Below are 57,671 nucleotides of genomic sequence, written 5' to 3'. Positions count from 1 at the left end.
CCGCCGGGCGTGCCGACGGCGTCCGGCCCGGCCAGGACGCCGAATCCGTAGCGTGCGGTGAACGGCTCGGCGGCCTCGGCGAGGTCGCGGACCGCGAAGCCGATGTGGTCGATGGCGAGCCCCTGGAGGGGGCCGTCGGCTGCGTGGGTCATCCGGTACGTCTCCTTAAGGCTGGTGGGCGCTCAGCTCACCGATGAAGGCGGCCAGCCGGTGCAGGCCCTCGTGGATCTCGTCCGGGGTCAGCTGGCTGAAGGACAGCCGGATCTGCCGGCGGGCCGCACCGTCGCCGTAGAAGTGGTGGAGCGGGGTCCAGAGCACCTTGTGCTTGCGGGCCGACAGGGCGAGCAGCGCGTCGTCGGCGGCGAACGGCAGCGTCAGGACGACGAAGAAGCCGCCGGTGGGCGCGTTCCAGGTGACCTCGGGTGAGCTGCCGGGCGGGAAGTGCTCGGCCAGCCCGTCCAGCACGTGCCGGAGGTTGTCCCGGTAGACCCGTGTCTCGCGGGTGTTGGCGGCCCGCAGGTCACAGTCGTGGGTGAGCAGCTTGCCGCCGAGGACGGCCTGGGCGAGCGGCGGGGTGTTCACCGTCAGCATGCTCTTGATCTTGGCGAGCTGGTCGGCGAGCGACTGCCGCCCGCCGGGCTCCGGGCCCGCACCCGCCACCGTCACCGGCTGGTCCGCCACCACGAAGCCGATGCGCGCCCCGGGGAGGCCCGTCTTGGCGTACGACCCCAGGTAGACGACCTGCCGCGAGGAGTCCAGTGCCTTCAGCGCCGGGGGCCGGCCGGCCGTCCCGTGGAACAGCCCGTAGGGGTTGTCCTCCAGCAGCAGGAAGCCGTGCTCCTCGGCCACTGCCAGCAGCCGTTCGCGGGTGTGCCGGGGCATGCTGATGCCCGACGGGTTGGCGAAGTCCGGGACCACGTACAGGGCCCGCGGCCGCAGACCGTCCGCCTTCGCCCGCTCCACGGTCCGCACCAGGTCGTCCAGGTCGATGCCGTCCGCCGAGTTCGCGACCGGCAGCACCGGCAGGTCGGCGAGTTCGGCCGCCCCCGACAGGCCGACGTAGCAGGGGATGACGGCCAGTACGGCGTCCCGCTCGGTCCGGCGCAGCGCGCGCAGGGTCAGGAAGAGCGCCTCCTGGCAGCCGACCGTCACCACGATCGACTCCGGGTCGGCCTCGATGCCCTCGTCGATCCGGAGGTTCTTCGCCACCAGGTCGTGGATGATCCCCTTGGTGCGGCCGTACTGGAGCAGCGTGCGGCGCACCCGCGCCTCGTCGCCGCCGGCCCCGGCGCGTACGTGCTCGACGAACCGGTCCAGATAGCGGTGCACCGCCCCGAGGTCGAAGAAGCCCTCGTACGGCCGCCCGGCCGCGAACGACAGGGCGTCCGGGTACTGCTGGGCCACCTCGTTGAGGAAGTTCATCGACTCGATGACCGGCGAGCCCAGCGACCCGTGCAGATCCGGGAGTTCCAGGTCCACCGGGTCAGCTCCGGGAGTCCGGCGCCGCGGCCGTCGCCGCGACGAGGGAGGCCGGCCGCAGATCGGTCCAGTGCTCCTCGACGTGCGCGGTGCACTCCGCACGGGCGCGGTCGTCCAGCCGTACCTCCCAGCCCGGCGGGACCGGTGCGAAGGACGGCCACAGCGAGTACTGGCCCTCGGAGTTCACCAGGACCTTGAAGGTGCCGTTCTCGTCGTCGAAGGGGTTCATGGCGCGGGACTCTCCCGGGGGTCGAGGGCATAGGTGTGCAGGGGCCGGTCCGGTGCGGCGGCCGCGGCGCGCAGCAGCCGGACGTACCGGTCCGCCAGCCGTTCCACAGTCGCCCGGTCGAACAGCTCGGTGGCGTATTCCAGGCTGATGTCCAGCTCACCGGGCGCGCCGTCGGCGCCGGTGCGGCTGACCGCGTCGAACGCGAGGTCGAAGCGCGCCGAGCCGGTCCCCGCCAGCCGCCAGTGGTGGGTGGTGCCGTCCAGTTCGAGCGCCGAGTCCTCGGTGTTGAGCAGGCCGAACGCGATCTGGAACACCGGGTGGTGGGCCAGGCTGCGCGGCGGGTTGACGGCCTCCACCAGCAGGTCGAAGGGGACGTCCTGGTGCGCGTACGCGGGGATCCACGCCTCGCGCACCCGGCGCAGCAGCTCACCGAAGGTGGGGTTGCCGGAGGTGTCGGTGCGCAGCACGACGGTGTTGACGAAGAAGCCGACCAGGTCGTCCAGCGCCGGGTCGGAGCGCCCCGCCGTCGGCGTGCCGACGACGATGTCCTCGCCGCCGCCGAGCCGGGTCAGCAGACCCGCCAGCGCGGCCTGGAGCACGACGAACAGGGTGCAGCCGGCGGCCCGGCCCAGTTCGTCCAGCTCCCGGCGCAGCTCCGCGGGCACCGTGAACTCGACCACCGCGCCCGCGCCGCCGGCGCACTCGGGGCGGGGGCGGTCACCGGGCAGCGGCGTGCACAGCGGGATGCCGGCCAGCGCCGTACGCCAGTGCGCGAGCTGCCGGGCCAGGAGGCTGCCGGGGTCGTCGCGGTCGCCCAGAGCCGCGCGCTGCCAGGCGGCGTGGTCCCGGTACCGGACGGGCAGCGGCCGGAAGCCGGGTACCGCGCCCGCCCTCCTGGCCGCGTACGCCCGGGACAGGTCGCGGAACAGCGGGGTGAAGGACCAGCCGTCGGCGGCGATGTGGTGCAGCACCACCAGCAGGACCTGTTCCTCGCCGGTGCGGAACAGCGTCACCCGCAGCGGCGGCTCGGTCTCCAGGTCGAAGGGCGCCCGGACCGCGGCCGTCAGCAGTGCGTCGAGTGCGGCGGGCCGGCAGTCGGTGACGGTGAGCCGGACCTCGGCGTCGGCGGGGTCGAGGATCCGCTGGTGGGCGGTCTCGCCGTCGGCCGGGAAGACCGTGCGCAGGGATTCGTGACGGGCCGTCACATCGGCCAGGGCGGCGTCGAACGCCGCGGTGTCCACCGGCACGGACAGCCGGAAGACCAGCGGGATGTGATAGCCGGGGTCGGCGTCCGCCATCAGCTGGTAGAGCAGCCACAGCCGCCGCTGGGCGTGTGAGAGCGCGACCGGCCCGTCCGCGGGCGCGGCGGCCGGCCCGACGAGCCGGGCACCGGTGTCCGGCCGGTCCGCCAGCCGCGCGGCGAGCCCGGCGGGCGTCGGCGCCGCGAACAGGTCCTCCAGACCCGGCCGCACGCCGAGCGCCGCCGCGACGGCCGCCGCCGCCCGGGTCGCGGTCAGCGAGTGCCCGCCCAGGGCGAAGAAGCTGTCGTCGATGCCGACCCCGGGCACCCCCAGGACGTCCGCGAACACCTCGCACAGCAGCCGCTCGGCCCGGTTGCGCGGCGCCCGTCCGGCGCCCTCGAAGACCGGTGCGGGCAGCGCCCGCACATCGAGCTTCCCGTTGTTGGTCAGCGGCAGCCGCTCGACCACCACACAGGCGGCGGGCACCATGTGCCCCGGCAGGTGCGCCCGCAGGGCGTCGAGGAGCCGGGCCGGCCAGTCGCCCCCGGCGCCGGGCGTGGCGGGCACGACGTACGCCACGAGGTGGTGGCCGCCGTGGTGGTCGGGGAGCGTGACGACCGCGGCCCGGGCCACCTCGTCGCGGCGGGTCAACTGGTGCTCGATCTCACCGAGTTCGATCCGGAACCCGCGCAGCTTGACCTGGTTGTCCTGCCGGCCGAAGTACTCCAGCAGCCCGTCCCCGCGCCGGCGCACCAGGTCACCGGTGCGGTACATCCGGCTGCCGTCGCCCGCGAACGGGTCCGCGACGAAGCGGCCCGCGGTCAGTGCCGGCCGTCCCCAGTAGCCCCGGGCCACCCCCCGCCCGGCGAGGTACAGCTCGCCCACCTCGCCCGCACCGACCGGGCGCAACTCCTCGTCCAGGACACGGGTGCGCACCCCGGCCAGCGCGGAGCCGATGGGGACGGGGCCGTCACCGACCTCCGTGACGAGGTGCCGGGTGGCGAAGACGGTCACCTCGGTCGGGCCGTAGACGTTGACGACGGAGCCCGGGCCGGAGGCCGCGAGCGTCCGGGCGACCGCGCCGGGGGAGGCGACCTCGCCGCCCATCCACACCTGGCAGCCGTGCGCGAAGGCGTCCGGGGACTCCTCCGTCATCACGTTGAACATCGAGGGGGTGAGGAAGGTGGAGGTGATCCGCTCCTCGGCGAGGGTCCGTACGAGCTGCGCCGCGTCCAGCCGGCCCGGCGGCGCCACGACCACGGTCCCGCCGCGCAGCAGCGGGACCAGGATCTGGTACACCGAGGCGTCGAACTCCAGCGGCGACTGGAGCAGCACCCGCCGGTCGATGCCGGCCCAGCACGCGTCCGCCGCGAAGGCCACCACGTCCTGGTGGCTGATCGCCACGCCCTTGGGGTGGCCGGTCGAGCCGGAGGTGTGGATGACGTAGGCGAGTTGCTGCGGGTGCACCGGCGGGGGCCCGGCGGCCGGCGGCAGGGCGCGGGCCGCCAGCTCACCGACCACCCGGACGTCCACTCCGCCGGGGCCGCCGCCGCAGCTGTCGCGGAGCGCGGCGGCGCGCTCCGGGCTGTCGACGAGGACGAGCCGGGTGCCGCACTCCTCGATGACGGTGCGCAGCCGGGCCGCGGGTGAGCGGATGTCCAACGGCGCGTACGCACAGCCGGCCTTCAGCGTCCCCAACAGCGCGACGACGACGTCCACGCCGCGCTCCATCAGGATGCCGACGCGGTCCTCGGGCGCCGCCCCGAGACCGGTCAGTGCCCGCGCGAGAACATCGCTCTTTTCGTCGAGTTCCCGGTAGGAGAGAGCGGTACCGCCTTGACCGACCGCGGTGGAATCCTTGTTCTCGCCCACTCGCGCGGCAAATACCGAGGTGATGGTGCCCGGCGCTTCCGGCAAGCCGAATCCCCTTTCCGCGCGATGGATTGCCCTGTTCTGCATTCGGCTTTCGCTGCGGTCTTTCGCCACCCTCGGGTGGCGGCGAACGGCAACGTAGGCGGGTGGCCGAATGAGTGTCAAGGAACATCCGCCGTCCCGCCGGCGGGACACCCTCCCGTGCTTGTGCGGCTTTGACGGGGCGGGTTCAATGGGCGCCGAAAGCGCCATTCCGCGAAATCCGCACGCATCCCTTCGTATCGCTTCGTATTTCTGGAGAGCGCATTCGGGGGCATCGGGAGTGCATCGACGGGACGAGTACGCGAGGAACGCCCCGGCCGCGGCGCGGACCGATCGGGACTCCCACCGGACCCGCTCGCGCTCCCCACCGGAACCCCATCGGATGAGGTCTTCCCATGACACTGGACGGTACCGGCGCCGCGCCCCGCGGTCCGCAGGAGGAGATCCTGCGCGGTCTCTTCGCCGAGGTCCTCGACGTCCCCGACGTCGGCGCCGACGACAACTTCTTCGCCCTGGGCGGGACGTCGATGCTGGCCGTCCGGATGGTCAACCGGATCCGGGCGGTCCTGGGCGTCAAGATCGGCGTCCGGGCGCTGTTCCGCAGCCAGACGGCGGCGGCCCTGGCCCGGCACCTGGACGGCGAGGAGCCCGCGCGGCGCCCCGTGGTGCGCGTCGCACCGCGCCCGCCGTCGGTACCGCTCTCCTCCGGCCAGCGCGGTCTGTGGTTCCTGGACCGACTGGAGGGGCCGAGCGCGACCTACAACGTGCCGGTGGTCACCCGGATCGAGGGCATGGTGGACGAGGAGGCGCTGGCCGCCGCGCTCGGCGATGTCGTCGCCCGGCACGAGGCGTTGCGGACGCTGTTCGGTGAGCGCGACGGCGAGCCGGCCTCGCGCGTCCTGCCCCCGGACCAGGCCCGCACGGACCTGCCGGTGACCGCCTGCACCCCGGCCGAGCTGCCCGCGGCGGTCGCCGCCGCCGAGGCGCACGTCTTCGACCTGACCGCCGAACTCCCGCTGTACGCCGAGCTGTTCACCACCGCACCGGACCGCTCCGTGCTGGTCCTGGTAGCCCACCACATCGCCTGCGACGGCTGGTCGGTGAGCCGCCTCGGCCGGGACCTGTCCGTCGCCTACGCCGCGCGGCGCCGCGGCCGGGACCCGCAGTGGCAGCCGCTGCCGGTCCAGTACGCGGACTTCGCGCTGTGGCAGCGGGCCTGGCTCGACGAGGAGTCCGTACCCGGCAGCGCGGCCGCCCGCGCGCTAGCCCACTGGCGCACCGCGCTGCGCGAGCTGCCCGAGGAGCTGCCGCTGCCCGCCGACCGCCCCCGTCCGGCCCGGGCCGGCTCCGCGTACGGCACCCTGCGGCTGCCCGTCGGCGAACCCACCCGGGCAGGGGTGAAGCGGCTGGCCCGCGCCGGCCACGCAACCGAACTCATGGTGGTGCAGGCGGCGTTGGCGACACTGCTGACCCGGATGGGCGCGGGCACCGACATCCCGCTGGGCACGGTCGTGTCCGGGCGCGGCGACGAACTCCTCGACGAGGTGGCCGGCTTCTTCGTCAACACGCTCGTGCTGCGCACCGACACCTCCGGCAACCCCGCCTTCGGCGAGCTGCTCGCCCGGGTCCGGGAGGCCGACCTGGCGGCCTTCCGCCACCAGGACCTGCCCTTCGACCGGCTCGTCGAGGAGCTCCAGCCGCCCCGCTCGCTCGCCCGCCACCCCCTCTTCCAGGTGATGCTCTCCTGGGCGTACGGCGGCGACCTCGGCCTGGACCTCGCCGGGACGACGTGCGTCACGGACCGGGCACGGGCCCAGGGCGCCAAGTTCGACCTGGAGTTCGCGTTCGACGAGCGTCCCGACGAGGACCTGCTGGAGCTCTCCCTGACGTACAGCAGCGCCCTGTTCGACGAGTCCACCGCACGGACGCTCGGCGAGCGGCTGCTCCGGCTGCTGGACCGGGCCGCTGCCGACCCGGACCGGCCGGTCGGTGAGCTGGACCTGCTCGCCGACGCGGAGCTGACGCAGGTGACCCGGCAGTGGCAGGGCGCCGTCCGGCCGTCCGCGCCGGGCTCGCTCGTCACCGCCTTCGACGCCCGGGCGGCCACCGCTCCCGACGCCACCGCCGTGATCGACGCCGGCACCACCCTCACCTACTCCGAACTCGCGGCACGGGCCGAGCGGTTGGCGCGCCGGCTGGTCGCGGCCGGGGTGTCCGCCGACGCACCGGTCCCGCTCCTCATGGAGCGGTCCGCGGACCTGGTGGTGGCGCAGCTCGCCGTCCTGAAGGCCGGCGCCGCCTACCTGCCGCTGCACGCCGCCCACCCCGTGACGCGGATGCGGGCGGCCGTCGAGGAGGCCGGCAGTCCGGTGCTGCTGGTGGACGAGGCGTTCCGCGGCCATCCGGCCACCGCCGGGCGGCACACCGTCCTGACCGTCGGCGCACCGGCCGCGGACGACGCCACGCATCCGGCCGGGCTGCCGGACGTCCACCCCGACCAGCTCGCCTACGTCATGTACACCTCGGGGTCGACCGGCGAGCCGAAGGGCATCGGCACCACGCACCAGGGCGTACTGGACCTGGCCCGCGACGCCTGCTGGGGCCTCGGCCCGGGCGACCGGGTGCTCTTCCACGCCCCGCACGCCTTCGACGCCGCCACCTACGAGATCTGGGTGACGCTGCTGTCCGGCGGCTGCGTGGTGGTCGCACCGCCGGGCGCCACCGACGGGGACGCCCTCGCCGGGCTGATCGACCGGCACCGGATCACCCATGTCCATCTGACCGCCGGCCTGTTCCGTACCGTGGCGGAGGACCACGCCGGCTGCTTCGCCTCCGTGCGCGAGGTGCTGACCGGCGGCGACGCGGTCTCCGGCCAGGCCGTCGACCGGGTGCGGGCGGCCTGCCCGGACACCGTCGTACGGGCGCTGTACGGGCCCACCGAGACCACCCTGTGCGTCACCCAGACGTCCTGGCAGCCCGGCGAACGGGCCGGCGGGCGCGTCACGTTGGGCCACCCGATGGACAACACCCGCGCCTACGTGCTGGACGAGGCGCTGCGGCCGGTGCCCGCCGGGGTGCCCGGCGAGCTGTACCTGGCCGGCGCCGGGCTGGCTCGCGGCTACACCGGGCGGGCCGCGCTGACCGCCGAGCGCTTCGTGGCCTGCCCGTTCGGCGGCCCCGGCGAGCGGATGTACCGCACCGGGGACCTGGTCCGCTGGGATGCCCACGGCCGGCTCGTCTTCCTCGGACGGGCCGACGACCAGGTCAAGATCCGCGGCTTCCGCGTCGAACCCGCCGAGGTCGAGGCCGCGTTGAGCGCACTGCCCGGCGTCGGCCAGGCCACGGTCGCCGTCCACGAGGACCGGACCGGCGACAAACTGCTGGTCGGCTACGTGGTGCCGGAACCGGCCGGGCCCCCGGTGGACATCACCGCACTCCGCGCCCGGCTCGCCGACCGGCTGCCCGACTACATGGTGCCCGCGGCGCTGATGACGCTCGACGCCCTCCCGCTGACCGCCAACGGGAAGCTCGACCGACGGGCGCTGCCCGCTCCCCGGTTCGCGGCGGCCGACGGCGGCCGGGCCCCGCGCGGGCCCCGCGAATCCGTCCTGTGCCGGCTGTTCGCCGAGGTCCTCGGCATCCCCCAGGTCGGCATCGACGACGGCTTCTTCGAACTCGGCGGGCACTCCCTGCTGGCCACCCGCCTGGCACACCGGATCCGCTCCGCGCTCGGCGTGGACATCGGCGTACCGGACGTCTTCCGGGCGCCGACCGTCGCCGGACTGAGCGCCCTGCTGGACAAGGGCACCGACGGGGAGGGCCTCGGCGAGGTCCTCACCTTCCGCGCCGAGGGCGAGCGCACCCCGGTCTTCCTGATCCCCGCGGCAAACGGCCTGAGCTGGTGTTACGCGGCACTGCTGCGGCACATACCGGCCGGCCACCCGGTCCACGCGCTGCAGGACCCCCGGCTCACCGCGGACCGGGCGCCCGGCCCCCGTACGGTCCGCGAGCTCGCCGCCGGCTATCTGGAGCGACTGCGTGAGATCTGTCCGAACGGCCCGTACATCCTGGCCGGTTGGTCCTTCGGCGGCACGGTCGCCCAGCAGATGGCGGTCGACCTGGCGGTGCGGGGTGCGGCGCCGGCCCTGCTGGTGCTGCTCGACGCCTTCCCCGGCGACGTGCTCGGCTGGGGCACCTCGCTCGACGCGGGCGCCCTGGTCCCGCTCGCCCTGGACGGCATCACCGCGCCGGAACCGCCGTACGAGGGCGGCCTCCCCGGAGCTGCGGCACTCGCGGCCGCCCTGCGCGCGGCCGGCAGCGCCCTCGGTTCCCTCGACGACCGGGCCGTCGGCACCCTGCTCCGGATCGCGCAGCACAATGTGCGCGCGTTGGCGGAGCACCGGCCGGGCAGATACCCCGGGCAGGTGCTCTTCCTCGACGCGGCGGCCCCGAAACACCCCGCGGGCCCCGCATCCGAGGTCTGGCATCCGCTCCTCGGTGGCCGGGTGGACAGCTACGCCGTCGCCTGCGACCACACCGGCATCGTCACGGCGGACGCCTTGGCGGAGGCCGGACCGGTCATCGAGGCCGCGCTGAAGGCCACCGAACCCCTGGAGTCCCCGTGAACGCCCAACAGCCCTCGCTCTCCTGGGAGGACGGCGCGATCGTCACCATCGATCAGCGCGTCCTGCCGCACGCCACCCGGCAGCTCCGGCTGCGCACGGTGGACGAGGTCATCGAGGCCGTCTCCACCCTCGCCGTCCGCGGCGCACCCGCCATCGGCCTGGCGGGCGCCCTCGGCGTGGCCCTGTCCGCGCTGCGCCACCAACTGCCCGGCGGCGGCGTCGACCGGGCGGCGGTGCGCGAGGACGCCCGCCGCCTGGTGGCGGCCCGCCCGACCGCGGTCAACCTGGAGTGGGCCGTCCGCCGGGTGCTCACCCGCCTCGACGAGGGCCACCGGGCCGTCCTCGACGAGGGGCTGGCCATGCTGCGCGAGGACGCGGAGGTGAACGGGGCGATGGTGCGGCGCGCGGCGGACCTGCTCGTCGGCCTGCTGCCCGACCGGCCGCTGCGGCTGCTCACCCACTGCAACACCGGGCGGCTGGCCACCACCGCGATCGGCACCGCCCTCGGCGTGATCCTCGAACTCGCCGCCCGGGGGCGGGTGGCCGAGGTCCTCGTCGACGAGACCCGGCCGCTGCTCCAGGGTGCCCGCCTCACCGCCTGGGAACTGCGCGAGGCGGGCGTACCCCACCGGCTGTGCGTCGACTCGGCCGCCGCCGCCGCGCTCGCCACCGGCATGGTGGACTGCGTCCTGGTCGGCGCCGACCGCATAGCCGCCAACGGGGACGTGGCGAACAAGATCGGCACGTACGGCATCGCGGTGGCCGCCGCCCGCAGCGCGGTCCCGTTCCTGGTGATCGCGCCCGAGTCCACCCGGGACCCCGACCTGGCGACCGGTGCCGGGATCAAGATCGAGGAGCGCGGGGCGGCGGAGGTCACCGAATGCGCCGGCGCCCCGGTGGCCCCGGCCGGAACCGCCGTCTTCAACCCCGCCTTCGACGTCACCCCGGCCGAACTGATCACCGCGATCGTCTCCGAGAGCCGGGTCGTCCGGCCGCGCGCGGAGCCCGCGGAACTCCTCGACGCGAACCGGCTCGGCGACGCGGTGGCCGCCATGGCCCGCACCCTCTACGAGCGCGGCTGGATGCCCGGCACATCGGGCAACATATCCGTCCGCCCGGACCCCGCCGGGCCGACCGCGCTGATCACCGCCAGCGGGCGGGACAAGGGCGAGCTGACCGGCCGTGACATGGTCGCCGTGGACGCCGGGACCGCACAGCCGGTCGACCCCGACGGCCCCCGGGCCTCCGCGGAGACCGCCATCCACGCCGCGGTGTACCGCACCACCGACGCCCGGGCCGTCATCCACGTGCACGCCCCCTACACGACGGCGGTGGCCGGCCGTTGGGCCCGGGAAGCGGCCGGGACCGGCCGGACCGGGCTGCCGCTGCGCGACTTCGAACTCCTCAAGGGCCTGGGCCTCGCCGATCCGTCCGGCACCGAAATTCCCGTCTTCCCCAACCACGCGGATGTCGGGAGGATAGCCACCGAGGTGGCGGCCCACCTGCGGGACCGGCCGGACGCTCCGCCCGCGCTGCTCATCGCCGAGCACGGGGTCACGGTCTGGGGCCGCGACCTGGCGCAGGCGCGCAACCGGCTGGAGTGCCTGGAGGCGATCTGCCAACTCGTGCTGCTCGACGCCGGCAACTGGCCGGCCCGGGCCGCCGCGGTCTCGCCCGAGACCGCGGTCGAGACCACGCCCTGGGAGGGACAGACCGCATGACGCTCCTTCAGCTGATGCCGGACGACGCACCGGGCACCGTGCTGCTGCGCACCACCGACGCCGCCACCATCGCCGGCGAACTCGCCGGCCACGGCGTCGAGCTGAACCACTGGCCGGTGCGCGGCCCGGTCGCCCCGGAGGACGACAGCGACGAGCTGCTGGACCGCTATGGCGCGGAGGTCCGTGAGCTGTGCGACCGCCACGGCTTCCGTGTCGTGGACGTGGCCCGGCTGCACCCGTCCGCCGACCCGGAAAGCGCCGCGCGGGCCGCCAAGGCCCGCACCACCTTCCTGGAGGAGCACCGCCACGCCGAGAACGAGGTGCGGTTCTTCGCCCACGGCCGCGGCTGCTTCTACCTCCACCTCGGCGACAAGGTCTTCGCCACGGTCTGCGAGGCGGGCGACCTGCTGTCGGTGCCGGCCGGCACCCGGCACTGGTTCGACATGGGCACCCGCCCCGACTTCGCGGCCATCCGCTTCTTCGAGGAGGAGGACGGCTGGGTGGGGGACTTCACCGCCGACCCCCTCGCCCGCTCCTTCCCCTCCCTCGACGAGCTCGTGGCCCCCGCGCACCGGCCGGCGGCCCGGTGAGCCGCGCCCCCGTACGCGCCGTCGTCCTGGACATCGAGGGCACCACCGGCTCCGCCGACCACGTCCACACGGTGCTCTTCCCGTACGCGCGCGAGCGCTTCGCCGACTGGTTCGCCGCCCACCGTGGCGAACCCCGGTGGACGCGCATCCTCGACGACCTCCGCACCGCGACCGGGACACCGGGCCTCGACGAGGCCGGCGCGGTCGCCGCGCTGCACGCCTGGACCGACGCCGACGTCAAGGCGGCCCCGCTCAAGGCGCTGCAGGGCGAGATCTGGGCGGCGGGCTACGCCGACGGCTCCCTGCACGGACACGTCTACGACGACGTACCGGAGGCGCTGGCCCGCTGGCAGGCCGCCGGCATCGAGCGCCACATCTACTCCTCCGGTTCGGCGGCCGCCCAGCGCAACTGGTTCGCCCACAGCAACCACGGCGACCTGACCGGCCTGCTGGACGGCTACTTCGACCTGACCACCGCCGGCCCCAAGCGCGAGCCGGGCTCCTACCGCACGATCAGCCGCGCCCTGGCGGTGCCACCCGGCCACACGCTCTTCCTCAGCGACGTGGCGGCCGAACTGGACGCCGCCGCCGAGGCCGGCTGGCAGACCCTCGCCGTACGCCGCCCGGACGACCCCCGCGGCACCGCCGTCGACGGCCACCCCGTCCTCGGCGACCTGACCGCACTGCACCTGCCCACCGACCCCGACCCCGACCCCGAGCACGCTCCCGCCCCCGCGGCACCCTGACCCGGACAGGACACATGACCAGCACCGCAACCACCCCCACCGCCGAGCTCGCCGTGATCGGCGGCAGCGGCTTCTACGAACTCCTCGCGGACGCCGAGCGCCACACCGTCGACACCCCCTACGGCGAACCGTCAGACGCGATCACCCTCAGCGAGATCGGCGGCCGCCGGGTCGCCTTCCTGCCGCGCCACGGAAGCGGCCACGCCCTGCCGCCGCACCGGATCAACTACCGCGCGAACCTCTGGGCGCTGCGCTCGCTGGGCGTCCGCCAGATCCTGGCCCCGTGCGCGGTCGGCTCGCTCCGCCCCGAGCTGGGCCCCGGCTCCGTCGTCGTCCCCGACCAGCTGGTGGACCGTACGAGCGGCCGGCTCCAGACCTTCTACGAGGAGGGCGCGGTGCACGTCTCGTTCTCCGACCCCTACTGCGCCCACGGCAGGGAGGCGGTGCTGGAGGCGGCCGCCGCGACCGGCGCCGGGGCGACGGACGGCGGCACCATGGTCGTCATCCAGGGGCCGCGGTTCTCCACCCGGGCCGAGTCGCAGTGGTACGCCGCCGCGGGCTGGTCGCTGGTCAACATGACCGGGCACCCCGAGGCGGTGCTCGCCCGCGAACTCGCCCTCTGCTACACCGCGGTGGCTCTCGTCACCGACCTCGACGCGGGCATCGACGCACACCAGGGCGTCTCCCAAGAAGAGGTCTTCAAGGTCTTCGCCCAGAACACCGAGCGGCTGCGCGCCCTGGTCCTGGAAACCCTCGACCGGCTCCCCAAGGAGCGCACCTGCGGCTGCCCCGACACCCTCGCGGGCATCGAGCTGCCCTTCCCGCTGCCCTGACCGCCGCGCACCGGCCGGGTCCCGGGCCACGCCCGCCGACGGAGTAATGGCGGGGCCCGGCCCACCGGGCACGCGAGGCTGAGGTTCTTGATCACGGCCGTATCAGGAGCCCGTGTGTACAGATCGGGACCGGGTGAGCCGGCGCTCGAACGGATCCCTCGCGAGCGCCGGCCGGACCGGGGCCGCCCGGCCGGGACGCGCGCGGGGACCGTGGACAACAGCGGCTTCGAGGTGCCCCGGCGCCCCGCGTGGATGCGCTGGCTGCCGCTCGCCTACCTCGTGTTCGTCATGGTGCTGGAGACCCTGACCCCCACGGACTGGGCGGTGAGCTTCCTGCTGATCGCGCTGCCCATGGTCGCCGCCTACACCCTCGGCCCCCTCGGCGTCGCCGCCGTCACGCTCTGCGCGCTCGTCCTGGAGGGCGTGGTGGCCGGCACGCCGTGCTGCACCGGCCACAACCTCCACCAGCTGTGGGAGACCCACCACGTGGCCGCCTACATCGACACCTTCCTGGTCGGCCTGCTCGGCGTCGCGCTGGCCGCCCACCGGCAGCGCCAGGAGCGGCACCTGGTGCGCGCCCACTCGGTGGCCGAGGCGCTGATGCGCACCCTGCTGCGCCCGGTGCCGCACGAGGTCGGCAGCGTCCTCGCGGCCGGTCTCTACCGCTCCGGCGAGGTCGGCACCATGGTCGGCGGGGACCTGTACGACATCCGCGCCACCGAGGCCGGCGAGCGCGCGCTCATCGGTGACGTCCGCGGCAAGGGGCTGAAGGCCGTCCGCACGGTCGCCGCCCTCCTCGGCAGCTTCCGCGAGGCCGCCCACGACGACGGTGACCTGCTGGCCGTCGCGGCCCGTATGGAGCGGCGGATGGCCCGGGAGGCCGACGAGCTGCGCGACAACGAACTGTTCGTCACCGCCGCCCTGGTCGAGTACGACGCCCCGGCCGGCCGGGTGACGATCGTCAACCACGGCCACATCGAACCGGTACTGATCTCCGGCGGCCGGGTCACCGCCCTCACCGGCCCGCCGGCCCTCCCGCTGGGCCTCGGCACCCTCGCCGACGAGGAGCCCGTCGCCTACACCCACCCCTTCGCCCCCGGCGATGTCCTCCTGCTGTGCACCGACGGCCTGATCGAGGCCCGCGACCACGACGGCACCTTCTACCCGCTCCTCGACCGCCTCCGGCACCGCTTCGGCGACGGCGCCGCCCCCGGCCCCGACGAGGTCATCGACTTCCTCAACACGGACCTGCCCCGCCACACCCGGGTCTTCCACGACGACGTGGCCATCCTGGCGATCGCGCCGCACGGGTCCGGCCGGCCGCCGTCCCCGTGAAGCGGGGCGCGGCCGCCGCACCGTTCACCCGTACTGGTGCGCCTCCCGCGCCGCGTCGACGAACGTCTCCAGCGCCGCCCAGAACGGGCGGAAGCCGGCGTCGAAGTCGTCCGAGCGGTCGGTGTCACCGGCGAGTTCGGCCGTGACGGCCACGTGGAACGGGCGGGTCGCCTTCTGGAGGGCGAGCGCCGCCACGGCGGCCGGGGCGGGGCCCTCCAGTTCGACGACCCGGGCACAGCGCCGGATCCTGAGGTACTCGGCGACCTCCCGGTCGTGCAGCTCACCGAGCGTGGCGGTACGGGCCTGCGAGCGCGGCAGCCGCAGCACCGCGGAGATCTCCCAGAACAACTCGCCCATGCGGTGGGTCTGTTCGATCAGGTCCAGGTAGGCCGTGCGCCGGCTCTCGCGGAGCCGCTCGGCCCGCTGCGCGCGGGCCGTGCTCTCGGCCTGTATCCGCGCGGCCCGGGTGACGCCACGACTGGTGACCCAACTGGCCAGCACGGCCGTGCCGCCGGTCACCGCCGCGATCGCCAGAGTCCACCACGTGCTGTCGCCCACGCGGCGTCACGATACCGAGTCCGGGCCGCCGTGTCGGCAGCGGCCCGGACCGGCCCGTCACGACGGGAACTCGCCCGGCGACACCCGGCTCGTCGTCGCGTTGCCGCCGATCACCTTGTTCAGGGTGAACGTCAGCACCGTGTACTGCGTGCCGCCGGTGACCCGGACGGTGCGGAAGTTCGCCTTGTCGTCGAACTTCTCGAAGCTGCACCCGCGGGTGAAGGAGCTCTTGGCGCTGTTCCAGTCCTCACCGGTGGTGAAGTACACCGTGTACGCACCGCTGTTGACGCTGCGTATCGTGGCGTTGGAGCCTTGGCGGACATACACCGAGAAGGCCGTCCGGCTGCCGCGGGTCAGCGTCACCACCGCGTCCGTGCCGGTGCCGTTCCTGATCGTCAGCCGCCCCAGTCCGCCCCGGCTGCCGTCGCGGACGAGCGTGCCGTTGGCGAGCCTGCGGTGCTTGGCCTGCTCCGTACGCGGCAGGCGCAGCCCGGCGTCGTAGCCGAGCGCGGTCAGCGACCGCCCGGCCTCCTGGACGCTCTTCGGGCTCTGCGCCGTGCCGAGTTCCACCCGCGGTGAGGTGGCGCACCGTCCGCCGTCACCCCGCGCGCTCTTCAGGTCCTGTCCCAACGCCCTCAGTGCAGACGCCAGTTGACTGTTGCCTGCGGTGGCGTCGTCGGGTGTCCTGGTGGTCTGCAGGGCGTCCGCGGCCGCGTCGGCCCGGGCCGACGCGGTGTCCAGCGCCTTGTTCAGCGCGCCGCCTTCACCCGCCCGGTCCACCGCGCGCAGCGCACTGTCGAGCGGGCCGAGCGCCCCGCTCAGGGCATGGCGGTAGGTGGCCGGGTCGACCGTCGGGGTCGGGGTCGGGCTGGGGTCCGCCGACGCGGCGGCCGCCGAGCCCCCGCTGCCGCCCGCCGGCCGCTCGCTCCCTCCGTCCGACGAACAGGCCGTCAGCGAAAGGGCCAGTGCGAGGGCCGCGGCGCCGAAAGCGGCGGCCCGGCGCCCGCGGAGCATCGTTCGTCTTTCGCGCATTCCTCGCGTCTCACCCGACGCGCGCACAGTCGTGTACCTCGTCATGAGTCCCCCGATTCCCCCGGTTTCCCCCGACTTCCGGCAACTGCCGAAAGGACCAGGCTTCTCCGCCCGCAAAGGACTGTCAAGGCCGTCTGCCGGGCCTGTGGACGACCGTCGCGACCGCCCTCGCCGACCGCTCCGGAATTTCTGCTTCCGCGCTGCTGCACAGGCCACTTGGCCCTCTGTAGAGTCCCCGCCATGGCAGCGCTGAGTGATCTTCTCCCCGCGGCGGCCGTACGGCTGGACGTCCGTGCCGCGGACTGGCAGGAAGCGATCCGGACGGCGGGCGGACTGCTGGTGGACGCGGACGCCACCACCGACGCCTACACGGTGGAGATGCTCCGCAACGTCGAGGAGAACGGCCCGTACCTCGTCATCGCGCCCGGCTTCGCGCTCGCCCACGCCCGCCCCTCGCCCGCCGTGCTCAGGACCGCGCTGTCCTGGGTACGCCTCGCCGAGCCGGTGGAGTTCGGCCATGAGTCCAACGATCCGGTGCGGCTGGTCGTGGCGCTCGCCGCCCGGGACTCCGCCGCGCACACCGACGCGATGGCCGCGCTCGCCCGGCTCCTCGCCGACCCCGCGACCACCCGGGCACTGCGGGAAGCACCCGGCCCGGAGGACCTGCGCCGGATACTCGCGGGGGACGAGAGCGAACCGACGGCCCCGGTGGACGCCGCGGACGCGGGAGACGTAACGGACGCGGGAAACACCGCAGTTGCGGGGGAGGGCGAGAGGCGGAAGCGGACGAGCGGCGCCCCGGTGCCGGCCGCGCCGTCCACAAGATCCTCACCGTCTGCGGCAACGGCGTCGGCACCAGCCTGTTCCTCAAGCACACGCTGGAGCAGGTGCTCGACCGCTGGGGCTGGGCCCGCCATGTGACGGTGGAGGCCACCGACACCATCTCGGCGAAGGGCAAGGCCGCCGAAGCCGTCGCGATCCTCACCTCCCGGGAGATCGCCCGGACGCTGGGCGACGTCGGCGTGCCGGTGAGGGTCGTCGAGGACTTCACCAGCCGTACGGAGGCCGACCGGGTGCTCCGCGACACCTACGACGTCTGAGCCGCGGCCCCGGGAACGCCGCCGCGCCGCCTGAGAGGACGAAGAACACCCACCATGCACCGGCTCATATCCCTCGCCACCTTCCTCGTGAACGAGATCCTCAGCCAGCCCGCGTATCTGATCGGCCTGATCACGGCGGCGGGCCTGATCGCGCTGCGGAAGACCGCCGGGCAGATCGCCGGCGGCGCCCTCAAGGCGACGCTGGGCTTCCTGCTGATCGGCGCCGGCGCCGGGCTGGTGGTCGGCGCGCTGGGGCCGCTGGGCGGCATGATCCAAGGGACGACCGGCGCGCACGGCGTGATCCCGACCAACGAGGCGATCGTCGGCATCGCGCAGGAGCAGTTCGGCGCCCGGGTCGCCTGGCTGATGATCCTCGGCTTCGCGGTCGCCCTGGTGCTGGCCCGCGTCACCCCGCTGCGCTACGTCTTCCTGACCGGGCACCACATGCTCTTCATGGCGACCCTGCTGACGATGGTGCTGGCGACCTCGGGCCGGTCGTCGGTGGTCGTCGTGGCCGTCGGCGGCCTCCTGCTCGGCATCCTCCTGGTGGCCATGCCCGCCTTCGCGCACCCTTGGACCAAGCGCATCACCGGCAACAACAGCATCGCCATCGGTCACTTCGGCACCGCCGGCTACATCGTCGCCGGCGCCGCCGGCCAGCTCGTCGGCAGGCGCAGCCGCAGCACCGAGGACATGAAGCTGCCGGAGGGCCTGCGCTTCCTGCGGGACTCCATGGTCGCCACCGCGCTGTCCATGGTCCTGATCTACGTCGTCATGTCGCTGGCCTACCTGGCCAGGGCCGGCCGGACAGCCGCCTTCAAAGCCTTCGCGGCCGACGGCGGCAGCGCGGCCACCGGCCTCGGCAACTACGTCATGAAGTCCGTCATGCAGGGCCTCCAGTTCGGCATCGCGGTCGCGGTGATCCTCTTCGGCGTCCGGACGATCCTGGGCGAGCTGGTCCCGGCCTTCCAGGGCATCGCCGGCAAGCTCGTCCCGGGCGCGGTGCCCTCGCTCGACGCCCCGATCGTCTTCCCCTACGCACAGAACGCCGTGCTCATCGGCTTCCTCGCCAGCTTCACCGGCGGGCTGGCCGGCCTCGCCCTGCTCACCTGGGCGTTCCACCCGGCCTTCGGCCTCGCACTGGTCCTGCCGGGACTCGTACCCCACTTCTTCACGGGCGGGGCGGCCGGCGTCTACGGCAACGCCACCGGAGGCCGGCGCGGCGCGGTCGTCGGCGCCTTCCTCAACGGCGTGCTGATCACCTTCCTGCCGGCCCTGCTGCTCAAGGTGCTGGGCGCCTTCGGCAAGGAGAACACCACCTTCGGCGACGCCGACTTCGGGTGGTTCGGCACCCTGATCGGCAACGCGGCCAAGACCGGCAGCACCGCGGGCGTCGTCCTGATGCTGCTCCTCGGCGCCCTCCTCCTGGGCGGCGCGATCCTCTTCCAGAAGCGCGTGGTGGACACCGGCTGGGACCCCGGGGCGCGGCGCGACGCCCTCCTGGGGGACGACGTCCCCGGTGCGCGGCCCGCCGCCGGCGCCACGACGGCCACGGCCACCGTCCGGACGTACGCGAAGATCGCGCCACCCCCGGGGGCGCCCACCCCGCCGCCGCCCCCCGAGGAGGGCTGAGCGCGCCCCTACGGGATGCCACTAGCTCTCACTGAGACCTAAAATCGGCGGTATGGCTGCAGGGGAGTTCCCCGACTCGCTCGCCGACGTACTGGCCGGCGTCCAGCGCCTCATCCGGCGCCGGCTGCGGGCCGGCCTGACCGTCCCCCGCCTGCGCGGTGCGCAGGTGGAACTCCTGCGCCTGGTCACCGACCGCCCCGGCATACGGGTGTCGGCCGCCGCGAAGGAACTCTGCCTCGCGGGCAATTCGGTCTCCACCCTCGTCAACCAGCTCACCCGGGCCGGCTGTCTGCGCCGCGAGACCGCCCCAGACGACCGCCGCTCGGCCCTGCTGTTCCCCACCCCGGCCGCGCGGTCCCGGCTGCACGACTGGGAGGTCCGCCGCAGTGCCCTGGTACGCGAGCAGGTCGCGCGGCTGTCCGAGGCCGACCAGGCGGCGCTGGCCGCGGCCCTCCCGGCACTGCGCAGGCTCGCCCACAACCTGAGCGAGGAGACGGAGGAGGCCCATGACCACTGACGGCGAGCGCCGCCCGACCCCGGACGGCGGTCCCCGGCCCGACGCCGTGACCTGCCGGGCCCTGCGCTACTCCTTCGGCGAGACCACGGCCGTGGACGGCGTGGACCTCTCCGTACGCCCCGGCGAGGTCTTCGGCCTGCTCGGCCCGAACGGCGCGGGCAAGACCACCCTGATCCGCTGCATCACCACCCTGCTGCCCGTGCCGGCCGGCACGGTGCGGGTGTACGGCCATGACGCGGCGAAGGAGCGGATGGCGGTCCGCCGGCTGCTGGGCTACGTCCCGCAGCAGCTCTCCGCCGACGCCGGGCTGACCGGCCGGGAGAACGTCACGCTGTTCGCCCGGGTCTTCGACGTCCCGCGCCGCGAGCGCACCGAGCGTGTCGCCCAGGCGCTGGCCGCCGTCGGCCTCACCGAAGCGGCCGGCCGGCTCGCCAAGACCTACTCCGGCGGCATGATCCGCCGCCTCGAACTCGCCCAGGCACTGGTCAGCGCACCCCGTCTGCTGATGCTCGACGAGCCCACCATCGGCCTGGACCCGATCGCCCGCACGTCCGTCTGGGAACACATCAACGCCGTACGCGCCGCCACCGGCATGACCGTCCTGGTCACCACCCACTACATGGACGAGGCCGACCAGTACTGCGACCGCGTGGCCCTGATGCACCTCGGCCGCATCAGGGCCCTCGGGACCCCGGACGACCTCAAGGAGGCCCTGCGCACCCGCCGCCGAGCGGCCGCCACCGCCACCGCCGCCACCCCACCCACGCCTTCCTCCGCACCACTCGCCTCGCGCTCAGCCGACGCCACGCCGACGCTTGAGGACGTCTTCCGGGACGTCGCCGGCAGCGGCCTCGACGAGCGGTCAGGAGACTTCCGCGATGTCCGAAGCACCCGCCGCACCGCACACCGCGTCGGCTGACGGCCCCACCGGCAGCGGCCGGCTGGACCTGCTGCTCGTCCCGCCGCGCTCCCGCACCGGCTGGCGGGTGCTGCCCGCCCGGGTCGTGGCGATGTGCGTGGTCGAACTCCAGAAGCTGCGCCACGACCGCACCGAGCTGTACACCCGGGCGGTCCAGCCGGCCCTCTGGCTCCTGGTCTTCGGCGAGACCTTCACCCGCATCAAGGCCATTCCCACCGGCGGCATCCCGTACATCGACTATCTGGCGCCCGGCATCATCGCCCAGTCCGCCATGTTCATCGCGATCTTCTACGGCATCATGATCATCTGGGAGCGGGACGCCGGCATCCTCACGAAGCTGCTGGTGACCCCGACCCCGCGCTCCGCCCTGATCGCCGGCAAGGGCTTCGCCGCCGGGGTGAAGGCGCTGATCCAGGCCGTCGTCGTGATCGTCATCGCCGCCCTGCTGGGCGTGGCCATGACCTGGAACCCGCTGCGCCTGCTAGGCGTGGCCGTCGCGGTGGTCCTCGGCTCGGCCTTCTTCTCCTGCCTGTCGATGAGCATCGCGGGCATCGTGCTGACCCGCGACCGCCTGATGGGCATCGGCCAGGCCATCACCATGCCGCTGTTCTTCGCCTCCAACGCCCTGTACCCGGTGGCGATCATGCCCGGCTGGCTCCAGACCGTCAGCCGGATCAACCCCCTCAGCTACCAGGTCGACGCGCTACGCGGCCTGCTGCTGGGCACCCACGCCCATCTGGCCCTGGACTTCGGCGTCCTCGTCGGCTCCGCCGCCCTCGGCATCGCGGCCGCCTCCTCCCTCCTGGGCCGCCTGGCCCGCTGACCCGCCCGCCCCCACAGGCCCCCCCACCAGGGCGTCCGGCGGCGCATCGAAGGCCCCCTCGGCCTCGAAATCCGCCGCGTTCGGGCCGCTACGCCCGAACGCGGCGACCGCCCCCGCCCGCGGCCACCCGCAGACCGCGCGCCGAGCCGAGGCCACACCGGCACGAAGCTACGCAGGACCGAGGATGAGGTAACCGCCCGTCCCGAGCTTGTAGCCGCCCTTGCCGGCGCAGTAGGCGTACGACCACCCGTAACCGCTGCCCGATATCGAGACCTTGTTGCCGTACGCCCAACCGCCGTTGTTGCATTGCGCCGAAGCTTGGACTTTGTAGCCCGCGGGATACCCCGTGCAGCCGTATCCGTACGTGTTGCCGTCGTGCCAAGGACGGGCGCACGACCCGGCAGCTGCCTGGCCGGGGGCGGGCAGCGCCTGGGCGGTGCCCATGGGTGCGGCGAGCGCCGTGAAGGCACCGCAGGCAAGGGCCAGTGCTGCGATCTTCTTACGCATGTGACTCCTCTGGTCGCCAGTCGAACGGCAGACGGACCGGACGCTGAGCACGGCCCCTTCCGAAGGGGCAAAGACCCGCGGCCCTCCGTCTCCTCTTCTTCCTCTTCTCCTCGACAAGAGTGCGGGCGCCACCTTGCGGCAACCTTGGACGTTCCTTGAACGCCCTGGTCAGAGCGTTTTCAGGCCGGCACGGCGGGCCTGAGCCCGTCCACCGTCATTGGCACACTGCCGTGGCCCCAACTCCCACGAATTCCAAGCCGACTTGACGGAAATTCCCATCCCTTCGCGCGTAGAGTTGTCGTACCCGAACGCTTCGAGCGGAGGACTGATGAAAGCCAGCCTGAGCCGGTTAACCTCCCGCATTGCGGGGTTTGTGCTGCATGGCCGCCGGCCGCGCCTTGACCACCCCGATTCCCACCGGCCCGCCCGCCCCAACCAGCACGCGGGCCTGATCAACCACTACCGGCCGACCTCTCCCACCGGCGGCGGTGGACTGCAGGGCCCCATCGGGTAGCGCAGAACCGCCCGAAGCCCTCCACCGAACGGCTCCGACCTGCCGGTACGGGCCGCCGCACCCGATTGAACTGCGGAGACCGCGCCCGGCTCGGCTGCACGGGCCGTCGCCCTCGTTCGTGGGGTGCGGCCGATGGTCTTTCGTGCGGGCGTGTGCGGGGCGGGTCAGACTGGGGTTATGCCTGAGATGCCCGAGGTGGAGGCGCTGGGCCGGTTCCTGGAGGAGCGGCTGGCCGGCCGGACGGTCGCGCGGGTGTATCCGGTGTCGGTGGCCGCGTTGAAGACCTTCGAGCCGCCGGTGACCGCGCTGGAGGGGCGGACGTTCGACGGGGTGACGCGCCACGGGAAGTTTCTGGCGCTGCGGGCCGACGGGCTGTACCTGGTGATGCATCTGGCCAGGGCGGGGTGGGTGCGGTGGAGCGAGCGGCTGCCGGCGGCGCCGCCCCGCCCGGGCAAGGGACCGCTGGCGCTGCGGGTGCGGCTCTCCGCACCGGACGGGGCGGGCTTCGACGTGACTGAGGCGGGTACCCAGAAACACCTCGCGGTGTATGTCGTGGCCGATCCGCAGGAGGTGCCGGGGATCGCGCGGCTGGGGCCCGATCCCCTGTCCGAGGACTTCACCGGGGCTGCCTTCGCCGGGATGCTGGCGGGGGAGCGGCGGCAGATCAAGGGAGTCCTGCGGGACCAGAGCGTGCTGGCGGGGATCGGCAACGCCTACTCGGACGAGATCCTGCACGCGGCGCGGATGTCGCCGTTCAAGCTGGCCGCCACGCTGTCCGAGGACGAGGTGACCCGCCTGTACACGGCGGTCGGCGCGACGCTGGGCGAAGCGGTCGAACGGGCCCGCGGGCTGGCGCCGGCGGACCTCAAGGAGGGGAAGAGGAGCGGGCTGCGGGTACACGGGCGCACCGGCGAGACCTGCCCGGTCTGCGGCGACACGATCCGCGAGGTGTCGTTCAGCGATTCCGCGTTGCAGTACTGCCCCACCTGCCAAACCGGCGGCAAGCCGCTGGCCGACCGCCGTCTGTCACGGCTGCTGAAGTAGCCCGGCCCGGGTCGGCGCCCGGGCAGCTGACACCGCGCAGGCCGGCGGGAGTTGGCGAGCCCCGTCCAGCGAGTGCGTTGTCAGTGCCCCGCACTATGGTGCCGCGCATGACTGACATCAACTTCTGGACCCGGCCGTCCGACCGGATGGTCCGGGGCGGTGGCCACTACAACATCACCGTCCTGCAACCCCCGTTCGCGGTCCGCGCCGAGGACCTGCCGCCCAACGACCCCGTCGCGGCACGGGCGTTCGCCGAGGCGTTCCCGACCGTCGACGCGGTCCTCGAAGAGCTCGACCCGGTGGTCGCCTACGCGACCCCCTATCTGGCGACGCGCGCGGACCTGGATGTCATCCAGGTCGGGTGCTGGGGCAACGTGCTGGCGATATCGGATCCGGCGATGGTCGACGACGGCAATGGCACCCCCCTGCTGTACGAGGTGACCAGGCTGCGGGAGCGGTTCCCCGACGCGCGGATCGTCGGCCGGGTCGAGGTGGACTGCGGCGAGGACCATACCGAGGACATCATCCACCTGCCGGAAGGGCCGATGTTCCACGCCTCGGGGTGGCCCACGATGGATCCGTGGCAACTGACCGGTGACCCTCATGCCGTCGCGGCGGCGCTGGGCATCGGCGCCGACGTCCTGGAAGAGCATGACATCGACTTCGACGCCGATCCCGGCGACGTCGCATGGGCCGACTTCGCCACCCTCGCACTGGGAGAGGCCGACCCGTGGCCCATGGCAAGCCTCAAGACCTCCGTCTTCCGCGTGCGGCACACCGAGTCCTACACCCGGACGATGGAAGAGCTGTACTTCATAGGCGACTGACCAACGCCCGTTGATCCGCCGCCGGTTGCACGATCGGTCTGACAGGACGGCATGGCATGCAAGGCGTCACCTCATGCCCGCGCGTCGCTCAGAGCCAGTCCCGCCGCTTGAAGATGAGGTACAGGCTGATGCAGACCACCGCCATCAGGACGATGGCGAAGGGATAGCCGAACGACCAGTGCAGCTCCGGCATGTGGCCGAAGTTCATGCCGTAGATCGTCCCGACGAGGGTCGGCGCGAAGAGGATGGCGGCCCAGGAGGAGATCTTCTTGATCTCCTCGTTCTGCTCGAAGCCGGCCTCGGCCAGGGCGCGCATTTCGGCGTTCTGCTGTTGGTTCACCAGCGTCGCGTTGACGGCGAGGATGTCCTGCAGAGCCTGCCGGAAGCCGTCCACCCGGTCCGTGGTGTGCAGGACGTGGTCGGCCACGTCCCGCAGGTAGCGGCGCAGTTCCTCGTCGATGGCGTACTTCTCGAAGCCCGCGGTGAGGCTCTCCAGCATGCCGTTGAGCGGGCGGGTCGCGCGCTGGAACTCGACGACCTCGCGGGAGAGTTCATAGATGCGCCGGGAGACGTACGGGTCGCCGCCGAAGACCTCTGTCTCGATCTCGTCGATGTCGTTCTGGACCCCGGCGACGACCGGCTCATAGCCGTCGACGACGGCGTCGAGGATCGCGTAGAGGACGGCTTCGGGACCGCGCTTGAGGAGTTCGGGGGCGCTCTCCAGGCGACGGCGGACGGCTGAGAGGTCGGGTGCGCCGCCGTGCCGGACGGTGATCACGAAGTCCCGGCCGACGAAGACGTGCAGCTCGCCGAAGTCGACCTCTTCGGGGTCGTCCAGATAGCGCGCGGCGCGCAGGACAACGAAGAGGGTGCCGCCGTAGCGTTCCAGTTTGGGGCGCTGGTGGGCCTCCATCGCGTCCTCGACGGCGAGCGGATGGAGGTCGAACTCCGAGGCCAGGGAGACCAGTTCGGAGGGTGAGGGGTGGTACAGCCCGATCCACGCCATGGTGTCGGGGGTATCGCGCAGCTGGCGGAACGTATCCGCGAGGCTGTCGTGGGTACTGACGCGGTGCCCGTCCTGATAGAGCGCGGCGGTGATGACGCTGCTGCTGTTCTCGTCCGCGGGCCGAGCGGGCCCGGAATCGTCCGGCGGCGTGACGGGCGAGGGCCCGGAGGGCCGCTTCTTCGCTGGTTTGCGCAGGCCGCGCAGGCTACGTGGCCGACGGCCGGGAGGATCAGTGCTCACGACAGAACCGACCTCCTTCACAAGGGGGGATGAACAGGCACACAGAATCTCGACGCAGGATATCTGCCGCGGATGTCAGCACAGGTCAAGGGGCATGGTGCAGGATGGAAAGGGGCGTCCGCGGCGTGTGTCGCGTCCGCCGAGCTTTGTATGTTTATCCCTAGAATTGTGCGATGCAGATACCGCAGACAGCCAGCGCTCCTCTGGGTGAGGTGATTCGGTGAACGGCCCAGATGCCACCGACGAGCAGTGGGAAGGGCTCGCCGAGGTCGTCCCGCTCCGCAGCAGCAGTGAATGGCCCTCCTGGCCCGACCACCGCGCCCTCCCTGACGAGGAACCGGCGGAGGAGATGCGGCGGTTCATCGTCATCCGCGTGCAGACCTTCGCGGACGCACGTGAGGTCGCCGAGTACCTCATGGCGCAGATCCCGGTCCTGCTGGACCTCAGCAGCGCCGACACCGACGTCGCCAAGCGCATCCTGGACTTCTCCAGCGGTGTCGTCTTCGGGCTCGGCAGTGGGATGCACCGGGTCGACACCAACGTCTTCCTGCTCGCCCCGGTGGGCACCGAAGTCGCCGAGTCGGTAGCGGGAGCCGTCCCCCGTTCGTAGGAAGAGCTGTCGGGCGGAACGGTTCTCCGGTCCGGGCGTTGCATAGCGTCCCCGCATGAATTCCGACAGTGAGCGACCGGCGGTCACCGAGTTACGGCTGTCCGCCTTCAAGGCCCATCGTGGCGTCGTCCTTCCGCTCGGTCCGCTGACCCTGCTGAGCGGCGGAAGCGGAAGCGGTAAGTCCAGCGCGTTACAGGCGTACGAGATCCTCGCGCGGCTCGGGAGCGGGCAATCGCTCGCACGGGCCGTACGGGATGTCGCGGGCGGCCCGTCGGCCTGTGTGCCGGCGGGCGCGCGCCCCGACGACCAGGGGCGGCGCGGCTTCCGGATCGGCTGCACTGTCAGCGGCCCGGCCGGGCCCGTGAGCCTCGACCTCGCCGTACAGGCCGAGCCCGAACTGCGCATCGTCGGTGAGCGGTTGACCGGCGGTGGCGAAACGCTGCTGACCACCGCGCTCACCGATCCGGACCGCCCCGCCGTCCAGGCGGCATGGCACACCGCGGGCGCGACCCCGGTGACCCGCGCACCGCTCCCCGACGACCGGCTCGGCACCTCGCTGCTGCCGCTGCGTGTCGCGGGCAAGACGGCCGGCCAGCGGCTGGTGCTGGCCGCGGCGGAGCAAGTCGTGGTGGCACTGCGGTCGGCGTTCGTGTGCGATCCGCGGCCGGAGGTCATGCGCGGGACGGGCGGTGCGCGTGCTGCGGGCGGCGCGGGTCTGCCGGGCGCTGCGGGCGCTACGGGCGCTACGGCTAGTGCCGGCGGTGCCGGGGGGAGTGCGGGGCGGGGAAGTGGCGTCCGGGGCGGCCGGGGCAAGGGAGCGGGGAAGGCGCGAGAGGGCCACGACGAGGGCCGGCTGCGGTCGTCCTGCGACAACCTGCCCGCGGTACTGGCGCGCACCAGCCAGGAGTGCGCACGGCGGCACGCGGTCCTGGTGGCGGCGGTGAGGGAGGCGTGCGTCGGGCCGGTCGACGGGCTGCGCGCCGTGCCGCGGCAGGCGGGCGTGACGGGTGCGGGTGCGGCGGGTTCGGGCGCGACGGGTGCGGGCGCGACGGGTGCGGGTGTGACGGCCTCGCGGATGACGGCTTCGGGTGCGACCGGCGCGGGGGCCGCCGCGGCCGTGCCTGCGGCGGGGCGCGGTGGCACGGCCGGCGCGCAGTCCGGTGGAGGGCTGGGTGAGGCGGGCGTGCAGGTCGTGCTCGACCGGGGGGTGCTGGGCGAGATGCCGGTCGAGCAGCTCGGTGACGGTGAGCTGAGGTTCCTCGCGCTGGCCCTGGTACTGCTCACCGGGCCGGGAGTGCTGGCCATGGACCCGGCCGGGGAGATTCCGTCGGCTCATCAGCAGATGACGGTCATGGCGGACGGGATGGACCGCTGCATGGACCGCAGACAGGCGCGCGAGCTGGTGTCGCTGGCCGTACGGATGGCTGAGCGCGGGCACGTCCGGCTGCTGGGGACGGTGCGGGACCCGTCGGTCGCCGAGGGGCTGCCAGGTGTGCAGGTGCTACACCTAGGGGCATGAGCGAGGATCTTCATGCGTTGCAGCGGCGGCTGGCCGAATTCGCCGCCGCGCGGGACTGGCAGCAGTATCACACCCCCAAGAACCTGGCCGCGGCGCTGAGCGTCGAGGCCGCGGAACTCGTCGAGATCTTCCAGTGGTTGACGCCGGAGGAGTCCGCGACGGTGATGTCGGATCCGCGGTCGGCCGGCCGGGTCGAGGACGAGGTCGCCGATGTGCTGGCGTATCTGCTGCAGTTCTGCGAGGCGCTGGGGATCGACGCCCTGACGGCGCTCGCCGCGAAGATCGAGCGCAATGAGACGCGCTTCCCGGCAGTACGTCGGGCACGGCCGGACCGGGCGGACCGGACCGCGGAGCGCGATGATCGCGAGGAAGGGGAGGGGCGGGGGCGGGAGGGGTAGGCGCGCGGACGAGGCGCGGGAGGACCAAGGCGCCGCGCGAGAGTGCTGGGCGCGGAGGGGCGGGGCATTGGTCCCCGCCCCGCTTGCTTGCCGGAACCGCGTGGGCCGCTCGGTCGCGCTTGCGGCGCGGGGGCTGCGGGGGCGCGGGGCTCGCTCGGACTGGCCCGGCGCGCTCAGACGGGTCGTTTTCGGCATTCTTCGTGACCTGTGCCGGTCGTGTGAAGCGTGGGGCGGCTGTGGTGCAGGGGAAGCGGGGCGAGTACGTACCGGCCGTCCGTCACTCTATGGAGTCATTGATCTTTCCACAACGCCTTGCTTGTCCATAGATTTGCGAATTCCCCTGGCTTTTTTGGCTGTTGACCCTCACTCTGGGTAGTGAAGAGAGTGCGGGGTGCATGCGAGTGAGTGGGAAGGAGGGGAACGGATGGACGCGGTGCGGATCATCGCGGTCAGTCGGCGCGGTCTGGCGGAGGCGACCACGGTTCAGGACGTGCTCGTCGAGGCGTGGCAGGCGCAAGCTCTGGCAGAGGCGATAGGAAGCCATCTCGCGATATTCGGGCCGTACGCAGTGCGGTCCAGAGCCCGAGGACTGGGCGACGCGGGCGGGCGGTTCAGCGGGGGACTGCTGTGCCCGGGGTCGGCGACCGTCGGGCTGCGCGCAGCGCAGCTGACCGAAGTACGCGATGTCAGAGCGGCTTTAACGAACCTGAGCCTGCTGCTGCGAGATGTGTGTGAGGCGTTGGTGGCAGTGGTGCTCTTGGCGGACGAGGAGGGGATGTACTGGACCTGTGTCGAGGCGATGGACACGGTCGATGAAGCCAGGGACCGGGTGTCCGGGATATTGGAGAAGCTGGAGGTGCGTGACCCGAATCCTGCCTGACACGGGAGCGCGACGACGACCCGAAAACGTCGGACAGTCCCGCAGCCACAGGGACCGCGTTCGCGCGGGACGCATGCCCCGGGCGGTGTCACGTCCAGCCCGCGGGCAGGGAGTGCTCACGCCCCACACGCCGACGGCAGGTCCGTCAGCACGTGGCGATCGGCCCACCGTCGTGCCGGCCTCCCCCCTGCCGCCCCATTCCGCATTCGCCCGCGACCGCCACCGTCACCGCCACCGGCACCGGCACCGCCACTGTCATCGTCACCGGCACCGTCCGGTGCCCCGCCCCCCCGGCCCGGCGTGACGCCGCTGGGGCCACCCCCGCGCGCCACCGCAATCCTCATTCGCCCTCTGCTCACACGCCCAGCTTTGATCACACACTCACCGGGATGCCTCAGGTGACGTGGGGCTGACCGGGTGCGGGTCCGACCTGGTGGATCGACATGCCGTGACGGTTGGTCTGCCGTGCCGTGTGCAGGATGGAGGTATGAAACTTCGCATCTTCACCGAGCCCCAGCAGGGGGCTTCCTACGACACGCTTCTCAAGGTAGCCAAGGCCACCGAGGACCTCGGCTTTGACGCTTTCTTCCGCTCCGACCACTACTTGAGCATGGGCAATGTCGACGGGTTGCCAGGCCCGACGGACGCCTGGATCACGCTGGCGGGCCTGGCCCGGGAGACCAACCGCATCCGGCTCGGCACGCTCATGACGGCAGGGACCTTCCGGCTGCCGGGGGTGCTGGCCATTCAGGTGGCCCAGGTCGACCAGATGTCCGGCGGACGGGTCGAACTCGGTCTCGGCGCGGGGTGGTTCGAGGACGAGCACAAGGCGTACGGCATCCCGTTCCCCAAGGAGAAGTTCGCGCGGCTGGAGGAGCAGCTGGCGATCATCACCGGCCTGTGGGCCACCGAGACAGGAAAGGAGTTCAGCTACGACGGGACCTACTACCGGCTGGAGAAGTCGCCCGCGCTGCCCAAGCCCGTGCAGGGCAAGGTGCCGGTGCTGGTCGGCGGACACGGTGCGACGCGTACGCCGCGGCTGGCCGCGCAGTACGCCGATGAGTTCAACATCCCCTTCGCCTCGCTGGAGGACAGCGAGCGCCAGTTCGGGCGGGTGCGGGCGGCCGCCGAAGCCGCCGGGCGGAAGGGCGACGACCTGGTGTACTCCAACGCCCTCGTGGCCTGCGTGGGCAGGAACGACGCGGAGGTGGCGCGACGGGCCGCGGCCATCGGACGGGAGGTGGACGAACTGAAGGCCAACGGCCTCGCGGGCTCACCCGCGGAAGTCGTCGACAAGATCGGGCGGTACGCAGCCGTCGGTGCCTCCCGGATCTATCTGCAGATGCTGGACCTCGATGATCTGGACCACCTCGAGCTGATCTCCACGCAGGTGCAGTCGCAGCTGAGCTGAACTGAGCTGAACTGATCTGCTGAGCTGAGATGTCATGAGCGGGCCTGGGGTCGGCTGGGAACGGCGGCCGGGCTGCCGGCGTACCGGGCAAGGAGGTTCCGGGCCGACGGGGCCGCTGGAAAATCGGTGGGGGCCGGCGCGTGGTGCGGCAATACTCGGACGGGTGTTCCTGACGATAACCACCACTGGCAGCACCGACCGTCCGGCGACCGACCTCGGATTTCTGCTGCACAAGCATCCTGACAAGTCGCAGCAGTTCTCGACGGCGCACGGCACCGCGCACGTCTTCTACCCGGAGGCGGACGCGGAACGCTGCACGGCGGCGCTGCTGTTGGAGGTCGATCCCATCGCCCTGGTCCGACGGAGCCGGGGCAAGGGCCGCGGTGGCGCTCCGGATTCGGCGCTCGGTCAGTATGTGAACGACCGGCCGTATGCGGCCTCCTCGCTGCTGGCCGTGGCGCTGCGGAGCGTCCTCGCGAGCGCGATGAAGGGGCAGTGCGCGGCGCGGCCCGAGCTGGTGGGGCGGGCGATCCCGTTGCGTATCGAGGTGCCGGTGCTGCCCGCCCGGGGCGGGGCGGAGCTGGTGCGTGCGCTGTTCGAGCCACTGGGGTGGGCGGTGCGGGCCGAGCCGGTGCCGCTGGACGAGACGTTTCCGGAGTGGGGTGACTCCCGCTACGTGCGGCTCGTCCTGGAGGGGGAGCGCACGCTCGCCGAGGCGCTGCGGCATCTGTACGTGCTGCTGCCGGTGCTGGACGACGCCAAGCACTACTGGGTGGCGCCCGACGAGGTGGACAAGCTGCTGCGGGCCGGTGAGGGCTGGCTGGAGGACCACCCCGAGCAGCGGCTGATCGTCGGACGCTATCTCGCCCGGCGGTGGGCGCTGACGCGCCGGGCCATGGAGCGGCTGGAGCTGGAGCGGCTGGCCGAGTCGGACGATGTCGCGGCGGAGGAACTCGACAACGCGGTGGACGAGGAGGCGGACACCGAGGACAAGCCGGTGCCGCTCGCCGTGCAGCGCCGGGAGGCGATCCTTGCGGTGCTGCGTGCGGAGCGGGCGACCCGGGTGCTCGACCTGGGCTGCGGCCAGGGCCAGTTGGTCGGGGCGCTGCTCAAGGAGGGGCAGTTCACCGAGATCGTCGGGGTGGATGTGTCGATGCGGGCGCTGCACGAGGCGCGGCGCCGGCTGCGGCTGGACCGGATGTCCGAGCGGCAGTCGGAGCGCGTACGGCTGGTGCAGGGGTCGCTGGCGTACACCGACAGCCGGCTGAAGGGGTATGACGCGGCGGTGCTGAGCGAGGTCGTCGAGCATGTCGACCCGGCGCGGCTGCCGGCGCTGGAGTACGCGGTGTTCGGGGCGGCCAGGCCGCGGACGGTCGTGGTGACCACCCCGAACGTCGAGTACAACGTGCGCTGGGAGTCACTGCCGGCCGGCCATGTGCGGCATGCCGACCATCGTTTCGAGTGGACGCGCGAGGAGTTCCGGCAGTGGGCGCGCAAGGTGGCGGAGCGGCACGGGTACGGGGTGACCTTCGGCCCGGTGGGGCCGGACGACCCGGAGGTCGGTCCGCCCACCCAGCTCGCGCACTTCCGCGTGCGGGGTGAGGACAGCAGTGGTGTGAAGGGTGAGGACGGCAAGGGTGCGGACCGCGTTGGCGCGGGCCGTGGTGGTCCGGTAACGGGGAAGGAGGTCGCGGCATGACGGACGTCGACCGCAGTGAGCAGGCGGACGGGACCCAGCGGGCGCATGGGCCCCAGCAGGGGAGCGGAACCCACGAGGGCGGAACCCAGCAGGAGGTCGGAACCCAGCAGGTGGGTGGGACCCAGCAGGAGGGCGGGGCTCGGGGGGACGGGGCCCAGCAGGAGCGCGGGGGAGTGCCGGCGGCGGCGCTGCGTACGCTGCCCGTGCCGGACCTCTCGCTCGTGGTGCTGGTCGGGGCCACCGGATCCGGCAAGTCCACCTTCGCCGCACGGCATTTCAAGCCGACCGAGGTGCTCTCCTCCGACTTCTGCCGGGGGCTGGTCAGCGATGACGAGAACGATCAGAGCGCGAGCGGCGATGCCTTCGACGTGCTGCACTTCATCGCGGGCAAGCGACTGGCGGCCGGCCGGCTGACGGTCGTCGACGCCACCAACGTGCAGTCCGAGGCACGCGCCCAGCTGGTGCGGCTGGCACGGGAACACGATGTGCTCCCGGTGGCGATCGTGCTGGACGTGCCCGAGCAGGTCTGCGCCGAGCGCAACGCGGCGCGGGCCGACCGGGCCGGGCTGCCGCGCCGGGTCATCCAGCGCCATCAGCGTGAACTGCGGCGGTCGCTGCGGCACTTGGAGCGTGAGGGCTTCCGCAAGGTCCATGTGCTGCGTGGCCAGGAGGAGGTGGCGGCGGCGCGGGTCGTCACGGAGCGACGGTTCAACGACCTGCGCCACCTGACCGGCCCGTTCGACATCATCGGTGACATCCACGGCTGCCGTTCCGAGCTGGAGACCCTGCTCGGCCGGCTGGGTTACGGGCTGGTGCGCGACGCGCTCGGCAGGTCCGTGGACGCGGTGCACCCGGAGGGCCGTACCGCCGTCTTCGTCGGTGACCTCGTCGACCGTGGGCCGGACAGCCCCGGTGTGCTGCGCCTGGTGATGGGCATGGTCGGGGCCGGGCACGCACTGTGCGTGCCGGGGAACCACGAGAACAAGCTCGGCCGTTATCTCAAGGGGCGCAAGGTCCAGGCCACCCACGGGCTCGCCGAGACCATCGAGCAGCTGGACAAGGAGGACGAGGCGTTCCGGGCCGAGGTCGGGGCGTTCATCCAGGGCCTGGTCAGCCACTACGTCCTGGACGGCGGCGGGCTGGTGGTGTGCCATGCCGGGCTGCCGGAGAAGTACCACGGGCGGACATCCGGCCGGGTGCGTTCCTTCGCGCTGTACGGCGACACGACCGGCGAGACCGATGAGTTCGGGCTGCCGGTGCGCTACCCGTGGGCGGAGGACTACCGCGGCCGCGCCGCCGTCGTCTACGGCCACACGCCCACCCCGCGCGCCGGCTGGCTCAACAACACCATCTGCCTCGACACCGGGTGTGTCTTCGGCGGTGCGATGACCGCGCTGCGCTGGCCGGAGCGCGAGCTGGTGGACGTACCGGCGGAGCGGGTCTGGTACGAGCCCACGAAGCCGCTGGCGACCGAGGCACCCGGTGGGGCCGACGGCCGTCCGCTGGACCTGAACGACGTGGCGGGGCGCCGGATCGTGGAGACCCGCCACATGGGCCGGCTCGCGGTCAGGGAGGAGAACGCCGCGGCGGCGCTGGAGGTGATGAGCCGCTTCGCGATCGACCCTCGGCTGTTGCCGTATCTCCCGCCGACCATGGCGCCCTGTGCGACCTCGACGGAGGAGGTCGGCGCCGAGGGCGCCGAGGGCGGCTATCTGGAGCATCCGGCGGAGGCGTTCGCCGGCTACCGGGCGGACGGCGTGCGCGAAGTGGTGTGCGAGGAGAAGCACATGGGCTCGCGCGCGGTGGTCCTGGTGTGCCGGGACGAGACGGCGGCGGCCGAGCGCTTCGGCGTGCCGAAGGGGGTGTCGGGCGCCCTGTACACCCGCACCGGCCGGCCGTTCTTCGACGACCCGGAGACGACCGAGCGGATCCTGCGGCGGGTGCGGGCGTGCGTCGAGGAGGCCGGGCTCTGGGCCGAGCTGGAGACGGACTGGTTGCTGCTGGACGCGGAGTTGATGCCGTGGTCCCTGAAGGCGACGGGTCTGCTGCGCAAGCAGTACGCGGCGGTCGGTGCGGCGTCCGGGGCGGCGTTCCCCGGCGTGCTCGGGGCGCTGGAGGCCGCGGCCGCCCGGGGTGTCGAGGTGGCCCCGCTGCTCGGCCGGCAGCGCGACCGGGCCGCGGACGCCGCGGCGTTCACGGCGGCTTACCGGCGCTACTGCTGGCGGGTCGGGCCGGGGGCGGCGGACGCCTCCGGTGCGGGGCAGGCGGCTGACGGGGCGGGCCCGGGTGCGGTGAACGGGGCTGATGCCTTGGCGCACTCCGGCGGTGCCGGGATACCGGGCAGCTCCGAGGAAGTGCTTGGCAGCGCCGGGATACCGGATGGTGCCGCGGTGTCGGACGCGGCGGCGCGCGCCGGGCTGGGGGAGCTGGACGGCGTACGGCTCGCGCCGTTCCAGATCCTCGCCGTGCAGGGGCGCAGTCTCGCCGGGCTGCCGCACACCGAGCAGCTGGCGCTGATCGACCGCGTCATCGCGGCCGAGGGCGCGGTGGCGTCCCGGGACGCCGGGCCGGCCGGCGGCGGTGCCGTGGACAGGCCCGGGCTGCTTGCCACGACCCGGCGGATCGTCGTCGACACCGAGGACGAGGCGTCGGTGGCGGCCGGCATCCGGTGGTGGCTGGAGCTGACCGGGGCCGGCGGCGAGGGCATGGTGGTCAAACCACTGCAGGCGCTGGTGCGTCGGGGCGACGGGCGGCTCGTACAGCCGGGCGTCAAGTGCCGTGGCCGCGAGTACCTGCGGATCATCTACGGCCCGGAGTACACCCGGCCGGAGAACCTCCGCCGCCTTCGGGTACGGCATCTGGGCCACAAGCGTTCGCTGGCCCTGCGCGAGTACGCGCTGGGGCTGGAGGCGCTCGACCGGCTGGCCGAGGGCGAGCCGCTGTGGCGGGTGCACGAGGCCGTCTTCGGGGTGCTGGCCCTGGAGTCGGAGCCGGTGGATCCCCGGTTGTAGCGGCGGGAGGCGGTCGGGCCTGGCAGGCCCCGGGCGACAGCGACCGGAACCGGCCCCGGCGGGCCCCGGCTGCGGTCGCCGCAATCGGGACCTGTTGGGCCCCGATTGCCGCTGCCTGGGCGGGGCCGGGGCCTGGCGGACCTCCGCCTGAGGCAATCGGGAACGAGGCGTGGCGGGTGGGGTGGGGCGTACGCGGCCCCTCCCGCCGGGCCGCCCGCGACCGCAGGCACGCCCCCGCCCCATCCCCCCGCTGCCCCCGCCCGAGACCACCCGCTGCCCCTGCGCATGACCAGCCCATGCCTCCACCCGACACCGGCCCCCGAGACCGGCCCCCGGCACCTGCTCAAGACCACCCGCTGCCCCCGCCCAAAACCATCCCCGTGCCTCCGCCCGACACCGGGCCCCCGCCCTCGCCCGAGCCCACCCCCGGTCCGTGGCCGACACCAGCCCCGCCCCCTGGCCGAGACCAGCCCCCGCCCCAGGCCCCTTTGGCGACCCGTAAGTTCCGGGATCCGTTGACTCCCTCCGCCGGGCCTCGGAAGCGGCCAAGATGGGGAGATGGGATTCCATGTCGACTCAGAGGCCGGGCAGCTGCGCCGGGTCATCCTGCATCGCCCCGATCTTGAGCTGAAGCGGCTCACGCCCTCCAACAAGGACGCCTTGCTCTTCGACGACGTGCTGTGGGTGCGCCGGGCGCGGGCCGAGCACGACGGTTTCGCGGACGTGCTCCGGGACCGGGGCGTGGACGTACACCTCTTCGGGGACCTGCTGGCCGAGAGCCTGCAGAGCCCCGTCGCGCGGGAACTGGTCCTGGACCGGGTCTTCGACGAGAAGGAGTACGGGCCGCTGGCCACCGACCATCTGCGGGCCGCCTTCGACGAGCTGCCGGTGCCGGAGCTCGTCGAGGCGCTGGTCGGCGGCATGACCAAACGCGAGTTCCTGGAGCGCCATCCCGAGCCGACCTCGGTCCGCTTCCATGTGATGGACCTCGACGACTTCCTGCTGGGTCCGCTGCCCAACCACCTCTTCACCCGCGACACCTCGGCGTGGATCTACGACGGGGTGTCGATCAACTCGATGCGCTGGCCGGCCCGGCAGCGCGAGACCGTGCACTACGAGGCGATCTACCGCCACCACCCGCTCTTCAGCGGAGAGGACTTCCACGTCTGGTCGGAGGGGCAGGCGGACTTCCCCTCGACGATCGAGGGTGGCGACGTCCTGGTGCTGGGCAGCGGCGCGGTGCTGATCGGGATGAGCGAGCGGACCACGCCGCAGGCCGTCGAACTGCTGGCGCGCGGACTGTTCGCGGCCGGCTCGGCGCGCACGATCGTGGCGCTGGACATGCCCAAGCGGCGGGCGTTCATGCACCTGGACACCGTCATGACCATGATCGACGGAGACACCTTCACCCAGTACGCCGGGCTCGGCATGCTGCGCTCGTACACCATCGAGCCCGGTTCGGGCGAGCAGGACCTCAAGGTCACCGACCATCCGCCGGAGCACATGCACCGCGCCATAGCGGCCTCGCTGGGGCTGTCCGACATCCGGGTGCTGACCCCGACCCAGGACGTGCACTCCGCGGAGCGCGAGCAGTGGGACGACGGCTGCAACGTGCTCGCCGTCGAGCCGGGGGTCGTGGTGGCGTACGAGCGGAACGTCACCACGAACACCTTTCTGCGCAAGCGCGGCATCGAGGTGATCACGATTCCGGGCAGTGAGCTGGGGCGGGGCCGGGGTGGGCCGCGGTGCATGAGCTGTCCGGTGGCGCGGGACGCGGTGCCCGGGGCAGCCTGAGGCGTGAGGCAACCGAGGGGCGAGGCCATGAAGGTCGCTGCGGGTGGGCAGCGGCGAACGTATAGAGATACAGCTGCTCGTATACACTTTCATGGTGGGTGTCCGTGCGCCTTCGTACGCGTCCGTACACACCGCGCCCTTATGCACTCCGTCCCGACCGCCGCGAACCAGGAGCTCACCCATGGCGATAGACCTCAGGGGCCGCCACTTCCTCAAGGAGCTGGACTTCAGCGCCGAGGAATTCCGCCGACTGATCGACCTCGCGGCCGAGCTGAAAGCGGCCAAGCGCGCCGGTACGGAGGTCCCTCGCCTGCAGGGCCGGAACATCGCCCTGATCTTCGAGAAGACCTCGACCAGGACCCGCTGCTCCTTCGAGGTCGCAGCCGCCGACCAGGGCGCCTCGACCACCTACCTCGACCCGTCCGGCTCGCAGATCGGGCACAAGGAGTCGGTCAAGGACACCGCCCGGGTGCTCGGCCGGATGTTCGACGGCATCGAGTTCCGTGGCAGCCGGCAGTCCGACGTCGAGGATCTGGCCGCGTACGCCGGTGTGCCCGTCTTCAACGGGCTGACCGATGACTGGCACCCGACCCAGATGCTCGCCGACGTGCTCACCATGGTCGAGCACGGCCGGGGCCGCCCCCTGGAGGAGACCGCCTTCGCCTACCTCGGCGACGCCCGCAACAACATGGGCAACTCCTACCTCGTCACCGGCGCCCTGCTCGGTATGGACGTACGGATCGTGGCGCCCGAGCAGCTGTGGCCCGAGGAGGCGGTCGTCGCCGCGGCACGGAAGCTCGCCGACGCCAGCGGCGCCCGGATCACCCTCACCGAGGACGTCGCCGAGGGCGTGCGGGGCGCGGACTTCGTCGCCACCGACGTGTGGGTCTCCATGGGGGAGCCCAAGGAGGTGTGGGACGAGCGGATCGCCCTGCTCGCCCCGTACGCGGTCACGATGGACGTACTGCGCGCCACCGGAAAGCCGGGGGTGAAGTTCCTGCACTGCCTGCCCGCGTACCACGACCTGGGTACGGCGGTCGGCCGGGAGATCCACGCCCGGCACGGGCTGTCGTCGCTGGAGGTCACCGACGAGGTCTTCGAGTCCGCGCACTCCGTCGTCTTCGACGAGGCGGAGAACCGGATGCACACGATCAAGGCGGTGCTGGTCGCGACGCTGGCCCGATAGGGCACGTGCGTGTGGCTCTTCCCGGCCTGACCGGTGGGCGGTGCGCTGGTCCACGCGTTCTACGGGAGCGCCACGCGCGGCTCGGGCAGCAGGCGGCGACAGGAGCGGCAGGAGCGGCAGGAGTGGCAGCCGCCGGCCGCGCCCGGGCGGGCCGCCGTCAGTGCCGGGGCGTCCGCTGCTGCTCGGGAAGGGTGAACCAGACCGCCTTGCCGCCCGCCGTCGCCCGGCAGCCGGACGCCGAGCTGAGGGAGCGGATCAGCAGCAGACCGCGGCCGCCGGCCGCGCCCGGCGCGGCGGCGTGGCCCCCGCCGGAGGACAGACCGAGCGGCTCGCCGAGCGCCTCGCCGAGCGCCGGAGCCCCGAGCCCCTCGACCAGCGCCGGATCGCCGTCGTGCACCTCCACCAGGCAGCCCGCCGGCCCCCGCTCCACCACCAGCTCGATCGAGCCGCCCTCGCGGGCGTGCTTGAGCGCGTTGGCGACGAGTTCGGCGGTCAGCAGCTGAGCGGTGGTCCGGTCGGCGGTGGCCCGCAGGTCCTGCAGCGCCGTTCTGACCATGGCGCGCGCCACGGGCACCGCGGTGGCACCGTACGGCAGCGCGATGTGCCAGGTCGTGGGGGCGGGCGGCTCCTGCATGCCTCCACGGTAGGAAGCGCGGGCGGCCCGGTTTCAGAGCCGAGCGGCCGGCTTCGGGAGGGCAGAGGTCATACGGGCGACGGGACCTTCGGCCCGGTCGCCCGGCGCGCGAGTATCGCGCCCTCGTGACGGCAGTCACGAAGCGGTGATAACTTCGAAGGGCATCCGGAGAACATCCACCGGCCGACCCGCCAAAGGGGGCAGGCAGTCCGATGAGCCCGTTCGCAGGATCCGCCCACCGCACAGACCCCTGGCAGCACATCCGCGTGACCAGGCAGGACGGCGTCGCCACCGTCACCCTGGCGCGCCCCGAGAAGCTCAACGCGCTCACCTTTGAGGCGTACGCCGACCTCCGCGATCTGCTCGCCGAGCTGTCCAGGGAACGCGCGGTACGCGCCCTGGTGCTCGCCGGGGAGGGGCGCGGATTCTGCTCCGGCGGCGATGTCGAGGAGATCATCGGCGCCACCCTGGGCATGGACACCGGCCAGCTGCTGGACTTCAACCGGATGACCGGCCAGGTCGTACGGGCGCTGCGGGAGTGCCCGTTCCCGGTGATCGCGGCGGTGCACGGCGTCGCGGCCGGCGCCGGCGCGGTACTGGCCCTGGCCGCGGACTTCCGCGTCGCCGACCCCTCCGCCCGCTTCGCCTTCCTCTTCACCCGGGTCGGACTGTCCGGCGGTGACATGGGCGCGGCCTACCTGCTGCCCCGCGTCATCGGCCTCGGCCACGCCACCCGGCTGCTCATGCTCGGCGACACCGTCCGCGCACCGGAGGCCGAACGGCTGGGCCTGATCAGCGAGTTGGCCGAGGAGGGCCGGGCCGACGAGGCGGCCGCCGCCCTCGCCCGGCGGCTCGCCGAGGGACCCGCGCTCGCGCACGCCCAGACCAAGGCGCTGCTCACCGCCGAACTCGACATGCCGCTCGCCGCCGCCGTCGAGATGGACGCCGCCACCCAGGCGCTGCTGATGAACAGCGCCGACTACGCGGAGTTCCATGCCGCGTTCACCGAGAAGCGGACGCCCAAGTGGCAGGGGAAATAGCCATGCGGGTCGCCGTCATCGGCGGCGGGCCCGGCGGGCTCTACGCCGCCGCCCTCCTCAAGCGCCTCGACCCCACCCGCGAGATCACCGTCTGGGAGCGCAACGCGCCCGACGACACCTTCGGCTTCGGCGTGGTGCTCTCCGACGAGACCCTCGGCGGCATCGAGCACGCCGACCCGGAGGTCTATCGCGCGCTCCAGCGGGAGTTCGTGCGCTGGGACGACATCGACATCGTGCACCGGGGCCACACCCTGACCTCCGGCGGACACGGCTTCGCGGCACTCGGGCGGCGCCGGCTGCTGGGCATCCTGCACCAGCGCTGCCGCGACCTCGGCATCGAGCTGCGCTTCCGGACCGAGGCGCCGCCCGCCGCCGAACTCGCCCGCGACTACGACCTGGTGATCGCCGCGGACGGGGTGCACAGCGCCACCCGCACCGCACACGCCGACGCCTTCGGCCCCCGGCTGACCACCCACCGCTGCCGCTACATCTGGCTCGCCGCCGACTTCGCCCTCGACGCCTTCCGCTTCGAGATCGCCGAGACCGCGCACGGCGTCGTCCAGCTGCACGCCTACCCCTATTCCCGCCCGTCGCCCGACCCCGGCCCCGGCGCCGGCCCCGACCCCGGCCCCGACCCCGGCCCCGACCCCGGCGCCGCGACGGCGCCCGCCGGGCCGCGGCCTCCAGGCGGCGCCAGCACCGTCATCGTCGAGATGCGCGAGGAGGTGTGGCGGGCCGCCGGGCTCGACCGCGCCGACGAGCGCGAGTCCGCGGAATGGTGCGCGAAGGTCTTCACCGACGCCCTGAGCGGCCGCTCGCTGCGCTCCAACAACTCCAGCTGGATCGCTTTCCGCACGGTCGTCAACGAGCGCTGGTCGTACGGCAACACGGTGCTGCTCGGCGATGCCGCACACACCGCGCACTTCTCCATCGGCTCCGGCACCAAGCTCGCCGTCGAGGACGCCCTGGCGCTGGCCGCCTGCCTCCAGGAGCAGCCGGACACCGCCGCCGCACTGACCGCGTACGAGGCGGAGCGCCGCCCCGTCGTCGCCTCCACCCAGCGGGCCGCCCGCGCCAGCCTCGCGTGGTTCGAGGAGCTGGCCACCTACGTCGACCAGCCGCCCCGCCAGTTCGCCTTCAACCTCCTCACCCGCAGCCGCCGCGTCACCCACGACAACCTGCGGCTGCGCGACCCCGGTTTCGTCGCCTCGGTCGAGGACGAGGCGGCCGTCCCGGCCGGGACGCCGCCGATGTTCACGCCGTTCCGGCTGCGCGGCCTCACCCTGCGCAACCGCGTGGTGGTCTCACCCATGGACATGTACTCCGCACACGACGGTGTCCCCGGCGACTTCCACCTCGTCCACCTCGGCGCCCGGGCCCTGGGCGGCGCGGGCCTGGTCATGACCGAGATGGTCTGTGTCAGCGAACGCGGCCGCATCACCCCGGGCTGCGCCGGGCTCTACACCCCTCAGCAGGCCGCGGCCTGGCGCCGGGTCACCGACTTCGTGCACGCGCAGGCGCCGGGCGCCGCGATCGGTATCCAGCTCGGCCACGCCGGCCGCAAGGGCTCCACGAAGCTGATGTGGGACGGCATCGACGAACCGCTCGACGACGGCAACTGGCCCCTCGTCGCCCCCTCCCCCCTTCCCTACAAGCCCGGCAGCCAGCGCCCCCAGGAGCTGACCGCGGGTGAACTCGCCGAGATCCGGGAGCAGTTCGCCGCCGCCGCGCGCCGCGCCGTCGACTGCGGCTTCGACCTGCTCGAACTGCACTGCGCCCACGGCTATCTGCTGTCCGGATTCCTCTCCCCGCTGACCAATCAACGCACCGACGCCTACGGAGGTTCCCTCTCCCGCCGGCTCCGCTTCCCCCTGGAGGTCTTCGACACCGTCCGTGCGCTGTGGCCGGACGACAAGCCGATGACGGTCCGCATCTCCGCCACCGACTGGGCCGACGGCGGCACCAGCGCCGAGGACGCGGTGGCCATCGCGGCGGCCTTCGCCGAGCACGGCGCCGACGCCATCGACGTCTCCACCGGTCAGGTCGTCGCCGAGGAGCGCCCCGACTTCGGGCGGTCGTACCAGACGCCGTTCGCCGACCGGATCCGCAACAGCCTGGGCGTACCGGTCATCGCGGTCGGCGCCATCTCCTCGTGGGACGACGTCAACTCCCTGGTCCTGGCCGGCCGGGCGGACCTGTGCGCGCTGGCCCGACCGCACCTGTACGACCCGCACTGGACGTTGCACGCCGCCGCGGAACAGGGGTACGCGGGGCAGGGCGCCCCCTGGCCGCTGCCCTATCAGGCGGGCAGCCGCACCCCGCCCACCGGACGTACCGACGCGCCGAAGCCCCGCCTCACGCTGCGGTGACGGGGAGGCACGGGCAGCGGGGCGGGGCCGTTTCGGGGCGCTGAGCCGGCGGCGGCTCCTCGGCGCGGTGTCAGGGGGTGGGCACGCTGGTGATCCTCGCCGCTATCACCGGTTTGCCGTGCTGTTCCACGGCGACCTCGATCTGTCGGCCGGCGTCGGCGACCGCTGTCAGGGGCTCGTCGGCGGGGCGTGCCTGCACCCAGCAGGGGGCGTCCAGTTCGGCGTACCGCTCGAAGTCGCACTCCATCGCCGTCGGCAGGGTCAGCCCGGGCGTCGCGGCCTGCGCGGCCTGCCGGGCGGCCTCGATCATCAGCATGCCGGGGGCGTGGTCGACGGGATGGTCGAAGAGCACCGGGTGGGAGGTGTCCACCCGCAGCTGCCAGCGGTCGGGCCGGTTCGTGGGCGAGAGCACCACGTCGCGCTCCCGGTCCCGGCCCACCAGCTGCGGGGTCACCGGCTCGGGCAGCGGCAGCCGCCGGGCATTGGCCAGCGTCAGGTCGCTGTACTTGCCGCGCAGCCGGCGGTAGACGGCGGGGCTGTGACAGGAGTAGTCGAGCGACGCGGTGGCCAGGTCCGCGCCGTCACACCGGATGCGGAAGTGCTGACGGGCGCTGATCAGCCGCTTGCCGCGGCGGATCACGTCATGATCGGTGATGTGCAGCTCCACCTCGGCCGGTTCGTCGGCCGCGTGCAGGGCCTGCGGGGTGAGGTCGTAGCGGACCCGCTGCCAGATGATGGGGTGGTCGAGCGGCACGCGGTGCGCGACATGGCTCAGTAATATCCCGGCCTGCCGCATCGTCTCGATCAGTAACAGCGGATCGTGCAGGCCGCCCACCGGGCCGTAGAAGCTGTGGGCGCGCGGCCATTGGGCGCTCACGATCCAGCTGTCGGCGGCGCCGCGCCGCCAGTTCGTCAGGAACACCTCGGACACGGCGGTGCGGTGGACGTACTCCCGCGGCACGGTCGTGGTCAAAGCGGACGGTCGGTTTCCATCGGCGAACCGGCCTCTGTCGCCATGGCGCTGATCGCGCCAGAACGGCATGAGGGTGGCGCTGGCCATAGGTATCCCTTTCTGAAGTGCGGCGCTCAGCGGCCTGAGGGGCTGAGACTCGCTGCCGCGGCCCTGCGCCACCAAGATACGGACCATGTGGTTTGTTTTCTAGTGCCAATGAACCGTTCCTCCACCCCGAAAGAGGGCGGAGCCGTCAGACGGAGACCTGCACGGCGCGGCCGTGCGGATCGAGATGACTCATCGCGCCGGGCGAGGCAAGGCCCGGCAGGGTGTGTTTCCACAGCGCGGTGACCCGCTCGGGAAGATCCGCGCGGTTGGTCGCGGCCCGCGAGAACAACTGCACGCCCATATAAGCGGCGACGAAGAACTCGGCCGCCCGGTCGGGCGCCACCCCCGGCAGTAATTCCCCGTTGTCCCGAGCCTCGCTGAACATCGTCGTGATGATGTCGGTCCACGCCTGGTACGGCACCAGGGGCTCGTCGCTGAAGGTCGTCTCGACCGCGATACGGGTTCCGGCCTGCAACAACGGGTCGCTGCGCAGCGCCAGCGCCACCTGGTGGGTGAAGTCGATGGCGTCCTGCAGCCGGGACTCACTGACCTGTGGCAGGAAGGGATCGGTCTGCTCGGTGATCACCGCGCGGGCCAGTGCGTCCTTCGACGTGAAGTGGAAGTACACGGCTCCCTTGGTGACGCCGGCGCGCTGGATGATCTCGGCCATCGTGGCGGCCTGGTAGCCGCGGGTGCCGATGACATGAGCCGCGGCTTCGAGGACGGCGCGCCGGGTGCGCACTGCGCGTTCCTGCTTGACCACCGATCATCCTCCGTATGCTCTCTTGGAGTTGTTGCGCCTGGGTGCGACCCGCCGTCGTGGCCGCGCAGTCTATTTGCGCATCATAAAGAAGCCAACCATGCGGTATTGAAGCTGCGTGTGCTGCGCCGCGCCGTCCGCGGCCACGAATGTGAGGAGCTGCTCCCCGATGACCCCCACCGCCGTTCCCGACGTTCCCGCCATGCAGCGGGAGGTCCGGCTCGCCGCGCGCACGGAGGGGGAGCTGACCACGCGGCACTTCACCCTCGCCGAGGTGCCGGTACCGGAGCCGGGCCCCGGGCAGGTCCTGGTGCGGACGCGGGTGATGGCGGTGACCGCGGCGATGCGGACCCAGATGACCGGCGCCCCGCTGCCGATGCCCTCCTTCGTGCCCGGCCAGGCGCTGTGGGGCTCCGCGGTCGGTGAGGTCGTGGCGGCACCCGGCGGCGGCTTCGCGCCCGGTGAGCTCGTCCACCACCCCTACGGCTGGCGGGAGTTCGCGGTGGTCGACACGGAGCGGCTGCGCCGGCTTGCCCCGGACGCGCTGCCCACCCCTGCCGCGCATCTGTCACAGGGGGCGACCGCCTGGGGTGCGCTGACCCGCGCGGTGCAAGTCCGCCCCGGCGACACGGTGTTCGTCACCGGCGCGGCGGGCGGGGTGGGCAGCCTGGCGGGGCAGCTCGCCCGGCGGCTGGAAGCCGGCCGGGTCGTGGGCAGCACCGGATCGGAGCGCAAGGCCGCCCGGCTGCGCGCCGAGCTGGGGTACGACGACACGATCGTGCGCGGGGCCGGGCCGATCGACCGGCAGCTGCGCCGGGCGGCCCCGGACGGCATCGACGTACTGCTGGACACCGTGGGCGGCGAGCAGCTCACCGCCGCGCTCGCGTCGGCCCGCCCCGACGCGCGGTTCGCGCTGGTCGGCGCGCTCGCAGCCCAACTGGGCGGCGACGGGGGCGCCGTCGCGCCGGTGGAGCTGGACGCGGGGCTGATCATCACCCGGCGGGTGGCGCTGCGAGGCTTCGGGCTGTACGCCCACCCGGATCTGCCGCAGGAGTGGACGAAGGAGTTCGGTCAGGGCCTGCGGGACGGCTCCCTGGTCTTCCCGCACGCCCTGCTGAAGGGGATCGAGCAGGCGCCGCGCGCGCTGTGCGAGCTCGCCCAGGGGCGCCACATCGGCGCCGTGCTGGTGGAGTTGTGACCGGCGTACGCCCTGTGGCGGACGTACCGGGCTGAGGGCGGGGCCGGTCAGCCGGCCGCCGGCAGCCGGTCCGGTGTCGGGATCCCGGCGGCCGCGATCCGCCCCGGTGCGGCCGGCAGCAGGGACCAGAGGCCGACCACGGCCTCCTTGTCCCACCAGGTGCCGTCCTCGCCGCCCAGGTGCAGCAGACCCACCACGATCGAGGTCAACAGCTGTGCGGTGCGGCGCGGTTCGGCGTCCGGGGCGTCCGCCGCCGGCCTGCCGATCCCGGCGGTGCCGCAGGTCACCGCCTTGTCGAGGAAGAGCGCGTACCAGCGCTGCTCCAGGGCGTAGATGCCGAGGCCGGGTGCGGTCTCCGGCCGCAGCCGCAGTCCGGCGCGCAGTACCGCGTCGGACTCCACCCGCTCGAACAGGTCGACGGCGAAGTCCTGTACCGCGGTGGTCAGCGGCTGCGGGGAGCGGGTGAAGGCGTCCTCGATCTCCTGCAGGGTGGCGAGCGCGGCGTCGCGCACCGCGAGGGTGAGGTCGTCCTTGGACGTGAAGTGGAAGTACAGGGCTCCCTTGCTCAGGCGGGCCCGCCGGCTGATCTCGACCATGCCCGCGGCGGGAACCCCCTTCTCCAGGAAGGTCTCTGCGGCCGAGCGGATGAGTGCCTGGCGGCTCTGGATGGCGCGATGCTGGGTGGGCACGGTTCCGTCCCGTCTCTAGTACGGCTGCGAGCTGATTGCAGTCTACATAGAAAACCAACCATGCGGTTCGATATTCTTCAGGTGAATGACCGGAATCGGCACACCCTGACGCGAACCCGACGTCCGCCCGCTCCGGCGGCCCATGGGGGAGCCCCGCGGGACGGTGTTTCCTCAGTCTGGCGCCCGGCGGCAGTGTTGTCGACCCGTCAGGATGTGACAAAGGCACATTGACAAACAGCGCAGGCGGTTTTTAAATCTCCGAAGGCGGTAAACGGGACGATCCCTTCCGTTGCAGCCGCCGCGACGGTCGCGTGCCGCCCCAGGACAGCGGTGCGCCATGGCGAGACCGCCTCTGCCTTCACCTGTCACCGACCGCAGGCCGCCCAACCAGCCGAGCCAGCACCCGTCACCGAACCCCGTACCCCTCATCGGAATCCGGAAAGGTCTCCAGCCATGCGCGTAGCAACGGTAGTCGGCGAACGTCCCGCAAGAGGTGCACGGGGCGCCACCGGTGGTGAGACGATCAGGGCCGCCGTCTTCGACCTGGACGGAACGCTTGCCAACACCCTCCCGGCGATCAGCAAACTGCTGATCAAGGTGGCCTCCGAGCAGGGCTGTTCGGTGACCGCACGGCAGGCGGCCACCGCCATCGGCAAGCCCCCCGGCCCCGCCTTCGGCCGGCTGCTGGGCCGGCCCGAGGACGACGAACGGGTGCAGGCCGCCATCTCCCGCTACCGCGAACTCTTCTCCTACGAAGTCCTGTGCCAGGGCCCGCAGCTGCTCTTCCCCGGCGTGACCGCGGGGCTGTCCGCGCTGCGCGCCCACGGCGTCGAACTGGCCGTCGCCACGTCCAAGACCACCCGCAGCGCCGAGGCGCTGCTGGACGTCATGGGCATCCGCGACCTGGTCGGACCGGTCATCGGCCAGGACATGGTCCGGCGCGGCAAGCCGCACCCGGAGATGGTGCTGCGGGCCGCCGGCCGCCTGGGCGTCGCACCCTGGCAGAGCGCCTACGTGGGGGACACGGTGGGGGACATGCGGATGGCGGTGACCGCGCGCATGGAGCCGGTCGCGGTGACCTATGGCGTCGGCACGTTCGGCGAGCTGGCCGCGGTCGCCGGCACCCGGATGTGCAGCTCGTTCAAGGACGTGGTGTCGGTGATCGCCGCCGCCAGACCGCGGGCGGCGGCCGGTGCGCCGCACCGTCCGGCCGTCGCGGTGGGGGGCCCGGCGCGACGACGCTGAGGGCGGCGTCCTCACGGCCCGGCCGTCACCTCGCGCACGTAGCGGGCCCCCGCGTCCTGGAGCGTGCCGTGCAACCGGCCGAACACCTCCGCGGCGCGGCTGCCCGGCCAGCCCTCCGGCAGGAGGGGAGAGGGCAGTCCGGGATCCGCGTACGGGAGACGGCGCCAGGCGTCCAGCGCCAGCAGGTAGTCGTGGTAGGCCGCTTCCGGCGGCACCGTGCGCCGCCGGGACCAGCGGCGCAGCACCGGCTCCTGCTCCGCCAGGAAGGCGCGGTACTGCGCGGCGACGGCATCCAGGTCCCACCAGCGCGCCACCGCGTCCGCCGTCGGCGCGAAACCGGCGTGCGTACCGGTGAAGAGGTCGACGTACGGGTCCAGTTGGAGCCGCTCCAGGGTGTGCCGGGTCTCCTCGTAGAGCTGGGCGGGGGCGATCCACACACCCGGTGCCGCGGTGCCGAAGCCGAGGCGGGCCAGGCGCGAGCGCAGCAGGTGACGCTTGTGCCGCTCCTCCTCGGGGACGGAGAAGACGGCCAGCACCCAGCCGTCGGACAGCCGCGCGGCCGGCCGGCCGAAGATCCGCCGGTCGCCGTCCTCCAGCAGCTGGCGGGCGGCGTCCGACAGTCCGTAGGCGGCCGCCCCGGCCTCGGTGCGCCCGGGGACGAGCAGGCCACGCCGCTTGAGCCGGGAGACCGCGGAGCGCACCGACGGCGGATCCACGCCCAGCACGCCGAGCAGCCGGATCAGCGCGGCGACCGGCAGCGGGGCGGCCGCGGGCCCCGTGGCGCCGGGCTCGCCGCGTCCGTAGGCGCCGTAGAACGTGACGATCAGGGACCGTGGGGTGCGCTGCGTTTGCTGGTCGGTCACCGCTTCACTCTAGATCTGCTGCGCGCAGCCGGAAGCGCTGGAGCTTGCCGGTGGGGGTGCGGGGCAGGGCGGTGTGGAACACGATGTCGCGCGGGCATTTGTAGGGCGCGATACGGGCCTTGGTGAAGGCGCGCAGCGCGGCGACGGTGTCGTCCCCGCGCGGGACGCCGTCCCGCAGCACGACGTGCGCGACGACGACGTGCCCGCGTTCCTCGTCGGCCCGCCCCACCACCGCGGCCTCGGTCACGTCCGGGTGCCGCAGCAGCGCGTCCTCCACCTCGGGGCCTGCGATGTTGTAGCCGGCCGAGATGATCATGTCGTCGGCGCGGGCGACATAGCGGAAGTAGCCGTCGGGCTCCCGCACATAGGTATCGCCGGTGAGGTTCCAGCCGTCCCGGACGTACTGCGTCTGCCGGGCGTCCGCGAGGTACCGGCAGCCCGTCGGACCGCGCACGGCCAGCAGCCCCGGCTCGCCGTCCGGCAGCGGCGCGCCGTCCGCCCCCACCACCCGGGCCTCGAAGCCCGGCACCGGCAGGCCCGTCGTGCCCGGGCGGATCGCCTCGTCCGCGGCCGAGATGAAGATGTGCAGCAACTCGGTGGCGCCGATGCCGTTGATGATCCGCAGCCCGGTCGCCTCGTGCCAGGCCCGCCAGGTCGCGGCGGGCAGATTCTCCCCGGCCGACACGCACCGCCGCAGGGTGGAGATGTCGTGCCCGGCGAGCCGGGGCAGCATCGCCCGGTAGGCGGTCGGCGCGGTGAACAGGACGGAGATCCGGTGCGCCGCGATGTCGCCGAGCAGCTTCTGCGGGCCGCCCCAGTCGGTGAGCAGGGCCGAGGCGCCGGCCCGCAGCGGGAAGACGACCAGCCCGCCGAGGCCGAAGGTGAAGCCCAGCGGCGGGCTGCCGGCGAACACGTCGTCGGGGGTCGGCCGCAGCACCTGCGCGGAGAAGGTGTCCGCGATGGCGAGCACATCGCGGTGGAAGTGCATGCAGCCCTTGGGGCGGCCGGTGGTCCCCGAGGTGAAGGCGATCAGCGCGACGTCGTCGGCCGCGGTCGGCACCGCCGTGTACGGTGCGCCGCCGGGCCGGGCGAGCTGCCGCAGATCGTCCGGGCCGTCCCCGCCGTACGTGGTGAGGCGCAGCCCCGGCACGGCGGCCCGGGCCAGGTCGTCGACCGCGCCGACGTCGCACAGCGCGTGCCGGACCTGGGCGATCTCGCAGATCGTGGTGAGTTCCTCGGGCCGCTGCGCGGCCAGCACGGTCACCGCGACCGCCCCGGCCTTCATCACGGCGAGCCAGCAGGCGGCGAGCCAGGGCGTGGTGGGGCCGCGCAGCAGCACGCGGTTGCCCGGCAGCACCCCGAGCCGGCCGGTGAGCGCGTGCGCGATCGCGTCCACCTGGGCGCGCAGCTGTCCGTACGTCCATACCGGGCCGCTCGCGTCGCGCAGCGCGGGCCGGTCGGGGCCGAGCCGCCCGATGGTGCCGTCCAGCAGCTCGGCGCCGCAGTTCAGGCGGTCCGGATAGCCCAGATCGGTGAGGTGCGGCCACTGCTCGGGGGGCGGCAGCCGGTCGCGCGCGAAGGTGTCGGTGTGGGCCGAGGACCGTAGCTCCATGGCGGATGTGCCCCCTAGCTGGGGAGGCCGGGTGGCCGGCTCGATGGGCTGCTCGTAGGGCCGGCGGGACCGGTCGACGAGGTACGAGGACTGCCGTTCGGATCCGTCGTCAGCGTAACGTGTTCGTGACGGCAGTCAACAGACCGCGATAGAGGACCGCTACCAGGGAGCCGCCTCGTGACTGTATTCGCGCTGGGACCGACGGAACGGCAATGGTGCGCCGAGCTGCGCGCCATGACGGCCGAACGGCTGAGCCCGCTCGCGGAGAAGGGCGAACCGGGCCGGATCAACCGCCCGCTGGTCGCCGCCCTCGGCGAACTGGGCCTGCTGCGCCGCCTGTTCCCCGCCGAGGGGCCGCTGCGCGCCCTGGACCTGTGCCTGCTACGGGAATCCCTCGCGCGGGAGTGCACCGAGGCAGAGACCGCACTGGCCCTCCAGGGACTGGGGGCCTACCCGCTGGTGCAGGCCGGGACCGAGGCGCAGCGCACCCGTTGGCTGCCCGAGGTCGCCACCGGGCGCGCGGTCGCGGCGTTCGCACTGAGCGAGCCGGGCGCGGGGTCGGACGCCGCCGCGCTGGCCCTGGCCGCCGAGCCGGACGGCCCGGACGGCTGGCGGCTGACCGGCGAGAAGTGCTGGATCTCCAACGCCCCGGACGCGGACTTCGCCACCGTCTTCGCCCGCACCGGTGGCGCGGCGGGCGCCCGCGGGGTCACCGCCTTCCTCGTTCCCGCCGGCCGTCCGGGCCTGACCGGCGAACGCCTGGACATGCTCAGCCCGCACCCCATCGGCACGCTGGTCTTCGACGACACACCGGTGACCAGGGCGGACGTGCTGGGCGAGGTCGACGGCGGGTTCGCCGTCGCGATGGCCACCCTCAACCTCTTCCGGCCCAGCGTGGGCGCCTTCGCGGTCGGCATGGCGCAGGCCGCGCTGGACGCGGCGCTGGCCCACGCGGGCGCGCGCACCGCGTTCGGCGGCCCGCTGAAGGACCTGCAGTCCGTGGGGCACCAGCTCGCCGAGATGGCCACCCGGGTCGAGGCCGCCCGCCTCCTGGTCTACGCGGCGGCCTCCGCGTACGACACCGGGGCACCCGACATCGCCCGCCGTTCGGCCATGGCCAAACTGCTGGCGACCGAGACCGCCCAGTACGTGGTCGATGCCGCCGTTCAGATCCACGGCGCGCGGGCGCTGCGCCGCGGGCACCTCCTGGAGCACCTCTACCGGGAGGTCCGCGCGCCGCGGATCTACGAGGGCGCCACGGAGGTGCAGCGCTCGATCATCGCCAAGGAGCTGTACCGGCGCTGAGACGCAGGCCGGACGCCCCGTGCGCGAGGCCGGGTGCGGCGCTCAGCTGTTGGCCTTCCAGACCTGGCCCAGCTTGCACCGGCCGGAGGTGGCCCCGCCGTTGGGGTTCTTGATGAAGGTGCCGCTGACCGTGGCGGGCCGGGTCTGCCCGGCCGCCACCTGGACCGAGGAGATCTCCGCGGTGCCCACGTAGCCGCCGGACCCATCGGTGAACTGGACGGTGCCGTTGTACGTCGCCGTCCCCTGCGTATTGCCGTTGGTCACGCTCAGCCGGGCGCTCAGGGTGCCCGCCGCGTTGTCCACCTGGCAGTCGGTGATGCGGATGTCCGCCTCGGGCGGCGTGGTGGAGCCGGCGGTCGGCGAACCGACGGTGCTGCCGCTGCTGGTGGTGGTACCGGAGCTGCTGTAGCCACCGCTGCTGCTGTACCCGCCGCTGGAGCTGGAGCTGGAGCTGTGGCTGCTGCCGCAGCCGCCGCCGTGCGAGTGCCGGGCACCGGTCAGCGCGACGACCACCAGTGCGCACACGGTGACAGCGCGGACATGGCGAACCTTCATGACGATCTCTTCCCCCGAGTGAAACGGCCACCCACGAGGTGGCCGGAAACGCTCGCTCTTGACGAGCGCGCGTCAGGCTAGCAAGCAGCGGCACGGACGCCGAAATCCCGGCCGGCGGACGACCGACGGGCGAGTGTCAGTGGTGGATGTCAGGCTGAAATCACGCAGGATCCGCGAAGGGACTCGCCATGATCACTACTGACTTCGTACCGGGCTCCCCGTGCTGGCTGGATCTCGGCGCCCCCGACGTCGAGGTCGCGGCGGCCTTCTACCGAGCCGTGTTCGGCTGGCGGGCCGAACCGTACGGTGACCAGGGCGCCGGCGGATACACCCTCTTCCGGCTCGACGGGAAGGTGGCCGCCGCGGCCGGCCCGCTCCCCGCGGACCGTGCCCGCTCCGCCTGGACGCTCTACTTCCACACCCCCGACGCGGACGAGACGGTCAAGACGGTGGAGCAGGCAGGCGGCGCGGTCCTCTCACCACCGGCCGACGTCGGCGCGGACGACGGCCGGTTCGCCCGGCTCGCGGACCCGCAGGGCGCGGAGTTCGCCGTCTGGCAGCCCCAGCGGTATCCGGGCTTCGAAACCGCGGACGGCGCGGGCAGCCTGGGCTGGACCGAGCTCTACACCACGGACGCGGCCGCCGCGCAAACCTTCTACAAGACCGTCTTCGGCTGGGGCACCCAGGACATGCCCCTCCCGGGAGGCGGCGGCACCTACACCCTGCTGCGCCCCGCGAACTGCAGCGACGAGCGGATGCACGGCGGCCTCATGGGCGTCCCCACCGATCTGCTCGGCCCCGCGGGGAAGCCGTACTGGCATCCGGTGTTCGGCTCCAGGGACTGCGATGCCACCGTCGGCCTGGTGACGGGCAACGGCGGCACGCTGTCGATGGGCCCGGAGACCGCCGAGGGCGTCGGCCGGCTGGCGGTCTGCAACGACCCGTCCGGCGCGGAGTTCGTCATCCTCACACCCCAGGCAGCGCTCTGACGGCACCTCCTGCGAGACGCCGGCCGCCCACCGTCCCGCCCGCTTCCGGCCCGTCTGTCGTACCCCCCGCTTACACTGACTGCACCGAGGCTGAACAGGGGGCGGGATGAACACCGGTGTCAGCAGGCTGACCCTCGATCTGGCAGGCGCGTCGGACACCGACGCGGAGGAACTCCAGTCGCTCGCCGAGCAGTTGCGTCGTGCCCTGATGGAACTCGACGTCGAGGACGTGCAGTTGGCCCGCCGGAGCGCGGCGGCTCCCGAGGGCGCCAAGCCGGGCGAGGCCCTCGCGGTCGGAGCGCTCGTCGTCACCACCGCCCCGCTGCTCGTCCGCCAGGTGCTCCAACTCGTCGACACCTGGCTGCGCAACCGCCCGGTGCGCAGCGTCAAGGTCGAACTCGACGGCGCGTCCATCGAGTTGGGACACGCCTCCGCCGAGGACCAGCGCCGCCTGATCGACGCGTTCGTGGAGGCGAAGACCCGGCAGGCCGGGACTTCCCCGTCCGGGGAGTGAAAGGTGTCCGGTTTCCCGACCGGCCGCAGGGACGCACTGCTGATCGCCACGGGCAGGTACGAGAGCCCCGCGCTGAAACCACTGCGCTCGCCCCGCCAGGACTGCGAGGGCCTGGCCGCCGTCCTCCGTGACCCGGACATCGGCGGCTTCGCCGTCCAGCAGCTGGTGGACGGCGCCTCGTACGAGGTCAAGCGCGCGCTGGAGCAGTTCTTCCGCAACCGCGGCCGCGACGACCTGCTGCTGCTCCACCTCTCCTGCCACGGCATCAAGGACGACGAGGGCCATCTGTCCTTCGCCGCCCGCGACACCGACAAGGACCTGCCGGCTTCCACCGCGGTGCCGGCCGCCTTCCTGCACGACCAGATGGCGCGCTGCCGGGCCCGCACCATCGTCGTCCTGCTGGACTGCTGCTACAGCGGGGCGTTCCTGCCCGGCGCGAAGGGCGACGACTACGTGCAGGTCCGCGAGGAACTGGCCGGCCACGGCCGCGCCGTCCTCACCGCGACCAACCGCACCGAGTACGCCTGGGAGGGCGACCACCTGGAGGCCGCCGCGCCGCAGCCCTCCCGCTTCACCGGCGCCCTGATCGAGGGCCTGCGCAGCGGCGACGCGGATGCCGACCGGGACGGCCGGATCACGGTCACCGAGCTGTACGAGTACGTCTTCGAGTATCTGCACCACACCGGCGCGCGCCAGCGCCCCCAGATGTGGGCCGACCTGGAATACCGGGTCACTCTCGCCAGGACCGCCACCGCCCGAAGGACGTCGACCGCCGAAGCGGCCTCCGCCGCGGTCGGCGCCCCCGCCGCCGGAGGGGGCTTCGCCGCCCGCCCGCCCACGCCCGCCCCCACCTCCACGCCCGCCCCCGGCACCCCGGTCGAGGAACCGCCGCCGCAGGCCCAGGGACTGTTCGGGCGGCTCAAGGACGCGTTCAACGGGGTGGAGAGCGAGCCCCCCTCCGCTCCGCCGAGCTCCCGGCGCCCCCGCCGCGGCCAGGACTCCCTGATCAGGGTGGAGTTCCCGCTGATCGAAACGGCCCTGGGCACCCTCAAGGACGTCGATGTCGACACCGCCAAGGTCTGCGACCGCTGCCAGGGCGTAGGTGCGGCCGCCGGTACCCCCGTGTACCCGTGCGAGCGCTGCGGCGGTACCGGGGACTTCGGAGAGGTGTCGGCCATCGGCGAAGCCGCCCCGTGTTCCGCCTGTAACGGAGACGCCGTGCGCATCCTGTCACCGTGTCAGGGGTGCAGCGGCGCGGGGAGGGTGCGCTTCCGGCGGGCCATCACCATCAAGGTTCCCGGGGGCGTCGACCACGGCACCCGGATCCAGCTCGCCGGCGAGGGCGAGGTCGGCCCGGGCGGTGGCCCGCCCGGCGACCTGTACCTGGAGGTCGTCGAACTCCCGCACCCGGAGCTGGTACGCCGTGGCGACGACCTGCACCTGACCCGGCGACTCACCCGCTCACAGGCGCGCCGCGGCTGCACGATCCCGGTACCGACCCTCGAGGGCTCCAAGTCCGTCCGCGTCCCGGCCGAGACACGCTCGGGCCTGACCCTGCGGCTCGCCGGACACGGCACGATGCACCTGCGCGGCGGCGGTCGCGGAGACCTCCTGGTCCACCTCGAAATAGGCGACAAAAGCAACGGTCGCCCCGCAGCCGGCCGCTAGGGCCTGTCCGATGGGTCAGACCTCCGGAGAGAGGCCGGGCGGCGCCCCCGCCCCCGCACCCCGCCGCTCACACCCGCACGCGCTGCCAGTGGCCCCGCTGCAGCCACTCGCCGTCGTCCTGCGCCCAGCTCGTGACGAGGGCGGCGACCTCGTCGTGCCCCTTCATGGCGTAGGGCGGTGCGACGACGGTGCGGAAGTGCTGGTCGGGGCCGCCGTCGCGGTACTCCACGAGGCAGCTCCCGTCCTCCGCGAGGTGGGCCTGGATGTAGTGCTGCTCCGGATCGCGGCCGTCCGCACGTTCCACGATGAGGAACGGAAACCTCAGGTTCAGCTCGCTGAGCAGGTCGTACAGCATCACCGGGTCGGGGCTGTCGTGCACGGTCCCGTCGGCGGTGAGGGCGCGGGTGGCGGTCACGAGGTCTCCTCGGGGCGCAGCACCGACCGCTCGGCCAACGCGGCGAGGTCGTCCCCGGTCGTCTGCCGGGAACCGTCCGGCCCGTGCACCGACAGGTCGGTCCCGCACTCGGCCCGGAAGACGGCACCGAGGCGGTTCTCCCACTCGACGACGCTGCCGGGGGAGCCGGGCAGGAGGGACAGCTCGTGCCGCAGCACGTCCAGGGTCGCCAGGCCGCGGTCCGGGCCCTCGCTGTGGCTCCCGGTGCGCTCGTTGCGGTAGCGCATGCGCAGGAAGGGGACCGGGTCGCGGCGCAGCCGCGTCGGCTGGAGGCCCCGGTCGAACTGGTGGCGTGCCTCCGCGAGCGTCTCGGTGCCGGAGAACTCCTGGCGCCAGCCGGGGAAGAGGGCCACCGTCGCCTTGTGCAGGTCGGTGTCCTCCTGCCCGTGGTACTCGTGCACCTCGGGCCCGACGGCGGCGACCGTGTCGAAGTCCCACCCGGGGCAGGCGAGCCCTTCCAGCACCACGAGCGGACGCTCGCTGTCCAGTACCCGCGGCGCGTGGTCGCGGGCCAGCTCCAGCACGGCGCGGGCCAGCGCCGGGTCGTACTCGCCCATGACGCGCATCTCCAGGACGCGGTCCCCCGCGACCACGGCGTCGAACGAGAAGATCATGCGTGACCAGTGCCAGGCGTCCGGCACGCCGGGTACGGGCTCGGCGCCGGGCTGGCCCGCCAGCTTCGACGTCAGGTCCATGGTGGGTGGCTCCTCTGAAGTGGGGGCCTGCTCAGGTGCAGGAGTAGTTCGGGCCGGTGTCCTGGCGGTAGGTGGAGGACATCTTGCCTCCGCCACTGGAATTGTCCTTGCGGGACATGGGCTCCATGTTATTGGCGTCGTTGTAGAAGTCCATGCGGGTCGGTCGGTCGGAGTTGTAGCCCGTCTGGTTCCAGTGGTCGACGACCGGGTGGAGGTGCTCGTAGGTGAGCTGGTCCTTGCCGCCGGGCACCGGTTCGCCCTTGGAGTTGAACCAGGTCAGCTGGTCCCGCGGGATGCGCTGGCCGGCCTGCGGGTGGCCGGCGGGGAAGTGCGGCACGCCGCCCTGCGTCTGGCCCTCGACCGTCCACTTGGCCGTCATGGCGTCGTGGGTCGACTGCCGGTAACTGCTGGGGTATTCGGTGTCGCGGTTGTGGGTGGCAGGGCCGTTCGGGTTCGGGAGGAAGCGGCCGTTCGGCCCCCGCTGCGGCGCCAGCCCCAGGGGGTCGGCGACGGTGAACGGGTTGTCGACGTAGGCGTAGTGGTTGGGTGCCGCCACCAGCCCCAGCGGGTCGGGGGTGAGGTAGCGGGCGGTCTCGGGGTCGTAGTGGCGGAAGTAGTTGTAGTTCCACCCGGTCTCGGCGTCGGCGTACTGGCCGGGGAACCGCAGGGGGCAGGCGTCCCCGGTTCCCTCGTCGACCGGTACGCCCCAGGCGGTGGTGCGCAGCCGCCAGGTGATCTCCCCGTCGGGCGTGACGAGTTCGGTCGGGGCGCCCGAGACGTCGGTGACCACGGTGTGGAAGGCGCGGCGGCCCCCGGCGTGCACGACGGTCTGGGTGAGCGGGCGGTGGGTGCCGGAGTGGTAGTCCCACGCGGTGGCGGTGCCGTCCGAGGTCACCTGCTCCGCGAGCCGGGTGCCGTCCCAGACGAAACGGATCTCCTCGGCCGGGTGCCCCGCTCCGTCGAGGCGGCGCTTGGCGGTGCGCCGCCCCGCGGTGTCGTACTCGTACGTCCAGTGCGTGCCGTCGGCCAGCACGGCGTCCGTGAGCTGGTCCGCGGTGTTCCAGGTGAAACTGGCGGTGCGGGTCTGGCCGTTGAGGAGGCGTGTGGTGCGGCGCACCAGCCGGCCGTCCTCGTCGTACGTGTAGGTGTGGCGTCCGTGCCGTTCCAGGCGGTTGCCGGTGAACGTGCGCTCCGTGTCGGCCGCCCCGTCGCCCGGGGTGTCGGCGTGGGTGAGGTTGCCGGCGCTGTCGTAGGCGTAGGTCTCGCTCCAGCCCTGGGCGCGCACCGCGGTGACCCGGCCGTCCGGGTCGAGTTCGAAGCTGCGGGTACCGCCCGCCGAGTCCGTGATGCCGCGGAGGTGGCCGTCGGAGCGGTAGGCGTAGGCGCGGTGCTGAAGGGTGTCGGCGCCGCGGGTGACGGCCTGGGAGCTGAGCCGGCCCGCGGCGTCCCACTCCTGCGCCAGGACGAGACCGGGGCCGATGAGCCGCCGCACCTCCCGGTCGGCGTCGTCGAAGGTGAAGTCCACCCGGTCGCCCCCGACGTCGAGGGCGGCCGGCCGGCCCGCGGCGTCGTACGACCACGTGGAGAGCACCCCGCTCGGGGTGCGCCGGCTGGTGCGCCGCCCCAGCGCGTCGTACGTCCACGTCGTGGTGCGGCCGTCGATGTCCTCGGAGACCTTGCGCCCGAGGGCGTCGTAGGTCTGGGTGACGGTGGTGGTGGCGTTGGCGGACCGCAGCAGGCAGCCGGCCGCGTCGTACGCGAAGGTGGCGATGCCGTCGGCCGAGTGCTCCTCGACGGTGCGGCCCAGCTCGTCGCGGACGAACACCGTGGTCCGGCCCGCGGCGCCGGTGCGGGCGGCGAGTTCACCGGTGGGGTCGGGCCGGTACGCGACGGACCGGCCCTGGAAGTCGCTCTCCCCGACGAGGTGGCCGACCGCGTCGTACTCGTAGTCCCAGGTGTGGCCGCGCGGGTCGGTGACGGTGGTGAGCCGCAGCTCGGTGTCGTGCGCGAAGGTGTGGGTGGTCCCGTCGGGGGTGGTGCGGGTGACGGGTGTGCCGAAGTGGGTGTACGTGTACCGGGAC

At 73.0% G+C, this 57,671-nt stretch carries 48 protein-coding genes and 1 pseudogene (2 of these 49 cut by a window edge); 31 read left to right on the top strand and 18 right to left on the bottom strand.

All coding sequences use genetic code 11. The annotated features are described in order from the left end of the window. The 4 genes in view from hppD to OO62_RS21765 are tightly spaced (at most 13 nt apart) and all read right to left on the bottom strand, a layout consistent with a single transcriptional unit that may run on beyond the window. A protein-coding gene (gene hppD / locus OO62_RS21780) for a 4-hydroxyphenylpyruvate dioxygenase (protein ID WP_033269186.1) crosses the window boundary here: on the bottom strand, positions 1-152 show its 5' end (the start). 922 nt of this gene lie to the left of the window's left edge; 152 of the gene's 1,074 nt are visible here — the first part of the coding sequence; its start codon is at positions 150-152; the stop codon falls past the left edge of the window. A 13-nt stretch (positions 153-165) separates the two neighbouring features. Next, a complete protein-coding gene (locus OO62_RS21775; RefSeq protein WP_033269185.1) occupies positions 166-1,479 on the bottom strand; it encodes an aminotransferase-like domain-containing protein in 1,314 nt (437 codons plus the stop codon). A 4-nt stretch (positions 1,480-1,483) separates the two neighbouring features. After that, positions 1,484-1,708, bottom strand: coding sequence for an MbtH family protein (locus OO62_RS21770; protein WP_033269184.1), 225 nt, complete (start codon positions 1,706-1,708; stop codon positions 1,484-1,486). Further along, a complete protein-coding gene (locus OO62_RS21765; protein ID WP_164993233.1) occupies positions 1,705-4,866 on the bottom strand; it encodes a non-ribosomal peptide synthetase in 3,162 nt (1,053 codons plus the stop codon). Before OO62_RS21765 ends, OO62_RS21770 begins: the two co-directional genes overlap by 4 nt. Positions 4,867-5,258: 392 nt before the next feature. Between OO62_RS21765 and OO62_RS21760 the strand changes: the two are divergent. From OO62_RS21760 to OO62_RS21735, 6 genes and pseudogenes are all read left to right on the top strand, one after another. Beyond that, a pseudogene (locus OO62_RS21760) lies at positions 5,259-9,488 on the top strand (non-ribosomal peptide synthetase); the annotation flags it as partial. After that, on the top strand, positions 9,485-11,209 hold the full coding sequence (locus OO62_RS21755; RefSeq protein ID WP_063739040.1) for a bifunctional S-methyl-5-thioribose-1-phosphate isomerase/methylthioribulose 1-phosphate dehydratase: 1,725 nt from the start codon (positions 9,485-9,487) through the stop codon (positions 11,207-11,209). The pseudogene OO62_RS21760 and the gene OO62_RS21755, both read left to right, overlap by 4 nt. Continuing rightward, on the top strand, positions 11,206-11,799 hold the full coding sequence (locus OO62_RS21750) for a 1,2-dihydroxy-3-keto-5-methylthiopentene dioxygenase (RefSeq protein WP_033269183.1): 594 nt from the start codon (positions 11,206-11,208) through the stop codon (positions 11,797-11,799). The genes OO62_RS21755 and OO62_RS21750 overlap by 4 nt, the downstream gene beginning before the upstream one ends. Further along, positions 11,796-12,545 (top strand): acireductone synthase, encoded by a 750-nt coding sequence (mtnC, locus tag OO62_RS21745; protein WP_051733500.1) that lies wholly within the window; start codon positions 11,796-11,798, stop codon positions 12,543-12,545. The genes OO62_RS21750 and mtnC overlap by 4 nt, the downstream gene beginning before the upstream one ends. Before the next feature lie 14 nt (positions 12,546-12,559). After that, positions 12,560-13,378, top strand: a complete 819-nt coding sequence (locus tag OO62_RS21740) for an S-methyl-5'-thioadenosine phosphorylase (RefSeq protein WP_033269182.1) — start codon at positions 12,560-12,562, stop codon at positions 13,376-13,378. 114 nt (positions 13,379-13,492) lie between these two features. Continuing rightward, positions 13,493-14,713, top strand: coding sequence for a PP2C family protein-serine/threonine phosphatase (locus tag OO62_RS21735; protein ID WP_051733499.1), 1,221 nt, complete (start codon positions 13,493-13,495; stop codon positions 14,711-14,713). Positions 14,714-14,737: 24 nt separating this feature from the next. Here OO62_RS21735 and OO62_RS21730 read toward each other — a convergent pair whose 3' ends face one another. Next, positions 14,738-15,271, bottom strand: coding sequence for a hypothetical protein (locus OO62_RS21730; RefSeq protein WP_033269181.1), 534 nt, complete (start codon positions 15,269-15,271; stop codon positions 14,738-14,740). 57 nt (positions 15,272-15,328) lie between these two features. Next, a complete protein-coding gene (locus tag OO62_RS21725; protein ID WP_228332555.1) occupies positions 15,329-16,303 on the bottom strand; it encodes a hypothetical protein in 975 nt (324 codons plus the stop codon). 240 nt (positions 16,304-16,543) lie between these two features. On the opposite strand from OO62_RS21725, the gene OO62_RS36580 reads away from it, so the two are divergent. The 6 genes from OO62_RS36580 to OO62_RS21700 are packed head-to-tail and all read left to right on the top strand — an operon-like array spanning position 16,544 to position 21,294. Then, entirely contained in the window at positions 16,544-17,224 is a 681-nt protein-coding gene (locus OO62_RS36580; RefSeq protein ID WP_228332556.1) for a PTS sugar transporter subunit IIA, read from the top strand. Further along, positions 17,128-17,403 (top strand): PTS sugar transporter subunit IIB, encoded by a 276-nt coding sequence (locus tag OO62_RS40815; protein WP_228332676.1) that lies wholly within the window; start codon positions 17,128-17,130, stop codon positions 17,401-17,403. The genes OO62_RS36580 and OO62_RS40815 overlap by 97 nt, the downstream gene beginning before the upstream one ends. 54 nt (positions 17,404-17,457) lie before the next feature. Next, positions 17,458-19,035 (top strand): PTS ascorbate transporter subunit IIC, encoded by a 1,578-nt coding sequence (ulaA, locus tag OO62_RS21715; protein WP_033269179.1) that lies wholly within the window; start codon positions 17,458-17,460, stop codon positions 19,033-19,035. A 52-nt stretch (positions 19,036-19,087) separates the two neighbouring features. Then, a complete protein-coding gene (locus OO62_RS21710; protein ID WP_033269178.1) occupies positions 19,088-19,552 on the top strand; it encodes a MarR family winged helix-turn-helix transcriptional regulator in 465 nt (154 codons plus the stop codon). Continuing rightward, positions 19,542-20,471, top strand: a complete 930-nt coding sequence (locus OO62_RS21705) for an ATP-binding cassette domain-containing protein (RefSeq protein WP_033269177.1) — start codon at positions 19,542-19,544, stop codon at positions 20,469-20,471. The genes OO62_RS21710 and OO62_RS21705 overlap by 11 nt, the downstream gene beginning before the upstream one ends. Then, positions 20,431-21,294: an ABC transporter permease gene (locus OO62_RS21700; protein ID WP_033269176.1), complete on the top strand. Its 864-nt coding sequence runs from the start codon at positions 20,431-20,433 to the stop codon at positions 21,292-21,294. Before OO62_RS21705 ends, OO62_RS21700 begins: the two co-directional genes overlap by 41 nt. A 168-nt stretch (positions 21,295-21,462) precedes the next feature. On the opposite strand, the gene OO62_RS21695 is transcribed toward OO62_RS21700, so the two are convergent. Continuing rightward, complete coding sequence (locus OO62_RS21695) at positions 21,463-21,801, bottom strand: hypothetical protein (protein WP_033269175.1); 339 nt, start codon at positions 21,799-21,801, stop codon at positions 21,463-21,465. Between the two features lie 691 nt (positions 21,802-22,492). Here OO62_RS21695 and OO62_RS21690 point away from each other — a divergent pair. After that, the gene (locus tag OO62_RS21690; protein ID WP_033269174.1) at positions 22,493-23,359 is read left to right on the top strand and encodes an Fpg/Nei family DNA glycosylase; all 867 of its coding nucleotides are present in this window, start codon (positions 22,493-22,495) and stop codon (positions 23,357-23,359) included. Positions 23,360-23,466: 107 nt separating this feature from the next. Continuing rightward, entirely contained in the window at positions 23,467-24,186 is a 720-nt protein-coding gene (locus OO62_RS21685) for a DUF6333 family protein (protein ID WP_051733498.1), read from the top strand. 88 nt (positions 24,187-24,274) lie between these two features. On the opposite strand, the gene OO62_RS21680 is transcribed toward OO62_RS21685, so the two are convergent. Further along, on the bottom strand, positions 24,275-25,432 hold the full coding sequence (locus OO62_RS21680) for a magnesium and cobalt transport protein CorA (protein ID WP_033269173.1): 1,158 nt from the start codon (positions 25,430-25,432) through the stop codon (positions 24,275-24,277). A gap of 220 nt (positions 25,433-25,652) precedes the next feature. Here OO62_RS21680 and OO62_RS21675 point away from each other — a divergent pair, with 220 nt between their 5' ends. From OO62_RS21675 to argF, 9 genes are all read left to right on the top strand, one after another. Continuing rightward, entirely contained in the window at positions 25,653-26,042 is a 390-nt protein-coding gene (locus tag OO62_RS21675) for a cell division protein SepF (RefSeq protein ID WP_033269172.1), read from the top strand. A gap of 55 nt (positions 26,043-26,097) precedes the next feature. After that, a complete protein-coding gene (locus OO62_RS21670; protein WP_033269171.1) occupies positions 26,098-27,561 on the top strand; it encodes a hypothetical protein in 1,464 nt (487 codons plus the stop codon). Further along, the gene (locus OO62_RS21665) at positions 27,558-27,959 is read left to right on the top strand and encodes a nucleotide pyrophosphohydrolase (RefSeq protein WP_051733497.1); all 402 of its coding nucleotides are present in this window, start codon (positions 27,558-27,560) and stop codon (positions 27,957-27,959) included. Before OO62_RS21670 ends, OO62_RS21665 begins: the two co-directional genes overlap by 4 nt. 424 nt (positions 27,960-28,383) lie before the next feature. Beyond that, on the top strand, positions 28,384-28,839 hold the full coding sequence (locus OO62_RS21660; protein WP_033269170.1) for a DUF6099 family protein: 456 nt from the start codon (positions 28,384-28,386) through the stop codon (positions 28,837-28,839). A gap of 487 nt (positions 28,840-29,326) precedes the next feature. Then, positions 29,327-30,250: an LLM class F420-dependent oxidoreductase gene (locus tag OO62_RS21655; RefSeq protein ID WP_033269169.1), complete on the top strand. Its 924-nt coding sequence runs from the start codon at positions 29,327-29,329 to the stop codon at positions 30,248-30,250. Between the two features lie 163 nt (positions 30,251-30,413). Next, positions 30,414-31,949 (top strand): 3' terminal RNA ribose 2'-O-methyltransferase Hen1, encoded by a 1,536-nt coding sequence (locus OO62_RS21650; protein ID WP_033269168.1) that lies wholly within the window; start codon positions 30,414-30,416, stop codon positions 31,947-31,949. Next, positions 31,946-34,960 carry a polynucleotide kinase-phosphatase gene (locus tag OO62_RS21645; protein ID WP_228332557.1) on the top strand — a complete coding sequence of 1,005 codons (3,015 nt, stop codon included), beginning with the start codon at positions 31,946-31,948 and terminating at the stop codon, positions 34,958-34,960. Before OO62_RS21650 ends, OO62_RS21645 begins: the two co-directional genes overlap by 4 nt. Positions 34,961-35,518: 558 nt before the next feature. Further along, positions 35,519-36,754: an arginine deiminase gene (locus OO62_RS21640; protein ID WP_033269166.1), complete on the top strand. Its 1,236-nt coding sequence runs from the start codon at positions 35,519-35,521 to the stop codon at positions 36,752-36,754. Positions 36,755-36,935: 181 nt separating this feature from the next. After that, entirely contained in the window at positions 36,936-37,940 is a 1,005-nt protein-coding gene (gene argF / locus OO62_RS21635) for an ornithine carbamoyltransferase (protein ID WP_033269165.1), read from the top strand. 157 nt (positions 37,941-38,097) lie between these two features. Here argF and OO62_RS21630 read toward each other — a convergent pair whose 3' ends face one another. Next, the gene (locus OO62_RS21630) at positions 38,098-38,574 is read right to left on the bottom strand and encodes an ATP-binding protein (RefSeq protein WP_033269164.1); all 477 of its coding nucleotides are present in this window, start codon (positions 38,572-38,574) and stop codon (positions 38,098-38,100) included. 212 nt (positions 38,575-38,786) lie between these two features. Here OO62_RS21630 and OO62_RS21625 point away from each other — a divergent pair, with 212 nt between their 5' ends. Together OO62_RS21625 and OO62_RS21620 are read left to right on the top strand one after the other, a co-directional pair. Next, entirely contained in the window at positions 38,787-39,614 is an 828-nt protein-coding gene (locus OO62_RS21625) for an enoyl-CoA hydratase family protein (protein WP_033269163.1), read from the top strand. A gap of 2 nt (positions 39,615-39,616) precedes the next feature. After that, the gene (locus tag OO62_RS21620; protein WP_033269162.1) at positions 39,617-41,983 is read left to right on the top strand and encodes an oxidoreductase; all 2,367 of its coding nucleotides are present in this window, start codon (positions 39,617-39,619) and stop codon (positions 41,981-41,983) included. Positions 41,984-42,053: 70 nt separating this feature from the next. Here OO62_RS21620 and OO62_RS21615 read toward each other — a convergent pair whose 3' ends face one another. Continuing rightward, positions 42,054-42,956 carry a ScbA/BarX family gamma-butyrolactone biosynthesis protein gene (locus OO62_RS21615; protein ID WP_228332558.1) on the bottom strand — a complete coding sequence of 301 codons (903 nt, stop codon included), beginning with the start codon at positions 42,954-42,956 and terminating at the stop codon, positions 42,054-42,056. 232 nt (positions 42,957-43,188) lie between these two features. Beyond that, entirely contained in the window at positions 43,189-43,806 is a 618-nt protein-coding gene (locus OO62_RS21610) for a ScbR family autoregulator-binding transcription factor (protein ID WP_033269160.1), read from the bottom strand. A 166-nt stretch (positions 43,807-43,972) separates the two neighbouring features. Here OO62_RS21610 and OO62_RS21605 point away from each other — a divergent pair, with 166 nt between their 5' ends. Further along, the gene (locus tag OO62_RS21605) at positions 43,973-45,001 is read left to right on the top strand and encodes an MDR family NADP-dependent oxidoreductase (RefSeq protein ID WP_033269159.1); all 1,029 of its coding nucleotides are present in this window, start codon (positions 43,973-43,975) and stop codon (positions 44,999-45,001) included. A 47-nt stretch (positions 45,002-45,048) separates the two neighbouring features. Here the strand turns inward: OO62_RS21605 and OO62_RS21600 are convergent, their stop codons facing one another. Next, the gene (locus OO62_RS21600) at positions 45,049-45,690 is read right to left on the bottom strand and encodes a TetR/AcrR family transcriptional regulator (protein ID WP_033269158.1); all 642 of its coding nucleotides are present in this window, start codon (positions 45,688-45,690) and stop codon (positions 45,049-45,051) included. 453 nt (positions 45,691-46,143) lie between these two features. On the opposite strand from OO62_RS21600, the gene OO62_RS21595 reads away from it, so the two are divergent. After that, entirely contained in the window at positions 46,144-46,935 is a 792-nt protein-coding gene (locus OO62_RS21595) for an HAD family hydrolase (protein ID WP_051733496.1), read from the top strand. Between the two features lie 11 nt (positions 46,936-46,946). On the opposite strand, the gene OO62_RS21590 is transcribed toward OO62_RS21595, so the two are convergent. Next, complete coding sequence (locus OO62_RS21590; protein ID WP_033269157.1) at positions 46,947-47,798, bottom strand: PaaX family transcriptional regulator; 852 nt, start codon at positions 47,796-47,798, stop codon at positions 46,947-46,949. 4 nt (positions 47,799-47,802) lie between these two features. Beyond that, positions 47,803-49,410: an AMP-binding protein gene (locus OO62_RS21585; protein ID WP_033269156.1), complete on the bottom strand. Its 1,608-nt coding sequence runs from the start codon at positions 49,408-49,410 to the stop codon at positions 47,803-47,805. Between the two features lie 177 nt (positions 49,411-49,587). On the opposite strand from OO62_RS21585, the gene OO62_RS21580 reads away from it, so the two are divergent. After that, positions 49,588-50,715 carry an acyl-CoA dehydrogenase family protein gene (locus OO62_RS21580; RefSeq protein WP_033269155.1) on the top strand — a complete coding sequence of 376 codons (1,128 nt, stop codon included), beginning with the start codon at positions 49,588-49,590 and terminating at the stop codon, positions 50,713-50,715. A gap of 42 nt (positions 50,716-50,757) precedes the next feature. Here OO62_RS21580 and OO62_RS39065 read toward each other — a convergent pair whose 3' ends face one another. Further along, positions 50,758-51,270 carry a hypothetical protein gene (locus OO62_RS39065; protein ID WP_051733495.1) on the bottom strand — a complete coding sequence of 171 codons (513 nt, stop codon included), beginning with the start codon at positions 51,268-51,270 and terminating at the stop codon, positions 50,758-50,760. A 188-nt stretch (positions 51,271-51,458) separates the two neighbouring features. On the opposite strand from OO62_RS39065, the gene OO62_RS21570 reads away from it, so the two are divergent. From OO62_RS21570 to OO62_RS41375, 3 genes are all read left to right on the top strand, one after another. Continuing rightward, a complete protein-coding gene (locus OO62_RS21570; protein WP_033269154.1) occupies positions 51,459-52,259 on the top strand; it encodes a VOC family protein in 801 nt (266 codons plus the stop codon). Between the two features lie 106 nt (positions 52,260-52,365). Then, complete coding sequence (locus OO62_RS21565) at positions 52,366-52,773, top strand: hypothetical protein (protein ID WP_033269153.1); 408 nt, start codon at positions 52,366-52,368, stop codon at positions 52,771-52,773. A gap of 3 nt (positions 52,774-52,776) precedes the next feature. Further along, positions 52,777-54,441 carry a caspase, EACC1-associated type gene (locus OO62_RS41375; protein ID WP_051733494.1) on the top strand — a complete coding sequence of 555 codons (1,665 nt, stop codon included), beginning with the start codon at positions 52,777-52,779 and terminating at the stop codon, positions 54,439-54,441. Between the two features lie 67 nt (positions 54,442-54,508). Here the strand turns inward: OO62_RS41375 and OO62_RS21550 are convergent, their stop codons facing one another. The 3 genes in view from OO62_RS21550 to OO62_RS21540 are tightly spaced (at most 31 nt apart) and all read right to left on the bottom strand, a layout consistent with a single transcriptional unit that may run on beyond the window. Next, complete coding sequence (locus OO62_RS21550; protein WP_033269152.1) at positions 54,509-54,856, bottom strand: hypothetical protein; 348 nt, start codon at positions 54,854-54,856, stop codon at positions 54,509-54,511. Beyond that, positions 54,853-55,590 (bottom strand): hypothetical protein, encoded by a 738-nt coding sequence (locus tag OO62_RS21545; protein ID WP_051733493.1) that lies wholly within the window; start codon positions 55,588-55,590, stop codon positions 54,853-54,855. The genes OO62_RS21550 and OO62_RS21545 overlap by 4 nt, the downstream gene beginning before the upstream one ends. A 31-nt stretch (positions 55,591-55,621) precedes the next feature. Next, positions 55,622-57,671, bottom strand: the 3' portion of a protein-coding gene (locus OO62_RS21540; RefSeq protein WP_051733492.1) for a DUF6531 domain-containing protein. The gene runs 1,847 nt beyond the window's last position; the window shows 2,050 of its 3,897 coding nt (coding positions 1,848-3,897); its start codon lies beyond the right edge, outside the window — the gene reads right to left on this strand; it ends in the stop codon at positions 55,622-55,624.

The organism is Streptomyces lydicus (genome assembly GCF_000717345.1).
Classification (GTDB): domain Bacteria; phylum Actinomycetota; class Actinomycetes; order Streptomycetales; family Streptomycetaceae; genus Streptomyces; species Streptomyces lydicus.
Note: the sequence above shows the minus strand (reverse complement) of the source record. Positions and strands in the feature narration are given on the sequence as shown.

What these genes read in the sequence shown, in the direction of transcription:
- OO62_RS21655 (WP_033269169.1), top strand. Translation starts at nt 29,327, where the DNA reads ATGAAACTTCGCATCTTCACCGAGCCCCAGCAGGGGGCTTCCTACGAC.
- OO62_RS21725 (WP_228332555.1), bottom strand. Translation starts at nt 16,303, where the DNA reads ATGCGCGAAAGACGAACGATGCTCCGCGGGCGCCGGGCCGCCGCTTTC.
- OO62_RS21670 (WP_033269171.1), top strand. Translation starts at nt 26,098, where the DNA reads ATGAATTCCGACAGTGAGCGACCGGCGGTCACCGAGTTACGGCTGTCC.
- OO62_RS21770 (WP_033269184.1), bottom strand. Translation starts at nt 1,708, where the DNA reads ATGAACCCCTTCGACGACGAGAACGGCACCTTCAAGGTCCTGGTGAAC.
- OO62_RS21665 (WP_051733497.1), top strand. Translation starts at nt 27,558, where the DNA reads ATGAGCGAGGATCTTCATGCGTTGCAGCGGCGGCTGGCCGAATTCGCC.
- OO62_RS21585 (WP_033269156.1), bottom strand. Translation starts at nt 49,410, where the DNA reads ATGGAGCTACGGTCCTCGGCCCACACCGACACCTTCGCGCGCGACCGG.
- OO62_RS21750 (WP_033269183.1), top strand. Translation starts at nt 11,206, where the DNA reads ATGACGCTCCTTCAGCTGATGCCGGACGACGCACCGGGCACCGTGCTG.
- OO62_RS21700 (WP_033269176.1), top strand. Translation starts at nt 20,431, where the DNA reads ATGTCCGAAGCACCCGCCGCACCGCACACCGCGTCGGCTGACGGCCCC.
- OO62_RS21565 (WP_033269153.1), top strand. Translation starts at nt 52,366, where the DNA reads ATGAACACCGGTGTCAGCAGGCTGACCCTCGATCTGGCAGGCGCGTCG.
- OO62_RS21690 (WP_033269174.1), top strand. Translation starts at nt 22,493, where the DNA reads ATGCCTGAGATGCCCGAGGTGGAGGCGCTGGGCCGGTTCCTGGAGGAG.
- OO62_RS21545 (WP_051733493.1), bottom strand. Translation starts at nt 55,590, where the DNA reads ATGGACCTGACGTCGAAGCTGGCGGGCCAGCCCGGCGCCGAGCCCGTA.
- OO62_RS21620 (WP_033269162.1), top strand. Translation starts at nt 39,617, where the DNA reads ATGCGGGTCGCCGTCATCGGCGGCGGGCCCGGCGGGCTCTACGCCGCC.
- OO62_RS39065 (WP_051733495.1), bottom strand. Translation starts at nt 51,270, where the DNA reads ATGAAGGTTCGCCATGTCCGCGCTGTCACCGTGTGCGCACTGGTGGTC.
- OO62_RS21685 (WP_051733498.1), top strand. Translation starts at nt 23,467, where the DNA reads ATGACTGACATCAACTTCTGGACCCGGCCGTCCGACCGGATGGTCCGG.
- OO62_RS21570 (WP_033269154.1), top strand. Translation starts at nt 51,459, where the DNA reads ATGATCACTACTGACTTCGTACCGGGCTCCCCGTGCTGGCTGGATCTC.
- OO62_RS21640 (WP_033269166.1), top strand. Translation starts at nt 35,519, where the DNA reads ATGGGATTCCATGTCGACTCAGAGGCCGGGCAGCTGCGCCGGGTCATC.
- argF (WP_033269165.1), top strand. Translation starts at nt 36,936, where the DNA reads ATGGCGATAGACCTCAGGGGCCGCCACTTCCTCAAGGAGCTGGACTTC.
- OO62_RS21695 (WP_033269175.1), bottom strand. Translation starts at nt 21,801, where the DNA reads ATGCGTAAGAAGATCGCAGCACTGGCCCTTGCCTGCGGTGCCTTCACG.
- OO62_RS21605 (WP_033269159.1), top strand. Translation starts at nt 43,973, where the DNA reads ATGACCCCCACCGCCGTTCCCGACGTTCCCGCCATGCAGCGGGAGGTC.
- OO62_RS21595 (WP_051733496.1), top strand. Translation starts at nt 46,144, where the DNA reads ATGCGCGTAGCAACGGTAGTCGGCGAACGTCCCGCAAGAGGTGCACGG.
- OO62_RS21705 (WP_033269177.1), top strand. Translation starts at nt 19,542, where the DNA reads ATGACCACTGACGGCGAGCGCCGCCCGACCCCGGACGGCGGTCCCCGG.
- OO62_RS21625 (WP_033269163.1), top strand. Translation starts at nt 38,787, where the DNA reads ATGAGCCCGTTCGCAGGATCCGCCCACCGCACAGACCCCTGGCAGCAC.
- OO62_RS21740 (WP_033269182.1), top strand. Translation starts at nt 12,560, where the DNA reads ATGACCAGCACCGCAACCACCCCCACCGCCGAGCTCGCCGTGATCGGC.
- OO62_RS21630 (WP_033269164.1), bottom strand. Translation starts at nt 38,574, where the DNA reads ATGCAGGAGCCGCCCGCCCCCACGACCTGGCACATCGCGCTGCCGTAC.
- OO62_RS36580 (WP_228332556.1), top strand. Translation starts at nt 16,544, where the DNA reads ATGGCAGCGCTGAGTGATCTTCTCCCCGCGGCGGCCGTACGGCTGGAC.
- OO62_RS21660 (WP_033269170.1), top strand. Translation starts at nt 28,384, where the DNA reads ATGGACGCGGTGCGGATCATCGCGGTCAGTCGGCGCGGTCTGGCGGAG.
- ulaA (WP_033269179.1), top strand. Translation starts at nt 17,458, where the DNA reads ATGCACCGGCTCATATCCCTCGCCACCTTCCTCGTGAACGAGATCCTC.
- OO62_RS21710 (WP_033269178.1), top strand. Translation starts at nt 19,088, where the DNA reads ATGGCTGCAGGGGAGTTCCCCGACTCGCTCGCCGACGTACTGGCCGGC.
- OO62_RS21645 (WP_228332557.1), top strand. Translation starts at nt 31,946, where the DNA reads ATGACGGACGTCGACCGCAGTGAGCAGGCGGACGGGACCCAGCGGGCG.